Origin of the sequence: Spirosoma spitsbergense DSM 19989, from assembly GCF_000374085.1 — a bacterium.
Taxonomy (GTDB): Bacteria; Bacteroidota; Bacteroidia; order Cytophagales; family Spirosomataceae; genus Spirosoma; species Spirosoma spitsbergense.
In genome coordinates this window covers 1-48,412 of record NZ_KB893574.1, presented here as the reverse complement: position 1 = coordinate 48,412, position 48,412 = coordinate 1, and the positions used below count along the sequence as shown (strand labels likewise).

General features: G+C 50.6%; 41 protein-coding genes and 1 pseudogene. 5 read left to right on the top strand and 37 right to left on the bottom strand.

Going from position 1 to position 48,412, the window contains the following annotated elements; translation table 11 throughout:
- On the bottom strand, positions 1-242 hold a 242-nt coding region (locus tag B157_RS37700), incomplete at its 3' end, for a transposase family protein (protein ID WP_020606025.1).
- Between the two features lie 271 nt (positions 243-513).
- On the bottom strand, positions 514-1,524 hold the full coding sequence (locus tag B157_RS0124870) for an IS110 family RNA-guided transposase (RefSeq protein ID WP_020606024.1): 1,011 nt from the start codon (positions 1,522-1,524) through the stop codon (positions 514-516).
- A gap of 764 nt (positions 1,525-2,288) precedes the next feature.
- Between B157_RS0124870 and B157_RS0124860 the strand changes: the two genes are divergently transcribed.
- From B157_RS0124860 to B157_RS0124845, 4 genes are read left to right on the top strand one after another with little or no spacing between them, the layout of a single operon-like run.
- Complete coding sequence (locus B157_RS0124860) at positions 2,289-2,654, top strand: PAS domain-containing protein (RefSeq protein WP_020606023.1); 366 nt, start codon at positions 2,289-2,291, stop codon at positions 2,652-2,654.
- 6 nt (positions 2,655-2,660) lie between these two features.
- Positions 2,661-3,887 (top strand): sensor histidine kinase, encoded by a 1,227-nt coding sequence (locus B157_RS0124855; RefSeq protein WP_020606022.1) that lies wholly within the window; start codon positions 2,661-2,663, stop codon positions 3,885-3,887.
- Positions 3,888-3,904: 17 nt separating this feature from the next.
- Positions 3,905-5,458 (top strand): hybrid sensor histidine kinase/response regulator, encoded by a 1,554-nt coding sequence (locus tag B157_RS0124850; protein ID WP_020606021.1) that lies wholly within the window; start codon positions 3,905-3,907, stop codon positions 5,456-5,458.
- 4 nt (positions 5,459-5,462) lie between these two features.
- Positions 5,463-6,536, top strand: coding sequence for an AMP-binding protein (locus tag B157_RS0124845; RefSeq protein WP_020606020.1), 1,074 nt, complete (start codon positions 5,463-5,465; stop codon positions 6,534-6,536).
- 184 nt (positions 6,537-6,720) lie between these two features.
- On the opposite strand, the gene B157_RS0124840 is transcribed toward B157_RS0124845, so the two are convergent.
- Positions 6,721-7,065 carry a hypothetical protein gene (locus tag B157_RS0124840; protein WP_026308955.1) on the bottom strand — a complete coding sequence of 115 codons (345 nt, stop codon included), beginning with the start codon at positions 7,063-7,065 and terminating at the stop codon, positions 6,721-6,723.
- A 106-nt stretch (positions 7,066-7,171) separates the two neighbouring features.
- On the opposite strand from B157_RS0124840, the gene B157_RS0124835 reads away from it, so the two are divergent.
- The gene (locus tag B157_RS0124835; protein ID WP_020606019.1) at positions 7,172-7,966 is read left to right on the top strand and encodes an NIPSNAP family protein; all 795 of its coding nucleotides are present in this window, start codon (positions 7,172-7,174) and stop codon (positions 7,964-7,966) included.
- A gap of 110 nt (positions 7,967-8,076) precedes the next feature.
- Here B157_RS0124835 and B157_RS0124830 read toward each other — a convergent pair whose 3' ends face one another.
- From B157_RS0124830 to B157_RS39435, 34 genes and pseudogenes are all read right to left on the bottom strand, one after another.
- Positions 8,077-8,376 (bottom strand): hypothetical protein, encoded by a 300-nt coding sequence (locus B157_RS0124830; protein ID WP_020606018.1) that lies wholly within the window; start codon positions 8,374-8,376, stop codon positions 8,077-8,079.
- Positions 8,377-8,545: 169 nt separating this feature from the next.
- A complete protein-coding gene (locus tag B157_RS0124825) occupies positions 8,546-8,983 on the bottom strand; it encodes a hypothetical protein (RefSeq protein ID WP_020606017.1) in 438 nt (145 codons plus the stop codon).
- Between the two features lie 248 nt (positions 8,984-9,231).
- Positions 9,232-10,203 (bottom strand): helix-turn-helix domain-containing protein, encoded by a 972-nt coding sequence (locus B157_RS40315; RefSeq protein WP_020606016.1) that lies wholly within the window; start codon positions 10,201-10,203, stop codon positions 9,232-9,234.
- Between the two features lie 381 nt (positions 10,204-10,584).
- Positions 10,585-10,941 carry a hypothetical protein gene (locus B157_RS0124815; RefSeq protein WP_020606015.1) on the bottom strand — a complete coding sequence of 119 codons (357 nt, stop codon included), beginning with the start codon at positions 10,939-10,941 and terminating at the stop codon, positions 10,585-10,587.
- A 149-nt stretch (positions 10,942-11,090) separates the two neighbouring features.
- Entirely contained in the window at positions 11,091-11,429 is a 339-nt protein-coding gene (locus tag B157_RS0124810; RefSeq protein WP_020606014.1) for a hypothetical protein, read from the bottom strand.
- Positions 11,430-11,457: 28 nt separating this feature from the next.
- Entirely contained in the window at positions 11,458-12,129 is a 672-nt protein-coding gene (locus B157_RS0124805; protein ID WP_020606013.1) for a TetR/AcrR family transcriptional regulator, read from the bottom strand.
- A gap of 216 nt (positions 12,130-12,345) precedes the next feature.
- The gene (locus B157_RS0124800) at positions 12,346-12,636 is read right to left on the bottom strand and encodes a hypothetical protein (RefSeq protein ID WP_157618576.1); all 291 of its coding nucleotides are present in this window, start codon (positions 12,634-12,636) and stop codon (positions 12,346-12,348) included.
- A 1,101-nt stretch (positions 12,637-13,737) separates the two neighbouring features.
- Complete coding sequence (locus B157_RS0124795; RefSeq protein ID WP_020606011.1) at positions 13,738-14,982, bottom strand: cation:proton antiporter; 1,245 nt, start codon at positions 14,980-14,982, stop codon at positions 13,738-13,740.
- Positions 14,983-15,370: 388 nt separating this feature from the next.
- Complete coding sequence (locus B157_RS0124785; protein WP_020606009.1) at positions 15,371-16,378, bottom strand: IS110 family RNA-guided transposase; 1,008 nt, start codon at positions 16,376-16,378, stop codon at positions 15,371-15,373.
- Between the two features lie 384 nt (positions 16,379-16,762).
- Positions 16,763-17,281: a DUF2141 domain-containing protein gene (locus B157_RS0124780; RefSeq protein WP_020606008.1), complete on the bottom strand. Its 519-nt coding sequence runs from the start codon at positions 17,279-17,281 to the stop codon at positions 16,763-16,765.
- Positions 17,282-17,416: 135 nt separating this feature from the next.
- Positions 17,417-18,181, bottom strand: coding sequence for a PRC-barrel domain-containing protein (locus B157_RS0124775; protein WP_020606007.1), 765 nt, complete (start codon positions 18,179-18,181; stop codon positions 17,417-17,419).
- 446 nt (positions 18,182-18,627) lie between these two features.
- A complete protein-coding gene (locus tag B157_RS0124765; protein ID WP_020606005.1) occupies positions 18,628-18,891 on the bottom strand; it encodes a hypothetical protein in 264 nt (87 codons plus the stop codon).
- Positions 18,892-18,935: 44 nt separating this feature from the next.
- Positions 18,936-19,880, bottom strand: coding sequence for a sterol desaturase family protein (locus B157_RS0124760; RefSeq protein WP_020606004.1), 945 nt, complete (start codon positions 19,878-19,880; stop codon positions 18,936-18,938).
- Positions 19,881-20,057: 177 nt separating this feature from the next.
- A complete protein-coding gene (locus tag B157_RS36985; protein WP_020606003.1) occupies positions 20,058-20,654 on the bottom strand; it encodes a PRC-barrel domain-containing protein in 597 nt (198 codons plus the stop codon).
- Positions 20,655-20,700: 46 nt separating this feature from the next.
- Positions 20,701-21,357: a hypothetical protein gene (locus B157_RS0124750; RefSeq protein WP_020606002.1), complete on the bottom strand. Its 657-nt coding sequence runs from the start codon at positions 21,355-21,357 to the stop codon at positions 20,701-20,703.
- Between the two features lie 498 nt (positions 21,358-21,855).
- The gene (locus B157_RS39870) at positions 21,856-21,948 is read right to left on the bottom strand and encodes a hypothetical protein (protein ID WP_245565255.1); all 93 of its coding nucleotides are present in this window, start codon (positions 21,946-21,948) and stop codon (positions 21,856-21,858) included.
- Complete coding sequence (locus B157_RS39865; protein WP_245565253.1) at positions 21,945-22,103, bottom strand: hypothetical protein; 159 nt, start codon at positions 22,101-22,103, stop codon at positions 21,945-21,947. Before B157_RS39865 ends, B157_RS39870 begins: the two co-directional genes overlap by 4 nt.
- 240 nt (positions 22,104-22,343) lie before the next feature.
- A pseudogene (locus B157_RS37685) lies at positions 22,344-22,624 on the bottom strand (isocitrate/isopropylmalate family dehydrogenase); the annotation flags it as partial.
- 104 nt (positions 22,625-22,728) lie between these two features.
- Complete coding sequence (locus B157_RS35980; RefSeq protein WP_020606001.1) at positions 22,729-24,633, bottom strand: aldolase/citrate lyase/malate synthase family protein; 1,905 nt, start codon at positions 24,631-24,633, stop codon at positions 22,729-22,731.
- Positions 24,634-24,691: 58 nt separating this feature from the next.
- A complete protein-coding gene (locus tag B157_RS0124735) occupies positions 24,692-25,312 on the bottom strand; it encodes a LutC/YkgG family protein (RefSeq protein WP_020606000.1) in 621 nt (206 codons plus the stop codon).
- Positions 25,302-26,750, bottom strand: a complete 1,449-nt coding sequence (locus B157_RS0124730; RefSeq protein ID WP_020605999.1) for a lactate utilization protein B — start codon at positions 26,748-26,750, stop codon at positions 25,302-25,304. The genes B157_RS0124735 and B157_RS0124730 overlap by 11 nt, the downstream gene beginning before the upstream one ends.
- A complete protein-coding gene (locus tag B157_RS0124725) occupies positions 26,750-27,487 on the bottom strand; it encodes a (Fe-S)-binding protein (protein WP_020605998.1) in 738 nt (245 codons plus the stop codon). Before B157_RS0124725 ends, B157_RS0124730 begins: the two co-directional genes overlap by 1 nt.
- A gap of 82 nt (positions 27,488-27,569) precedes the next feature.
- Positions 27,570-29,327, bottom strand: a complete 1,758-nt coding sequence (locus tag B157_RS0124720) for an L-lactate permease (RefSeq protein ID WP_020605997.1) — start codon at positions 29,325-29,327, stop codon at positions 27,570-27,572.
- A gap of 90 nt (positions 29,328-29,417) precedes the next feature.
- Positions 29,418-30,515, bottom strand: coding sequence for a TolB-like translocation protein (locus B157_RS0124715; protein WP_020605996.1), 1,098 nt, complete (start codon positions 30,513-30,515; stop codon positions 29,418-29,420).
- Positions 30,516-30,527: 12 nt separating this feature from the next.
- Positions 30,528-32,657, bottom strand: a complete 2,130-nt coding sequence (locus B157_RS0124710) for a glycoside hydrolase family 20 zincin-like fold domain-containing protein (RefSeq protein ID WP_041952263.1) — start codon at positions 32,655-32,657, stop codon at positions 30,528-30,530.
- A 74-nt stretch (positions 32,658-32,731) separates the two neighbouring features.
- Positions 32,732-35,374 (bottom strand): hypothetical protein, encoded by a 2,643-nt coding sequence (locus B157_RS0124705; RefSeq protein ID WP_020605994.1) that lies wholly within the window; start codon positions 35,372-35,374, stop codon positions 32,732-32,734.
- 61 nt (positions 35,375-35,435) lie between these two features.
- The gene (locus B157_RS0124700; protein ID WP_020605993.1) at positions 35,436-37,613 is read right to left on the bottom strand and encodes a glycoside hydrolase family 20 zincin-like fold domain-containing protein; all 2,178 of its coding nucleotides are present in this window, start codon (positions 37,611-37,613) and stop codon (positions 35,436-35,438) included.
- 17 nt (positions 37,614-37,630) lie between these two features.
- Positions 37,631-40,363 (bottom strand): hypothetical protein, encoded by a 2,733-nt coding sequence (locus tag B157_RS0124695; protein WP_020605992.1) that lies wholly within the window; start codon positions 40,361-40,363, stop codon positions 37,631-37,633.
- A 76-nt stretch (positions 40,364-40,439) separates the two neighbouring features.
- Positions 40,440-41,909: a RagB/SusD family nutrient uptake outer membrane protein gene (locus B157_RS0124690; RefSeq protein WP_020605991.1), complete on the bottom strand. Its 1,470-nt coding sequence runs from the start codon at positions 41,907-41,909 to the stop codon at positions 40,440-40,442.
- Positions 41,910-41,943: 34 nt separating this feature from the next.
- Positions 41,944-45,456: a SusC/RagA family TonB-linked outer membrane protein gene (locus B157_RS0124685; protein WP_020605990.1), complete on the bottom strand. Its 3,513-nt coding sequence runs from the start codon at positions 45,454-45,456 to the stop codon at positions 41,944-41,946.
- A gap of 28 nt (positions 45,457-45,484) precedes the next feature.
- Positions 45,485-46,489, bottom strand: coding sequence for a FecR family protein (locus tag B157_RS0124680; RefSeq protein ID WP_020605989.1), 1,005 nt, complete (start codon positions 46,487-46,489; stop codon positions 45,485-45,487).
- Positions 46,490-46,545: 56 nt separating this feature from the next.
- Complete coding sequence (locus tag B157_RS0124675) at positions 46,546-47,133, bottom strand: RNA polymerase sigma-70 factor (protein ID WP_157618575.1); 588 nt, start codon at positions 47,131-47,133, stop codon at positions 46,546-46,548.
- Positions 47,134-47,520: 387 nt separating this feature from the next.
- Entirely contained in the window at positions 47,521-47,820 is a 300-nt protein-coding gene (locus tag B157_RS0124670) for a hypothetical protein (protein ID WP_020605987.1), read from the bottom strand.
- 409 nt (positions 47,821-48,229) lie between these two features.
- Positions 48,230-48,412, bottom strand: a 183-nt coding sequence (locus B157_RS39435) for a hypothetical protein (protein ID WP_211225018.1), incomplete at its 5' end; no start/stop codon positions are given.

The window sequence follows — 48,412 nt, the reverse complement described above, 5'->3', positions numbered from 1 at the left end:
TTTTTATCCAGGAATTTGAGGACTCTGTTAAATGTGTCATGCGATGGAATGCCATTAGGTAGGCTTAAGAAAGTGCGCAGGAAAGTTTCTTTCTGGCGGCCATAGAGGGCAATTTCTTCACAGTCATCGGCTCCACAAATGACCGCTAACAAGGTGATTACCAAAATATCAAGTAACAGATGACGTTTACGTCGATTTAATCGAAAGTCCGGTACGTCGGCAAAGAAAGTAGTCCAATCCATGCCACAAAGATCGGTACGGCACGGAAAAGCTCCATTTTAATGCGTTTAACCTGACAAGGAATCGAATTAAGTGAAAAACGATAGCGTGGACCTGATGGAGCCTGTGATGGTAAGCGTTTTCGCAAGGAAGGATGTACACTTAGCTTGACTTTTTACGTACGCTAGTTCAAGCTATGCCCTTTAGGGCAAGACTTTAGTTGCTACTCAATTTTGGTAATTTTACTTGATGAAGCAGCAACGGTCTGGTAGTCATCGCTCCGATTTCTATGGATTAAGCAAGAGCTGGCTTATAATTTTTGTCATATTTTTCACCCCGGCGCACAACGGCACAAACGCGATGAATCAACTTGTTACGAGCCGCATTAATGATAAGCATCTTCGGCTTACCCTCTTTAAGTTTGCGAGCATAATAATCCTGAAGATCACCCGCCACCTGGATAGCCGACATGGTGCCCAGGTGGACCAACGCCTTCAGGCGTTTACGGGCCTGATGACTCACTTTAGTTTTACCGCGTATGCTACTGCCAGAACGATACTCAAAAGGGGCTACTCCGGCATGACAAGCTAACTTCTTAGGATCGCTGATGGTTTGCATCTCGTTGGTGGCCAGCAGTAGCTCAGTAGCAATAACGGGGCCAACACCTGGGACGGAAACCATCAGATCAAACAACTCTTTCAGGCGAGTATCCGCCTGGATGAGGTCATGAATTTGCGTTTCGACGGCTTTCTGTTCCTCTTTGAGAGCCGCAAGAGACTTTTCGACGTTTCCCTTGAGGGTCTTTTGGAGGGCTTTGTTGACAAAGGTTTCTTGCTCGGTCACGGGTACAGCCAGTAAGTTGTATGCCTGATTGAGCCGTTGGCGAGTTGCACTCAGAAAGGCCAGCTTCTGGATAACCTCCCGGGGAGGTGTCCACAGCCGTATCTGATCGCGGAACCGATAAGCGTATTGGGCGATCCGCTGGGCGTCAACTTTATCGGTTTTGCCCCGCTGCATCCCCCCAGCCTGCTTAATTTGCAAGGACGACTCCAGCCAAATTGACAAATTCAACTCGTGCAAGTACTCCAATAAGTGGGCATTGTAAATACCGGTGTGTTCTTGACAGAATACAGCCTGAGCAGGATTCCACTCCGGCAAGACTTTAAATTGGGTCAATGCGGATTTGATCCCTTTAAGGGTGTTGTCGGTCTGGATGCTCAGGATCACACCCTTTTGCTGGGTATAGACGGCCCAATCCAGCGTGTCTTTAGAAATGTCGATACCTACAAAAAAGCAAAAGTCCATGTTGCTGATTAGTTTGAGTAAATCGTCAACTCCTTACTTTTACTCGAACCCTTTTGTGGGCCACGAACCCTATTTCCTATCCGAGTCTTAGGCAGGAAAACAGAGAGGGACCTGAATCGGAGCATAGGTCTAGGGCCTCGGCGACCCGGTAGGGTAGCCCTCTCTGGTTGACTACTGGCAAAAGACCAAATCACGGAAAATTACCAGCCCACAAACCTAAAGGGCGGCCCGGCCGCATCTGTCCACTTTCGGTTGACGATATACAGGTCCAAAGTGGCTAAAAGCTTCTCTTTTCACCAATATTTAGAAGCTGTTTGAATTAATCGCTTTGGCCCGAAAGTGCATCTTTTGGCGATAGGCCGCGTTACTTTTTTCGCCCGTAGCTACGGCTACGAACTCAAAAAGTGCCTCGCCTACCACCAAAATCTACTAATTTCTGTCTCAAATCGCTAACTCAAACAGCTTCTTGTCCACTTTTGGCTGAGAAAGTAAAGTAACGTACCGTGCTAATTATAGTAATCATTATTTACCAGTATTGACTTAACAGAAACTTTGTTTACCTTTTAGGTGAATTTTTATACCAATCATTAAACAAAATAAAGATGCGATATATTTACCATTGACTACATATTCACTTTTTATAGTAGTCACTAAGGTTTCCTGAGACATGCCAGCTACGAATGTTTTCAGGCACACACCCGGCTACTTGAGGTACGTAGTGTAGCCGCTTTTTCAAAACAAACCCATTGAATTGATCTCCTTACATGTTACAGTACACATTTTCCGAAGCCGGTCTGGGCCAACTACTCAATCAGCTAAGTGATTCCAGTCTGGATGAACTTCCATTTGGTGTTGTCAAAATGGATTTAACCGGCAAGGTTCTTGCTTATAATAAAGCCGAGAGCAGGATTACCGGCGTAGCGCCTGAGCAGGCGATTGGTAAGCATTTCTTCTCACAGATTGCTCCCTGTACAAATAATTTTATGGTCGCTTCCCGGTATGAACAGCCCTCGTTAGATGAGGAACTCGATTACATCTTCACCTATGTGACAACGCCCACCCGGGTGCGGTTGCGTTTGATGCGTACCTCAGACAGTTCCTATCAGTATTTACTGGCAAAGAGCCTGTAACCACCGATGGAACCTAAAACGGACTCCGGCTACCAGACCCTGCTTTCCATCATTCACCAGACGCCGGTGGGCGTCATTGAGATGGATCAGCAAGGACAGATTCGCCAAATGAATGCCAGGGGAGTTCAGTTGTTAATGCCTTTTTTCATTCAGTCGGGTCTGGTGGGAGACAATTTATTGCTGCTGTTTGATCGGTTTGCTCCGCAGATTCGTGCCTCACTAGCTACATCTACTCCATCGCTTCATCCTATAGTTAACCAGGAGCGGTTTATTTTTCATCTGCTCCAGAACAATGTTGAGGTGGAACGCCATTTCTGGATTACCATTACTAAGCAGGTGCTGGATTCATTCACGGTTTTTTTTGATGACATCACCGAACGGTATGAGCAGGAACAACTATTTCAACAGGTAGTGCTGGAAAAGGCCGTTCAGCAAGGTAAATTCGAAATTGCCTCTGGTGTACTACACGATGTTGGTAACGCGGTTGTTGCGTTTGGTTCTTATGTGACCCGTGTAAGGCGGCAACTTGACGGAACAGATGCCCATCATCTGCAGAATTTGGTGTCGTTCTTCGAAAAAAGCCAACCCGCCCTGGCGTCAACTCTGGGGGAAAACAAAGCCGGGGCTATTGTTACGCTATTGGCAGGGATTCTCACGAATCAAAAAAACAGAGAAGACGAAACCCGCAAAGCATTAAATGAACAAATCAGAATCATTACGCACATCCAGGAAATTATTACCATCCAACGTCAGTATATCCGGGATGGAGAAAGCAGAGAACGCCCCAAGGTTTCTGTTCAAACCATTTTGAACGATTGCCTGGCCATGCAACTCGCTTTATTCGATAACCGTCATGTCCAGGTAGCGCTCCGGTTTCAGACCGATTACACCCAAATTTCGGGAGATCGCACCAAGCTCATGCAGGTGTTTCTGAATTTGCTAAAAAATAGCCACGAGTCGCTTGAACGACAGGGTTCAGTAGATAAACGGATCGGGATTGACGTAACCAGCGACAACCAGTTCTTAACGGTTCGTATCACGGATAATGGTGCAGGATTCGAGCCTGCTGTTGCTGAAACACTCTTCGAAAAAGGCGTTTCTTCCAAGCCCGAAAAATCCGGACTAGGATTAGCCAACTGCCGGAGCATCATTGAAAGTCATGCTGGTTACCTTACCCTAACCAGCCCTGGGCCTGGTCAGGGTGCTACTACGCTTGTTACTTTTCCACTTTAACCACAAAATGCTCTTTTATGAATAACCGCATATTGATTATTGACGACGAAGAAATCGTACGTGACGACATAGAGGAAATTCTCTCGCCCCGCAAATCGACCCATTCGGACCTGTCTAAAGTAGCCAGTATGCTATTCGATTCTGACGAGGAAATCCTGATCAGTCCCCCAACCAGTAGGTTACCTTCTTTTTCGATAACGAAAGCGTCGAACGGACGAGAAGGCTTCGATAAAGTAATCCGCTCGCTCCAGGAGAATACACCGTTTGCAGCTATCTTCCTGGATATGCGGATGCCAGGCTGGGATGGCCTCGAAACAGCCGTGAACATTCGGGAGCACGATATGCGGGTAGAAATCATCTTTCTCACCGCCTTCAGTGACCGATCCATTGACGATATCGTTCAAAAGGCAGGTGAAAATGTAGGGTACCACTGCAAACCGTACGCTTCGGAAGAGATTATCCAACTGGCCACAAAAGCCGTTACCGATTACAATCGAATTCGGGACCTGGAACAGTTACTATTGGTGGTGGCTACCATTAGCACCACGGAGTACAACCTGAATACACTACTTCAGAATATTCTTACCCAATTAGTTGGGTATCTGAATACGGATAGCGCGCTACTGGGTAAACTCCATGACGATGGCCGGTACGACAAACTGTTTTCAATCGGGAGTTTGCTGAATGAAATTAATCTCAACCAACTTATTCACCGAATTCATTCGGTTCCGTCTAATAAATATGAGGTGATTCAACTGGAGGAGATGGTGTTTGTCAGGATGGACACCTATTCAATTTTTGCTCTTTTACTGAAGGGGCAAACGTTGCGGACGGATAAGTTGTACCTGCTCAAACTATTTGTGCAGAATGCAACGATTGCTATCCAGAGTGCTGAATTGCATGAGAAGCTTCTCCAGAAGGAAAAATTATCCGCTATTGGCCAGGCAATGAGTATGGTGATGCACGACCTGCGAGCGCCCATTGGTAATATAAAAATGTTGACCTACATGGTTCGTGAGTTTGGCATGGATAAAGAGACGCTGGATTCATTTGATAAATTTGGGGATCAGGCACTTGCGATCATGAATGACTTTCTGGATTTTATCCGGGAAGCACCTATACAAAAAAAGCCAGTAGCGCTGAATTTTCTGGTTGCGGATTGTATTGCCGATATGCAGAAAGAAGAAAGAGATTTCGCCATTCAATATGATGTACAGATGCCAGACCAGCTGACGGTTATGGGCGATGAGAGTAAACTGAAGCGGATCATCCTGAACCTAATCAATAATTCGAGGGAGGTGCTTCAGAGCACAGCGACCCCATTTCCTAAAATCAGCATTGTTGCTCATGACACAGCCATGAACCTGATGCTCCAAATCCGGGACAATGGGCCGGGTATTCCTGAGGAAATTGAGACTACCCTTTTTGAGCCTTTTATTACGAGTCGCAAAGCCAACGGGACTGGTCTGGGTCTTGCTATTGTGAAGCAATTTGTCACGGCGCATTCGGGCAGCATCGTTGTCCATTCGGAGGGAGGAGCCATTTTTGACATTACGTTGCCACTTACATAAGCGAATGATCTGGAACGAGCACAACATTCGGCGGATTATTCTGGACATGGCCGCTCAGCTTCAAAAAGTACCTGTTAGTGCCCTGGCAGTCCAGGCTACTTACCCCATTGACCTAAACCGTGATCTGGGAATGGATTCGCTTTCCCAGATGCTCTTGGCGGCACAGGTCAATGAATTTTTTGGTGTTTTTCAAACCAGCGTCGAAAATTATCTGCTTACCGATTCGATACTGGATCATTGGGTCATGAAAATTATCCATGTGCGCCTGGAAAAAGATAGTACGGTTGTATTCCGGACATCGGGCACCAGTGGTAACCCGAAGCGGGTTTCTCACTTGATGGATTTTCTACTTCGGGAAGCTTGTGTATTGCAGGAGTTGCTGCCCCGCCCAACCCAGGTATTCAGTACGGTGCCCTCAAACCACATGTATGGGTTCCTGTATACGGTAGTTTTACCATCCCTTTGGGCGGTTCCCGTACGTTCTTTGGCGGAGTTAAACACCACCACCCTAACGACTGATTCCCTGATTATTGGTACGCCGTTTACCTGGGAGTATGTATATCGAACGCTGGGAGGGTTAGGGTCAATTGCTTGCCATGGGGTGAGTTCTACGGCTCCTTTATCCAGCAGGTTGTTTTCTGAACTGACGGAAGCCGGTATTGAATTAGTCGATGTTTATGGATCCAGCGATACAGGAGGCCTTGCTTTTCGTAAATCTCCCGATGCCCCGTTTCTCTTATTTCCGCACGTATCCATGATGGGAGATCAAGAAGTAGGCTCGATGCCGGATCGGATCGAACGCATCTCGGAACGGGAAATTCGGGTAGTTGGACGTTTTGATGGAGCTATTCAAATTGGGGGAGTCAACATCTACCCCAAGCACATTCAGCAACTGATGGTCAGTTGCCCATTGGTGGCTGAGTGCGATTTATACGCCAAGTCGGTCGATGGTCAACCTCAATTATTTTGCGCCATTCAATTACGTACTCGGACTGATCAGACCAAACAGGCTTGCTTGACTTGGTTTAAGGAAAATCTGAGTGCGCCTGAGATTCCGCGCAACATCCAATTTTATTGACTGTATGCTACTGATTTACTGTACACAGAAATCAGTAGCATACGACCTGTATATCGGTAAAGCCCAACAAAATTTCAATAGTAGAAGTATCCATATCTGTAATTTAGAGACAATTCACTAAAGAGTCGGAAGAACCTTTTATCGTTGCTCATGTTGTTCTTACCCCTGTACAAAGCCAAAACACTTAGCAGGTTGGTCTGTTGGAACCGATTTGCCAACAATTACCCGCGCGGGCGGCCCCGTCAAAACAGGTCTTCTTCTGCGTCCAGTCTCGTAAATAGCCCCCATCCACGCCCATAACGAGTGTGCCTTCGGCCTCAGTTACTGCACTTTGGCTGACAAAAGGGCCTGCTGCGTTGGTTAAGGGGGCAACGCTTAATTGACTATCGACTTGACGAGCGACTTGTCCCAAATGATTTCGGATGGAAGCGGCATTGAGTTTTTGATCAACAGGTAAAACTTCTTTAAGCAACGCAGCCGTTTGCGAATAAGATAGCAATGCTGCCCATTTTGTTTCCAGATAAAGCATTTTCGGCGCAGTACGCTGAGTTGATCGTGTCCTGATAATTGTAAGGGCACGAAAAGATGGGTAGTTTTACCTGTTCAATAAATTAACCGTTTAAGTCAAAAATATCATGTTGAAAACTAGCTTACTCTGCTTGTTTGTTTTCCTTCAATCGTTTTTTCTATACGCATTCAATCCATTGGCCGGTAGGGAGTTCTACGAGTTGAAAGTGTATCATTTCAAGACTGCCGATCAGGAACAGAAACTGGATAATTTCCTTCAGAAAGCCTACCTGCCTGCTCTGCATAGAATTGGAATAGCTAAAGTTGGCGTTTTTAAACCCATCGTGAACCCCGCAACACCGGCGGCTACTGAGGATCGCCTGCTTTATGTGTTTATTCCTTTTCGTTCGCGTGATGACTTTTTTAAGTTGGAAGATAAACTCGCCAAAGACAACCAGTTTCAATCCGATGGCAAAGAGTACCTGGATGCACTCTATAATACGCCACCGTATGACCGAATGGAAACAATTCTGTTAAATGCCTTCGAGAAGAGTCCGCACTTCAATCTGCCCGCTTTAAGCGGTACCCCCAAAGACCGCGTTTATGAACTAAGAAGTTATGAGGGCCACACCGAAAAAATCTCCAAGAACAAGATCGATATGTTTAATCAGGGCGACGAAATAGGCCTTTTCAAGCGGCTGGGGTTCAATGCTGTTTTTTACGCAGAAGTCGTAGCGGGTAGCCGTATGCCTAATTTAATGTACCTGACGACCTTTGAAAACAAGGCATCTCGGGATGCTCACTGGGACGCATTTGGTAAGGATGAGTATTGGAAAAAGCTTTCGGCCATGCCAAACTATCAAAAAAACGTATCGAAAAACGATACCCGATTTTTATATCCAACGGACTATTCTGACATATAAAAGATCGCCTAACAGTGTATGGTCATCGCTGGCTTGAGAAAGTATTTTCAGCCAGCGGTGAACACACACTGGGGTTCTCGTTGCAAACGGATACTGTTGGCGAATTCAGTTTAGGTCGCTATCTGAGGCATCAAACGGATAAAGGCAGCCTGACGAGTTTTGGCTAAGGGTACTTCGTTCAGCCAATCCACTATCCGATACAGATTGATCGCCGTCGCGATAAAAATATACTCTAAATGCGTTTTAGCCAGACCCACATAACGTGAACGGCGTAGTCCAAAGCTACGAACCGCGAGAGGTTGCCGCATCGGCGGACCGTCAACATTCCGGGAAAATGTTTCATCAGCCAGTGGTAAAACTCTAATTTTAAGTACGTTAGGGGGGGCGGATGGGATTTCTCTGAGCGTCATGAGGGAGTAAAGTGAAACGGAGGATTATTTGAACGGCTTCAGCGATGGCGGTTACTAGCATAACCCATTCATTGACAGCAAAATAACGAGTTCACAAAATAATATCAGCTATCCTTTTCTACATTGGTTGTAAATTAATTGTGTTATGATAAAATAATCCCCAGCAGCGTTACTGCCAAGGGGGTTTAGCCGACTCATCCGAGTATTCATCTTCAGATGTATCCATCAGGTCAACAAGCCAAAATATATCCGGGTCCGAAGGCAAGTCAGAATGATCGTCGATACTTTCCCGTTCCCTATCCAGATTCATGACCAGCATCCAGCCAGCTACGCCCCTGGCCCTTTCATAAGCCGGTTTCAGCTTATTATTGATTTGCTGCTCACGACTCAAACCTGGTACCTTTTCATCGCTGGTGGAGTCGTAGCGTTCACAGTGCCAGAAGTAATGTTGCTGAAAGTGGGAATAGAAGCCAAGTCGAATCCCCATCATCTTTGTACCCAGTAACAGCACATATTGCTCATCCATTGTTTCTGGTAGCTCGGGCGGGGGCACCAGAGCCGGGTACCATTTGCCTACTTCAATGTCGGTCCCTTCAACTAGATTCATTTTAGCAGCGTAAAACTTGCGGGTATAATGTAACCAATTCTTAATCAATCAGGCTACTCTATAGGATTACAACACCCGGCTTGGTGCATGTCAGTAAAATTGATTTCTTTCAGACCAATCTCTACTACACAATATCATTAAAGAGTTACTTTATTCACGCTTTTCCATCTGTTGTCTACCTAGTTCACTCAACGTAACTAAACAGCTATTCCCAATAAGTGCCCTACAGGTATCTGGCATTCTAGGACTTAATCGTTGTACTTGCTTTGTACATCATATTCGACGGCCAGGAAATGGGTTATCTCTCCTTGCTCATTGCCCAGAGGTTCAATCCGTAAGTGACATTCATAGTGTTCCCCATTATTACGATAGTTTAATACCTCGGCCTCTACCGTCTGGACTTCATTTAAGTGTTTGCGAATGAATTGTAATATGATCGGATCAGTACTAGGCCCCTGTAAAAAATGAGGTGTTTTCCCTAACACATCAATTGGATTGTAACCGGTCAATACCAAAAAGCTACGACTTGTCCATAGAATTGTTTTCTCCAGGTTAGTTAACACTAAGATGTACCCCTGGCTAAGTGATCGGTGATAATAGTGCTGCTGTCGCCTACTTAGGAACCAGGAAAATGACTCACTGAATTGGTCAAAATAATGTATTTCATTGTGTTCCGCTTTCCGATACTGGCTTCTGAGGTTCTTAAAGAAGGAAGGGGTTAAGCCGGTGACTTTTTTAAACTGGTTTGATAAATGCGCGGTACTGCTATAATTTAGATGGTAGGCTATTTGCGCAAGATTCTGTTCATCATACAAGAGCAGTTCTTTCACCTTCTCAATCCGTTGAACGATAAAGTATTGCTCAATAGTGGTTCCCGTCACCTCAGAAAAAAGGTTAGATAAGTAGGTATAATCATAGTCGAGTTCTTGACTGATATAATGTGAATTTTTTAGGTTGCGTGATTGGTCCGTATTCTGGACTAGGTCAAGGATAAGCATTTTTATTTTTTCAACCAGAATAGCTTTTTTATTCTCCATTAATTCAAGGCCCACGACCAATAAAGCGATTTTTAATTGGTCCTGCTGCTGAGTTGTCATAGCCTCTTTGAGCTCGACTTCACCTAGTTCAACGACGATGTAGGGTATCCCAAGTTGATCTAAGGTTGCCTGCACAATTAACTTACAGCGTCTGGTGACCATGTATTTGATAAAAATTTTCATGTTAGTATCTATACAGATGAGGGGCGAGCATAAATAGGAACCAGTAAATGTTAAAGGGTTGACGACCAAATCAATCCAATTACACTCGCAGTTCCATGTAAGCCAAATTACTGTATTTGGCTTGCTTTGATTGATTGACCGCCCGGCGGCCCGGTGAGTTTATTGCCGAGAAAACAGGCTCAAATGCTATCAATTTGTTAAGCTTTGGTCAAGTAAAGAAATCGAACCTTTTCTTTACCGACCTGCGTAACACATTGATTTTCTGTAGAATTATCTTTGATGGAACATTCGCTTCGGCGATCCGATCGTACGAATGTGGGCCACCCCCCATAGATGAATCATACCAGCATCAGGACTACGAGAGGAAATGGCTTGGATTGGCTAAATGCTCAGTGTGAAGGTGATCACCCTTAACCCGCCATCAATCGAACGATCCTGAACCAGTAGTCCCGAATCTTCGTCATATAAGCGATCGCCGACCTGCGGTAATATGCCAAACGTGTCATGGAAATCCCGGATACTCTGGAAGCACGTCCGCAGTCGGTCATGACACGTATCAACGATCACCGGATCGTCGTACCAGCGCGTAATTTTAGAGAGCTTCTTGACCTGATGTAGGTACTTTTCCGAGAGCAGGAAATGAATCTGCCACTTCTCAATGGACCAATCAGGCTGCGCGATCGTTTCCATGATGGAGGGAGTACGTACCGGTACATTTAGCGAGTTATCGAGTTTCATACTAGTATTGATTGATGGGTGAATAAGCTGTATTTTCCCTATCAGCTGACGGTTTGACCCCCAACCGGTCTATTTCCGGAGAGTCGTCAGCGTAGCTGGTTTACCCAGCCATTCGAACGTCAGCCAGCGATTGCTTTGGGTAGGACCACTCAAGTGGTCCGCAACCAATGGAGGACTACTTTAATGCGGGTCTGTTCAGCCACTAAGATGGCTTCGTAGGCATGGCTAAGGGCATATAATTCGGGGTCGGATTCGGCCCCTTGCATGGCCCCGGTAAAGTAGCCATCTACCTGACTGGGACTGAATGGTTTGAGGTGATCGGCTAATTGCTGACGCTGATCAGCCAGTTCGGCCCGGATGGTTTTATGCTCATCGTCCGTACTCTTCCGGAGCTGAGTTCTGAGCTCCTCAATCAGGGTGGTGTAATGAGTAATCACCTCCCGGGGGGAGGTAAATACGAGGGTCTGGTCGTGTCGAAGAAAGGGCATCGGTTCACGGGGCAGCGGTGATTGGACCTTACGGCCAGAGACCGGCAAGCGGATGAACCGTTTGACCAGTTAGGGTTACGTTTTCAGCGACGATTGCCGTTTTGTTGAGGGCAATGTAAAGTAGTTTAACCGCATCTTCAATTCGCTTCCAGTCGACTTCGCTGCGCAAATCGAGACCAATCACTGACCGATTCTTGTGAGCCATGATGGTCAGATACGACATCCCACTCAAAATCACGGCCGATACCGCCTGACTGTCAGCCCCTTTTACAAAGGAGAGTTGAGCCACCAGGCGAGTCATTTCTTCCTCTACCGCTTGACTCGTCACAGTAGCCATGCTATCGTTTTCGATTAGAGCAGCCTTTAGAATTTCACGGCTTGTCCTGGAGGTCCTAAACGGCCGGTAGAGCTGAATAACCTGTCGATACCAGACGCGCGCTAAATCGGACTTTTGCAGGGGGCGAATGTTAGCTAAAACGTCAGGAGTGAAGATGGGAAACAATTTCCCCTTTTTGACGTAGTACTCCATTAGCCCATCGATGCCGCCAAAATAGCGGTAGATGAGTACTTTACTGACCCCGGCTTTTTCGGCTACCCGGTTTACACTAATGCCCAGTAATCCCCATTCATCAATGACTTGTTCCAGCGCGTTTATAATTCGCTGGGTGGTTTGGGGTCGGTTTCGATGTATCGCATCCATAACGAAGCACTTTATCAGGTGTAGATTAGTAAATTAACTTGGCCGTAATCAGCATAGACGGCAGGACATTCATACTATTTTGACTTACAGTATATCATGCTGGTTAGGCAACCTATATTAATTGTACTTTACGGGCTTTAAATGGTAATCCTGTGCTAACGGCTAACTCTTTCTAAGCGGATCTAACAAATCACGCTCACAAACAGCCGTGAGCGGTTAGGTATATATGTATTGTTGACTTCGTTCTCGTTGCTGGCGTTCCCGGATCGAGTGTTCCAGCAGCGCCGTCATTCGGTGTTCCTGGCTAATCGGTGGCTGAAGCAAACGGAGTGCTGGCTGTTGGGGTAAACGAGTTTGATCCTCATCGTCTATCGCCTGCATAGCTTGATTCAGCTGCCGGTAATGTTGCTTCCATTCCTGGACATGATTGTGGAGCAGGCTAGGCACGTCGGGCTTAGCAACACGCACTGAATAATAGAAGTCACTCTGATAGGCGGATTTTAGCATATGAACGATGATATTGGTACTAGGTTTGTTCAGCAGCCAGTCTATCCGGCCCAGATCCACTATCGTTTTAATGACCTCTAGTTGATGACTGGTTATGGTTTTACAGCCCATGCTCCAACTAACAAAAGAGCGTTTCTCAATAGGATCACGCCAAGCACTGAAGAAAAGTGTTCACTAAAATAGTTTCTGACTTTTTTGTTGACAGGTGTGTTGCACAATAAATCCTCATACTTGGGGAGCGTACTCATCATAAACGGAAGAAAACGCACTGTCCATTGTCATCCATGTTCTCGAACATGAAAAATGAGTTGGCCATCAAAGAAATCGGCGGATTCAGTTACGGTGTCATGATATAAATCCTGCTCTTCAGCAGTTGCTAATGCGGGCTTAAATCCGTTCAGTTTGTACGTCATCCATCGTGAAAGTCATAAAAAATTTCATAGTAGGTCAAATCAATATTTGGCCAAATATACCTGCTGTTGAGTAAGTTGACTATGACCGATATCATTCTTGACCATGATCGTTATCACTAGTGTAAAAACCAGTAGGAAGAGCGCTAAAATACTGTGTGTGACCTCCTCCCAACTGGCTCTTACGCACTTTGTGTGGCTGAATAATTATTTAGTATAAATGTCTAGTCCGAGAATAGGTTGGACGTTTTTTTGGACGTTTTTTATCGACGGTTAAAATTGACGCAAATAGTTAATGATTTTATTGGACGAAAAAGGTCGCCTGAAGGAGGAGGGGAGCGTGTATAGAAATAACCATGATATGTAGCTGTGTAACATATACCAGATGCTTACGAAGTATTGTTGAGCTAATTCCTGCCTGAACAAGTTGAGTCAGAGACGGTACTTGTATAAGTATAATGGAATAGCTGATACAGCTGGGGTATATCCACTGGACTGCTGGACAGGGAAGATGAAAAGCAGAAAGTGTAGCGAAATGGGAGCCAGTCAATGGCCGTCTCGTTCTTTCGTCATCAGCCCTTTGCGTCGTTATGTTCAGTCTTTGGCTGCTACAGATCGACAGTCACTGATGAACCACTAGATGTACATCCACTAATCCGGCGGAAATATCCCAACTGGGTTAGATACCCTATTATTCATCGGGATACAATCGTTGGATGAGCTGCTCTATGGTCAGCCCCTGGACAATTATCGAAAACAGCACAACAGCGTAGGTTATGGTGACCAACAGGTCTTTTTGGGGCAAGGTATTAGGAATGGACAAAGCCAGTGCTATCGATATGCCTCCTCGTAACCCGCCCCAGGTGAGCATGATGGGCGCTTTGGCGTTGAGCTTCAGCCAGGGGCGAGCCAGGAGGTAAGGAACCCAGATAGCCACAAAGCGCCCCAGGAGTACCAAGCCAATCACCAGTAGACAGATAAGCCAATAGCTTGCCTGAAAATCGACTTGTATCAGTTCCAGTCCGATTAAGAGAAACAATACGGCGTTTAGGATACTGTCGATCAACTCCCAGAATTTAGCGATGTATTCTTCTGTTTGATGATTCATCGCGTGTTCACGGGCGTGATCACCAACAAACAAGCCAGCCACTACCATCGCCAGGGGCCCCGAAATGTGCAACTGCTGCGCCAGTAGATACCCCCCCATTACACCCGCTACTGTAACAATAACTTCGGTCTGGTAATGGTTGATCGGGCGTAGCAGCCGGTGCATGACATAGCCGAGCGCCAGGCCGAAGAGCACCCCTCCACCCGCTTCTTCCAGAAACGCCAGCCCGATCTCGCCCGCGCTGATGTCTACTGATCCGTCGACAACGATGCGGTAAACAGTAGCAAAGATGACTACGCCCACTCCGTCGTTAAACAACGATTCACCCACAATATTGAGCTTGACGCTTTCGGGTAATTTGAACTTAGCCAGAATCCCCAGCACAGCAATGGGATCGGTGGGGGAGATCAAGGCACCAAATAGCAAACTGACCGTGTAGGGTAAAGCAAAGCCTAGCCAGCCTGCCAGGTAATACAGGCCCGTTCCAATAAAAGCCGTACTTAATAAAACACCCACGAAGGCAAACAGCATGACGGACCGACGCTCGACTCGCAGTTGAGCTGCATTAGTATGAAAGGCACCGGCAAACAAAAGGAAGCTGAGCATCACATCGAAGAGGACCCGCTCAAAATCAATCTGTGCTATTGCTTGCTTAATGGGTGTAAACCAGGTGGGTTGAATAGCATTTAAGCCAATAAGCAGTGAGGAAAAAAATAAGGACAACACCATAATTCCAATGGCGTCTGGTAGTTTCAATAGCCGGGTGTTGATGTAGGCAAAAAAGGCTGCGCCAACAATCAGGAGTGTAATTAGCGTGAGTAAATCCATTACAAAAAGGTAGTCTATTAACCCACTCAGTAACCAACACTGTCGGCGCAGGCTTAATGCTGTATGAGCGCGCTCAATTATGGCTCGTCGCTGGCTTAAGGGGTGGTCGCTAATTTTTTTTTGAGCCAGGTCAACTCCATGGCACCGGCCACCCGGCTGAAGCCGTCCAGTCTGTTCGTAGAGCGGCCCTGTTTCATCGGTAATGGGCTTCTCGGTTCCCTTCTGTTGATCGAATAGTTGCGGAGCAGCAGCTAAAAATGCCTGTTTTCAGCTGGGCCGCCGGGGCGGTCTGCACTAACTGCGGATGCAGATCATGCTCGCTAGCTATCTGGTTGAGCGTCTTATCCTGACGGAGTACTTCTAAAACGACCGCTCGGATTTCTATGGTTTATGCAAGTGGTGAGACATACTTTTCGTCATATTTTTTGCCCCGCTTAACAACTGCATAGATGCGGTGAATAAGTTTATTGCGAACCGCGTTCAGCACTAGCATTTTATTTTTGCCTTCGCCCACCTTTCGCTGATAGTAGTCCTGTAATTCCCCTTTCATGCGGATGGTGGACATGGCCCCTAAATGAAACAGGGATTTCAACCTTTTACGAGCCTGGTGGCTCACTTGGGTTTTACCACGCACACTGGTTCCTGAGCGGTGCTCGAAAGGGGCAACGCCTGCATGACAGGCCATCTTTTTAGGATCGCTGATAGTTTTCAATTCATTGGTAGCAACCAATATTTCGGTAGCGGTGATAGCACCAACGCCGGGAACGGAAACTATCAGGTTAAATAGTTCTTTAAGTCGGCTATCACCTTGAATCAGCGTGTCAATTTGAGCATCAATGGCTTTTTGTTCGTCTTTGAGTGCGATCAGCGATTTCCTGGAAGTGGCCTGCAACTTTTTTTGCAGGGTAGTTTCCACAAATGATTCCTGTTCGGCGAGTGGGCCAGCCAAGAGATTATGGGCTTGGATAAGCCTCTGACGAACAGCACTTAAGAACGAGAGCTGTTGGAGGATTTGGCGGGGTGGTTCCCACAAACGCATCTGATCACGGAACCGATACGCGTACTCAGCAATGCGTCGGGCATCGACTGCGTCGCTCTTGCCCCGTTGCATCCCACCCGCTTGCTTAATTTGAGTGCTGTTTTCTAACCAAATTGGCAGCTTGGCTTTGTAGAGGAATTCAAGTAGATGAGCATTGTAGATGCCAGTGTGTTCCATGCAGAACACGGCTTTTTCGGGGTTCCAGCTAACAAGTGCTTTCAACTGCCGCAGGGCAGTTTTGATTCCAGTAACTGTGTTGGACGTAGTTGTTTGTAAGACCAGAGTCTTGCCATCAAAGATGGCCCAATCGAGTGTTGCTTTACTAATGTCAATGCCGACGTAGTGGAAAATGTCCATAAAGCGTTTAGTTTTGGTTATCAGTCAACTGACTTGCCGTTGCTCAAACCCTTGTAATGGGCCACGAACCCGTCTTTCTATCTGAGCCATTGCAAGTCTAACAGAGTGGGGTTCTAAATCCGAGCATAGGTCTTTCTCCCTGGCGGCCCCTTAGATTACCCCACTCTGGTTGACTACTGGCAAGCTACCAATTCTTGGTTTCTTACCATGACGCAAACCTAAAGGGCGGCCCCGCTTCACCTTGAACTCGGCAGTGAACTGACGACGACTTTTTGCTTGCATGCAGGGCCGCCTGAGCGGTTGACTAAGTTAGCAACCATTCCGACAAGCTTAAGGGGTGGTACAAAAAAGCGGGACCATTATACACAAGCTGAATTTTAAAATCTAATAGTTAAGCGATATAGACATTTGCAGTTTTCTTCCATCATATGAAAATACAGCATCGGAAAACGAAGGGGCACTCATTGTGACCTCTGCACCACTGGAAAAACCATACCCTTCTGTCGGTATCCCGAACAGATTAGTATCAAGTTTGCTGTTGCGGTTTTCATCATGGATCACGGCAATAGCATATTTTCCCGGTTTAATATCTGAAAACTCAAAACTCGCATCTTTTCCACTTATTTGTGTTAACATGATCTTGGATGCGAATTTTAGAAATTTACCAGGGAAACCTTTCTCGGATTCAAAAATCGCGCAGGCGATAACCCCGGTATTGTTACTTATATTCTGGATTTTTACATTAATGGAAGGGCAGTCTATCTGAGCAAAACAGTGTGACGGCAGCCATGCTAAGCTTATAGCCAACCAAAAAAGCAGTAGTGAAGATTTTCGGAAAAAGTAGCGCATTTCAGATTGCTCGGTATTTCGAAAAAAAAGCTTACAAAGAAGGTTATTCAACATTTTATTATTTGTTTAGAAAATATTGACCGAATCATAGTCGCCTTAAAACAAGACCAAATGACCTTTCGTGGCCTTCAACCCAGTACAACCACAAATCATTTAGCCAATCAAATGGATCAGGAAAAAGAAGGAGTATTATTCGATAGTAACTGGCCGGCCGTAATAGTCATAAAGGTTTTTCTCCAGGACCTCATTGATGGGTTGTCTGGGGTCGTATTCAGGACTGTTTTTTACCTGTTCCGCCGAAACGTCCACCAGTACAGTAGAGGTAGACCAGTTTATGGTCGTAATCCGGTTTGGCGCTATAAGTACCTGTTGACCGGTTAACCAGCTACCTGTACTAATCACCAGAAAACTGATTTCCCAGTTTTTGTCGTCCAGTATAAAATCGTCGACCGTACCCAGATCTACATCCGTTGCGTGGATACCATAGCCTTTCACCGAAGTGGTACTTCGCAAGTGTGAATCTTCCGTAATACTATCTGAAGCCTCCTGTGGTATAGGCGTGGGTGTTGCCGCTACGGTCATTGGGATCAAAAGGCCGGGAGCCCCCATACCACCGCCTGCGTAGCCACCACCCCAGTAACCTGTCCAGGGATAATGTTCGTTTAATTTAATCGCTTCCTGCCGGGTAACTGGTTTTTCCGTGTTTATGTCCGGACTATTCCTGATTTGATCTTTCGTTAGGTTTGTCGGCAGGACATGATTATTCCACTCAGGCGATTCAATGGCCTCAGGAGAAATAAGTACTTTCCGGCCGAATAGCCAGCTACCGGTTTCGACAACGAAATACCGAATCGACCACGTCTGGTCATCGAAGAAAAACGCTTCGACTTTGCCGATTTCTCCATCAGTAGCCCCCATCGTATACCCTATTAAACTCTCAGCACTGCGTTTCATAGTTTTTTTGTTTAGACTGATCCGTTAGGCGTATTGACATTCATCCCCCTATCCATTACTGACTTCAACGCCAGGTGGCGTTTTGGTTAACGAGTACGATTTATGATAAAAGATCCCCAGGATTTTGCCCCCTTCAGGGATGTGATTTTATAGAGGTAGTTACTGCCAGGATCGCCTGTCAGGGGTAAATAAGCTCCTGGAACAGAACCCCATCCCAACAGGAAAACCATCGATACAGGTGCATTCGATCGATTAATTAATATGTATCCGCCCTGGCCGTGTATTTTTCAAAAATCAGGTTAACATCAGTGTTCAATTTTCTGTCGGTGTCAACCGTTACATTCTGCGCCTGCGTCAGGCTGGTCACCAGGGACAAACCGGCGGCAATCACTAAATTTTCATCGTTGTCGAGTCTTAAAATGAGTTTGTTATCACGTTCAACCGGTCTAGTCGTAAGCCGGTTTATCAATGTCCGGCTTGTCGTTCGGATTGCGGTTCGGATTCATAATCCGCACGTTTTCGCCCGGCTCGTCGGGGCCGTCCGTATACTTGTTTCTCAGATCGTCATTGGGAAGTTTCTCGTCGGGTAAGTCGCTGACGGGTTGTTCACTGCTTACCCCACTATGCCCCTCAGCCGACTGGTTTTCCAGCCCATTGGGTGAAATGGCCTGTTTGGCCCGGATGATGTCTTCTCTGTCTTCGCTTTCCATACTAGGATTGAATCGTTTACATTAAATTTATACCGCTGTACAGGTTACACCGGCTGCTCAATTAATTCATTTACTAATTCCTTCTCCTGCCGGGCCAGCTGCTGCTTTTTTTGGGCCACGGCAACCGGACTACCGTAGAAGTAAAACAGCTTTTGCCGAAGCCCACGAGCCTTTCGCACGTCGTTGACCATGTCGATGAACTCGTGGAAATTGATGTGGATCGGATTCGCCTTGTTGCCGATGTTCGTCGTGATGCCGTAGACCGGTGCTTCTTCTTCCGGCTGGTAGGTTCCCAGCAGCCGGTCCCAGAAAATAAACGTAGCCCCGTAGTTTTTATCGATGTATTTCTCCTGCGATCCGTGATGAACCCGGTGGTTAGACGGCGTGGCGAAGATAAACTCGACCCACCTGGGCAACCGACGGATGTATTCGGTATGCACCCAGAACTGAAACAGGACCGCCACCTGGCTAACGGTAAAGAAAACGATGGGGTGAAATCCGAACAGCGCTACGGGCAGAAAAAAAATAACTTTTAAGTTTTGAATCCAGCTCAGGCGAAATGAAACCGTCAGGTTGTAGAATTCGCTCGAATGATGCACCACGTGGGTTGTCCACCAGAATCGACGCTCATGCGCAATGCGGTGTGCCCAGTAATTGAAAAAATCAAAAATGAGGTAGCAGGGAATAAACGTCCACCACTGAAGCGACATGCGCCAGGGGAGCAGGTTATACAGCCAGACTACCCCAAATAGCAACCCGAATTTCAGACTGGTACCAATCACGACCGAGCCTAAACCCACCAGCGTCGACCCAATCGTTTCCTGTTTATTGTAGTAGGGCTTCTCCTGAAGATGCGTAATCAGGATTTCAACCCCAGTCAGCAAAAACATAATCGGCGCGGCCCAGATAATGAGGTTCGGCGCGGCTTTTTCGATGGTCCACAGGCGCTCCAGCGGAATGACCGGCGCACCAAATAAGGCTTCGTACATGCAAGAAACGTTAATATTATGCCAACAATGGGGGATTGATTACTCATCATCCAACCAATCACGGGCCTTCTCAAAAGGAAAGCCTTAATACGGATGCGGTGCGGCAAAGGCAACCCTCGCTCGTTATCCCTTATGTACGCTGACAGACGGGCTTTTTCTAAGGCGTAAGCGTAATGACTACTTTATTGGGCGGTTTTGGTAAAGGCTCTCAGTCTTAAAGCAGTCCTGATTATAAAAAACATCGTCGTCACTGCGGTCATAAGCAATTATGGGATCACCCTGGCTACCACTTGCCAGATTAGGATGATTATTGGTTAGGATATCGGCTGATGAGCCCGGGCCGTCCTGATGCAGGCCCGTATGGTAATTGACAACCGCCCGTTCGTATTCTCTGGTTAGGGCGCGACCCGTTGAGCGGGGATAATACCGAAGCTCATCGGTCGTTGTGATTCGATCGATAAAGACATTGTCATCGTCCGCGTCCAGCCGGGCAGCTCCAACGGGTACGAGCAAATTTATGTCTATAGTATCCGTGTTGGCCAGAAACTCATCATCGAGTTTCAGATCGATATACCGCACCTTCCGGGCTACCGGATCAACTAACAGGTCTTTTACCCGCCCAATGGTCTTACCATCCCGGCTTTTGACGGCCCAACTCCGGATGTCGGCGCTATGATCCGCTACTTTATAGTCGTCGAGCTCACTCAGTCGGTAGAGTGTGTTACCGGCCGACCGGAGATCATCTCTGTCGGTTCTGTTTTCATATTCAGCCATAACCTTGTCTGTTTTGATGGGAAAGATGTCATACCCCGTAATACAATCAACTGCTCTTGTTCTGGCTCATCTTCTGCAAAACATCAGCCGACAACCTGAAGACATCCTTAACTTTATTTTTCTGGTTCAGTGTAAGCGTTTTCGTATCCATCTGGTTGACCATTTGCCGGATTTCCTGTACATCAGATTGCAGGTCAGGAAATGAGCTCTGCTGTAGCGCTTCAAATACATCGGTGCTTGCCTGAAATGCCTGCTTTATCTTGTTGGCATGAAATGTACTTTCCCAGTTTTCGGTAATTGTACCGGCATTCTCCCGCATTCGGATGAGTTTCTGGTTTACCTGCTGCTGATTTACGCTGGGTACCTTCTCCGCCACAGCCGCCAGGGCATTGGCCATACTCTCCAGCCCATTGCGGGTAAACTCATGATCCAGCCCCATCTCATTCTGCGGCATGTTACTACACCATTCTACGTAGGAACTCACTGGTTGAGCCATCGTATTGGCACCGGCTGCGACTTTCTCATTTGGGTAAGTATCAGTGGAACCGGCCCGTTGTTCAGTATTGCTTAAAGGGGCCAGTTCATTTTTGTCATCATAGCGTAGCCAGAAAATAAACGTTAATACGGCACCTACCAGCAGTAATCCCAACAGCCAGGGCCACATCGAGCCCCCCCTTTTTTTTTCGATATCTATGTTTGCCATGTTCGTATAAATGGTTAATGCGGTTCTAACTGGTATTGCTTCTCATGGCGCTAAAGGAAGCCAGCGATGAGCGTATAAATTAAACGCAGTTTTTATTTTAGCACATTTGCCCTCAACATGGCCCGTAAGACCGCAATGGGCAGCCTTTCCTGGTAAGCCGATCCAATGAGCCAGCTCAGTACAGGTTTTGGCGGGTCGGATTGCCGCCATGCTTTCGTAAGTGTATTTATCAGAATCGCTTCGGATTGGGAGGGGGATAGGTTGGTGAGGTTGATAAGGCCCCACAGCTTTAGCGCATACTGATCATAAAACAGCGTAAAGCCCGGCAGGTCTTAACATCCGGTTTGGTGGAGTCAGCGGTCATGGGTACGTTGAGAAGTTACCCAAAGGTCAGCCAACCGGCTCGTTTCTCCAATGACCGTTTGGCCATTGGAGAGTGATTCATGTCAGGGCTTAGCCTGATCTTTATCAGGTTCGAACCTGCGCAACGTCAGCCTGTCAGCGCTTCAGGCGGGTCAGTTTGTCAATGTCGAGCAGGGTAATCTGGCTGGTATTGATCTCAATTAGCCCTTCGGCCCGTAAATCGCTCAGAAGTCGAATGATCGTTTCGGTAGAGGCCCTACCAGGTGCGACCAGTTCTCGCGCGACAGGGTCATCGCCGGGAACGTGTTGAGAGCCGGATCGCCGGATTGCGGATAAAATTTTCGTTGATAGAGCAGCAAAGCTTCAGCTACCCGTTTACGCACCGACTGATACGCCCGTATGCTACGGATTGAGTTGGACAGATAGTAAAAAGTTGGCGACGTCGTTCCAGTTTGAACCGGACCTTTTTTTGAACGATGGCGGTATTAGTCCCTTTTAAACTACGATGATCATTTGTTACTTATCCAGCTTTAATTTATCTTATTCCAGTAAATAGAGGCATCACTAACCATTTCGTTTGGCCAAATGGTAGTACAGAGAATAGGGTATACTATAGATTAGCGTACCCCATTCTCTTTCCGGAGTTTAAACCGACCTTGTTCAGGACGCATTGAGGCAGTTGGATCGTCATCGTATCCAGGGTCGCCGATAGCCCCAAATAACACCGCATCCGAATTTCGCATTTTCTCCAGCGATTCATCCGTCAGCGGGGTGCCCGACGCTTCAATGGCCGCGTGCCCAATCAGTACTTCGTTGTAGCCGAAATCTTCTCAGCGACTTGTTTACCTACCGCGGTTACTTCCTGCCCTATGCCATCGCCGGGCGCATTGCCTTTGATTACTATGTTGAAAATCAGGCACAGACACTCTTCTTATCGCGTAAATCAATAGTCTGACTTTACGCGAGGAGATCTGCGCAGGAAGGGATGGGTTTTGCTACTTTACACGTTTATAATGCGGAAACAGGTGTTTGTTTAACCGGCTTTACAAAATCAAGATTCTCGGTCAACCGCTTGCCTTCTTTGACCAACGTATCCATATATAAGCTGATACGGTCTTTGGCCACGATCAGGTCAACATTGTTGAGATTGATATTCAGCAGGTCGATGAACCAGGGCGGTTTGATCTCGCTAAGCATGTACGTATTGGTAATTTCGCGGGCGATGGGCAGGGTAGTGCTTTTCGATGATTCGTACACATCTTTGTTACCCGCCTTCAGCAGTTTATCGTATTCCTGCTCTAGCAGGTAATTATACAACGCTTCCGAAAAAATGTCTCCGGCTTTTGTTCCCGTTTCTGCATCATCCTCGGTAAGTACGGCTCCTTTATGCATCCATTCCCAGAGTATACTAAGTCGGATTTCGCCGGTGGCCATATCTTCCATCAGGTATAATATATCATCGTTGCCGAAGAAGTCAGCTGGTTTCAGGGCAGCCGCCTGCATGCCCTGCCCAAAGGCATTGCCGTACTGCAAAGCCACGCTGAGCAGGTTGCGGGCACCCCGGATGTCGGTGGGTGCGGGTTCAATCAGTATCAACCCATCCGCATCGGATTGTGTGTACGTCAGTCGCGGAAATTCCCGGCCTAACTGGTTGGCCTGGCTCACTTTTTCCCAAACGGGGCGAACGATATGTACCATTTTCCAGTGCGCCACCCACTTTCCACTAGCCCCTTCGCGCTGTTCACGCTCGGCACCGGCTACCGCTTTTTTCATGCTGGCCGCAACACCTTCTTCTGAGCCTACGGGTATATTAGGCTCCATTCCACCCTGCCACAACGCAAAATTGCCATTTATATCCGGCGTATTAACAGCCCGCCGAACGCGGTCTTCGTAATTCCGCATGTAGCCGTAGGTCATAGTGATGGCCTCGATATTGGGGTTTATAAAACCTTTATCCCACGCCATCGCATCGGATACGCTGTTGATGTAGTCCCAGCGACCCGTATTATACCCTACAAAATGCTTCCCTAACGCGGCCCGGATCTCCATGAGCTGGTGCGTAGCTTCGAGCTGTTCGACGAGTACGTAGACCTTTATCGTGCCAACGTCCAGGCCAAGATGGTTTTCAAGGGCACTGAGCAATGCATTCCATACGCCAGCCTCTTCGGCGGTCTGAATTTTTGGTAAATACAGCACGATGGATGATCCTGCCTGTTGCAGCGCCTTGTAATTGTTGACCACATAAAGCGTCGCATCAACGATTGAGGCCGCCATCGCTTCGCCGTCCGCATCCCGAATGTGGCGGTCGTCGAGGTGGAGGCCACGCGCCCGGAAAATCTTGGTCGTAAAATCCAGTTGGGCTTTCCAGTCGGTGATCGTCTCCCGACCTAAAAAAGATTTTGCCCAGCGATTCATTTCAGTGGCTACCTGCTCGGCAACGGTCAGAAACAGCGGATCTTTGTGAATCGCCAGCTTTAGATTACGCTGATTATCGAGCGACATCGTAGAGATTTGCCCGAGCGCATCTTCGCCATCGAACATCCAGCCGTCGGCGCCCGATAGCAGCGCATAGGCTACATTTCGAATGCTGTTCTCAACCGGGACATTGGGTTTTGATGCGGGACCCGTACCCTGAATCCACTGCCGCTGCAGGTCGGCTGGAATAACAGCCCCTTCGAACCTACCATCGCGGGCATCCTGCACATTGACGGTTGTTCCGGGAATGGTGCTGTCGGGGTCGAGAAAGGTAATCCGGGTTTTATGCTCCTGACGATCAGACCGGCGTTTCATCCGGGTGGCCATCACCTCTTTGATGCGTTTGTTAAAATGGTTCAGCGCGTTTAGCGCCGACAGCACCTCGGGAGTATAGACATCAGGATAAACTTCCTGCAGATTGTCGCGAATGATAGGCATAGGGTGGTAAGCGTAAGGTTTACAGGTAAAATAAAAAGTCAGCCGGTAGCCCGTTGGTCTATTGTTCAGCCACGGATTTTTCGGGTTCCTCAAGGATGAAAACCGTCATGGAAATGGGGCCGTGTGCGCCCAGTACCAGGGCTTGTTCAATATCGGCGGTTTTGGAAGGGCCGCCAATGAACGCCCCGAACCCATAGTCGCCCACCCCGATTTTCTCGTAGGCTTCGTGCAGGGTCGGCACGATCCGTTCGGCAGGAACCACCACCGCCAAATGCTGACAGATGTAGGGAATGATCCGCTGGCCCATCCGTTGTTCGGGCAGCCAGACGGCTCCGTTCTCGGCTACGGCCAGTTCGGCCTCCAGCACTGCCAGTTCAATATCCTCATACGAATGGGGCGACACCTCGGCGGAGAGTAGTTCGATTCCGTCGCCGGATTGGTGCAGTGCCGGTAAGGTGGTGATGATGCGTAGGGAAACATCAAAATTCTCCTGAATCAGGTAATTGATCTCCGACAGGCTTTTAACGGTAAAGACCTGGCCCCCAATGCTGGCAAACACCTTCCTGTACCCCGACACGATATCCTGCTCCGTACCCTTGAATGCATCAATATCGGGCAGCGCACTGGTAGGTGGCTGATTGGATAACACGGCGGCTAATATGCTTTCTCTAGCGCTCATGGTGCTTGTCGGTTAGGGGTACATCCGGAGTCTGGGTCGTTTCGGGTTGCTTGCCTTCCTCCTCGTTTCGGCCATTTTTTGCGTACCATTCCCCAAAAGACCCTTTCGAGCCATCGGGCATTTCCCGCTGTTTATACCACGGGTTAAACTTATTGTTGACCGCAAATGGAATGTTGTTTAGCACCCATCGACCGGCTTTCCCGATTCGGGCGTAGGAAGCGGGCGAGGACAGGGTCCAGGCCATGGCTTTAATGCCCATCACTTTCGTATTGGCCGCATAGCCTTCCTGAACGATCACCTGCCGCCACTTGTACAGCTGCTCATGGATGTTGATCTTCACCGGACAAACATTAGAGCAGGAGCCGCAAAGCGTCGAGGCAAAGGGCAGATCGGCATGCTTCCTCATATCCAGATTAGGGGCCAGAATAGCGCCAATGGGCCCCGAAATTGTATTGTGATAACTTAAGCCGCCACTTTTCCGGTACACGGGGCAGGTGTTCATGCACGCACCACACCGGATGCACTTCAGCGAATCCCGGAAATCGGGTCGGCCCAGCTGGCGGCTCCGGCCGTAGTCGACCAGAATCAGGTGCATCTCCTGTCCCTGCCGTGGTTTCTTAAAATGGCTGGAATAAATGGTGATGGGCTGGCCGGTAGCACTGCGGGCCAGCAGCCGCAGGAACACGCCCAGGTGCTTCTTTTTAGGAATGATCTTTTCAATGCCCATCGACGAAATCTGCACCTCGGACAAATGCGCGCCCATATCGGCGTTTCCTTCGTTGGTACATACGACGTATTCACCGGTTTCGGCCACGGCAAAGTTCACGCCCGTGAGAGCCGCCCGCCGGGTAACGAACACATTGCGCAGGTGACGGCGGGCAAAGCGCGTCAGCGTGGTGGGGTCTGATACGCCTTTTTCGGTGCCCAGGTGTTCGTGAAAGATAGCCCCAATTTCTTCTTTCCGTTTGTGAATACAGGGCAGCACAATGTGGCTGGGGGGTTCATTGTCCAGCTGCTGAATGTATTCGCCCAGATCGGAATTGATCACGTCAACGCCCCGCTCGATCAGGTACTCGTTCAGGTGGCATTCCTCCGTGAGCATGGACTTGCTCTTGACCAGCTGATTTATGTCCTTAGCTTTCAGGATGGAATACACAATAGCGTTGTGTTCCTCGGCATCGGCGGCCCAGTGTACGGTGATCCCGTTTTTCTGGGCGTTGGCTTCAAATTCCAACAAATAATCGTGCAGGTTAGACAGCACGTTGCTCTTGATCTGTGAGGCCGCTTCGCGCAGGGCTTCCCATTCCGGTATGTTCTTAGCGGCTATATCGCGCTTCTGGCGAATCCACCAGAGGGCCCCGTCGTGCCAGTCGACACGCTCTTCGTCTTTGATAAACTCCTCCGCCAGCGCGGCATGATCTTTTAGTGCTTTTTCCATTAGCGGGTCGAATTTAAGATTTCGGCAATGTGCAGTGCTTTCAGGCCGCTTCTGTTCCGTTGCAGGATTCCTTCCAGGTGCATCAGGCAGGATAGATCGACGGAGGTGATGTAGTCGGCCCCGTTCCGCTGGTGATCCTGCACCCGGTCTTTACCCATCTTAACTGACACGGCTTCTTCAGCGACGCAGAACGTGCCCCCGAACCCGCAGCAGTCGTCGGGCCGGTCCAGGTCAACCAGTTCCAGGCCATCGACCATGTTCAGTAAACGCACGGGTTTGGAAAATGGCAACGCATTGAGTTCGCTCATCTGGGCCAGATGAAGGCCCCGCAGTCCGTGGCAGCTTTGATGCAGCCCTACTTTATGAGGAAACCAGGCCTTCAGGTTGTCAATGTTCAGTACGTCGGTTAGAAACTCGACCAGCTCGTAGGTTTTTGACCGGATGCTATCGGCCTGCGCCGGATCATCCGCCGAATGCAGATGGTCCCTGATGTGGAGCACGCAACTGGCCGATGGGGCCACGATATAATCGAAGCGGGCGAAGTTTTCCATAAAAAGATCGTTGCACTCCTTCGTGAGGTGTTCGAAGCCGGAGTTCGCCATAGGTTGCCCGCAGCAGGTTTGCTTGGGCGGGTAGACCACCCCGACCCCTAGCTTCTGCAGCAGTTGCAGGGTAGCAATGGCGGCCTGGGGATAAAACTGGTTGACGTAACAGGGAATAAAAAGGCCGACGGTCATGGGGTAAAGGAGTAGGATCAGGGGTTGGAAACTCGTTCTTACCTAAAGCACTAAAAAAGATTGATTTACTAGGAATGACCCGTCAAGCCAGCTTGATTCGTTTCCGATTCAGCAGCACGACAGCCAAAGCGATCAGCACGATCAGCACCGTCAGCGCCGTTATGTACAAAAAACCGGCTGACACATCCGAAACGGCGGTAGTGGTTGTGGCTTCCATCAGCTGGTAGGCGGGCACAATCCAGGGCGTTACATACGCCTGCATTAGCGTGAGCAGACAAACGGCCAGGAGCATGATGAAACTATGTTTCACCGTAAACCGAAACAGCTCCGATTCGCGCCCGACCAGTCCTACGGCTGCGGCCCCAATGGCAATGGACTGGGGGGAAATCATTTTCCCCGTCACCCCACCCGACGCATTGGCTGCCACCGTTATCAGCGGGTCGATCCCGATGGTATCGGCCGATGTGTATTGAAGTTTACAGAACAGGGCATTTGCGGAGGTATCGGAACCCGTCAGGAATACGCCAAGCCAGCCCAGAACCGGTGAGAAGAAAGGAAATAGCGCGCCCGTACTGGCCATCGACACAGCCATGGTAATCGACATGCCCGAATAGTTGGCGAGAAAGGCGAAACCAACCACCGACGCAATGGTAACGATGGAGAACTTCAACTGCACAAGCGTATCAAGGTAAACTTTCGCCCCTTCCGCGTAACGCATGCCAATCAGTGGCAGCGAAATCAGTGCAGCCAGCAACAGGGCCGAACCGGGATTGGACAGATAGTTAAATTCAACGGGTTTAACGACCAGTGGGCTTCCATCGGCCTTCGCCATGTTTTCCAGACCCGGCACCATAAACTTAACGTGTCCCAGCGAGTTCAGTGCGGCTTTGACAGGCTCCAGCCCCCAGGCAATCACCATCAGGGTCATGATAAGGAAGGGTGTCCAGGCCCGGAGAATCTGCCCCGACGAATACCGGAGTTCCGTTTCCAGGGTTTGGGGAGGCTCTTCCTGAAAACGCCAGACCGTTTTGGGCTTCCAGTATTTCAGCAGCAGCATCAGGCACAGAATAGAGGCCAGCCCGGCAATGACATCGGGCAGCATCGGGCCTAAATAGTTGGAGGTAAGCCACTGAAAAAAAGCGAACGACACTCCGGAAACGATGATAGCGGGTAATACCTCCAGCGACTTTCTGAATCCGGCCATCAGCGAAACCAGGTAGAGCGGCACCAGCACAGACAGTATGGGTAGCGTGCGCCCGACGAGTTGCGAAATGGCCATGTCGGGTATATCGGACACCTGCGAAGCCACCAGAATGGGCGTGCCAACGGCCCCGAAGGCGACCGGTGCGGTGTTGGCCACCAGGCAGATGCCAGCCGCGTAGAGCGGATTGAACCCCAGCCCTACCAGCATAGCTGCCGTAATGGCTACCGGCGCGCCCATACCGGCAGCGCCTTCCAGAAAGGCCCCGAATGAGAATGCGATCAGCAGGGCCTGTAGCCGCCGATCGGGGGTAATAGACGCCATGAAGTTTTTGATAACCTCAAACTGGCCGCTGGCAACGGTTATGTTGTAGAGAAAAACGGCGCCGATGATGATCCAGCAAATGGGAAACAGCCCGTAGAGCGCCCCGTGCAGGGTCGACAGCGCTGCGAGTTTGACGGGCATACCATATAGCAGAACAGCCACCAGCAGGGCCACCAGCGTGGTCAGTAAACTGGCCTGGTAACCCTTCTTCCGGCGGATAATTAATGCCCAGAAGATGAACAGGATAGGTAAAGCTGCCATTAAAGCAGATAAGCCGAGGTAGTTAAGCGGGTCGGTAACTTGCGTATAGTTCATCTACAGGAATCGGTTTAGGGAATCGGTTATACCAGCGTAGTGATGGCGGGTGGGAGAAAGAGAGTAGAAATTACCCGTCAGCGTCGGCCGTTAAAACTTGTACAGCAATAGCCCGTAGCCAACGCCAGCGGGATCGGCGGTGTTGGCCAGTTGGAAAGCCATGAATTTTCCATCCGTCGACACCACCGGATTAGACGCTTTGCCCCCTTCATAATCGTTGAAGTTGGTTAGCCGAACGAAATCCTTCCCGGTACCATCGAGCTTCAGTTTCCAGATATCGATGTTGGATGAACCCCGCTTGCCTCCCAGCCAATCGCACTGCCGGTCGGCCTCCACCAGCGTATACCTGCCATCCGGGAAAACCCCTTCGCATTCGTTGTAGGTCTGGGGTTTCTGGGAGTGGTTGACAACTTCGTTCGTTTTCAGATCGAGGGTCATCGTTGACGCGTTCAGACCGGTTTGTTTCCCGTTCGCATCCCGAACGGGCTCGTACCGAACGAAGGTCATTTTTGACTCATTATCGAAAAAGTCCTGGGCTTCAAAAGGATATCCATTGCCTTCGTAGACGGTTTTTTTGTTGATCAGTTTGGGCGTGCCGCCGGATAAATCGACCTCACAAACAACCAGCCGGGAGGCATTCTCGGCCAGTTCCGGGACCTGGTCATGCACCTGCGAATACGCAATTTTCATGCTCTTCTTCGAAATAGCCATGCCTTCGCTCATGTGTACGCCCAGCTTGACCGGCTTTGAGCCCGGCACTTTACTCAGGTACCATAACTCGTTGTCCCTCGACCGGCTAATGCGGATGTCCTGAAATCTTTCCGGGCCAATCAGTATGTAATCGCCATTGGCCAGGTGCATGACCCGCAGGAAAACGGCTGCCGGTACATTGCAGGTCAGGCATTTAACCTGGCGGGTGGCCAGGTCCAGCACCATGGCATCCCCAAAACTCTTGGTCATGAACGCAATCCGTTTGTTATCCGGCGAAAAATCAGCGCGTTCGCCAAAGCCGGTTAACACCTCAATGTTTTTGGGTAAGTGGTCGAGCGGGCTGCCCGTTTTTCGTTTTTTCAGCGGGTCATCGGCTTCATTGGTCAACGCATTGGCCACCTTATCCACTAAAAAGAATGAACGCGGGGCGGAGGCTACGAACAGCAAGCTGGTTAAAAAGATAAGGACGAGTTTCATAAAGTGAAGGGGTTAATTGGTTAGGGTAACAGAAGCATTGCGGGCAATATCAATATCGTTGGCCACGGCGGGCCTTAGATTTCCCCAGTGGAACCGCCGGGTATCGTCCGATTCGCTGAAGTGGACCAGGGGCATATCGTTATACAGCGGGCGCGTCAGGGCAATCACCTCGTCCCACTGCTTCAGGGCATTTTGCAGATGCCGAATCGCCAGCGCTTTATTTTTCTCATCGCCCTGGATCCGATAGGTCTGCAAGGCCACGGCCCCTCTGAGTTTCTGGGCAAAATACAGGCCCAGGTGCGCCCACGCTTTTACATCGGCTACCTCCTGCTGTAGGGCACTGCCGGGTGTTTTGACAGGTTTCACCAACGCCAGTGCCTTCTGGCAATCCTGCTCCAGTTGCCGAATCAGGTCCGGTGGGGTAATTCTATTTTTCCCGAAAGAACCACCCTTCGCTACCGTTTTCACGTACTCCAGAACCGATACATAATCGCCATCAGCGGGGGGCTGGCTAATCTGCCGGTCAACGGAAATAAAGTCCATGCTTTTGTTGTTCAACGCCATGAACCCTTCGCTATACAGCGTGAAGTCCCAGGTGAAATCGAAGTAGGAAGCCAGCCGTAAGGGCGTGGTGCCGGCCAGGGCCGAGGCTTCCAGCAGCGGTTCCGCTCCTTTGCCATACCGATGGGTAAATTCCGCTTTAAACACCGCATCCGGCGTGGCGGGGTCATACAGCAGCCGCCCCCACAGCTTGTAAAACAGCCACTGCCGCTCAAAAGCATACTGCCAGTCGACCGCCAGACCGGGTTTGGTGAAGTAATCCTTAGCCGGGATATAACATTCTGAGCCGACGAAATAGCCGCCCACATAGGGTTGGGTGTTGGTGGCGATGTGTTCCCGAATAAAGCCCGGCACGCCCCAGCGCAGGCAGAAGAAGTCCTCATTACGGGCCATCCAGGCGATTTTGTAGTTTTTAGGCATAGGGGTAAAATAGGTATCATTCAGCTTACCGCCGTGCACTTTTATGAGTTTGGGCGAGGAAAAAGCGTGCGACCAGTTGAACTTGATTTCGGCCCAGATAGGCCCATCCAGAAAGTCAAGCTCCTCCATGGCGTTGCGGGTCAGTTGTTCCGTGTCGACACTCGTTGATCCACCCAGCGCCAGGTTTGCCGAAAGCGGCACTCGGTGAATGAGTTTAGCCTTCCGGCTGGCCTGCCGCATACCGGCCAGGATGGTCTCGCTAAACCAGTCCTGACGTTGCCGGGGCGTCATGCCCCACATGGCTTCGCCGTGGGTAAAGCCTAATCCGGTCAGGTCGGGATACTCGTTGAGCACCTGCGTGACGCACTCCCGCGTATAGCGTTTGATAATAGCCGACGTGTCGCCGGTTGCGTGGATTTTATGGTCCAGATTGTCCAGGGCAACCTGATGGGCTTTGGCAAATTCAGGGCTTACGTAGATGTTCCAGTTGACCAGGTAGGTATCGATGCCCCGCTCCTTCGCCAGTCGGAATATACCCCGGTACAACGCCTGCCAGTCGGCCAGTTCCTGATTGGTAAAGGGGCTGGCTTCGGGGAAGTTGGTGGGCCGGATCATGAAGGGGAACGGGTGGAGGTTCCACAGGGTCAGGGCGTTGAAACGGTTCTGGGCCATCATGTCCAGAAAAGCTTCCCAGAAACGCAGGTCCCGGCAGGTTTCCCAGTGCTGATCGAGTGCCTGACTATGCCGGTACGTATCCCAGGGGAGGTTGAATTTAATGGCCCGAAAGGGCAGATTCGCCTTTTCCTGACGGGCCTTAATGGTGGGCAGGGTTGTTCCATTTCGCAGGTCTTCGCCCAGGGCCAGGCAGCCGTAGAGCAGGCCGTTTTCGTCGCTGCCAGTAACGGTAATGGTTCGGGCAGCGGGGGTTATTGAGTAGGCCTCACTGCCCGATGTGTCGGTTTTCAGTACAAGGTTTATTTCATACGCGGCTTTGCCATCGGTTAGCGTATAGCCGCTTTCAGACAGGGCCTTCTTCAGCTTCTTTGCGGCATAGGCAATTCGTGGCGATTCGGTCGATTGCCGGATATGAATCGTTTGCGAATAAACGTCGCTGGCAAATCCGGCCAGACAACCGAGCAGCACTAAAAGAACTTTCTTCATAGTCATCTCATTCTGTATCATACGGCGCTCCTTATCTTTAATACTGCTAACAATAAGATACTTACCAGTTGACTCTACCGGATTAAGTTCACTAGTCTGTAGGGCGTCTCCTGGTCCAGACTTGGATAAATCTGGCCTGCCCCGTTCTTGTCCATCACTTCAATGAAGTACATAAAGTCCCACTGTGGGTCGATCTGCCGGGCGGGGACCACAGCCTGATACGTGTCTTTTTCGCCGGAGGGGGCCATGGGCAGCGTCTGGTAGGCCAGTTCCTGATTGACGTTCCGGTAGCGTAACCGAACCCACTTGACCCCTGCCGGTGCACGCACCGTTACGCTTACGGCGATGGGCTGGCCGGCGGGCGCACTCGTAACCGGTTCATGCGAAATCTGGAACGAGGGGCGCGCCGGGCTGTCGGATAGTTTTGTGTATGGCAGGACTGCGCTCGTGGGAGTTGTTTTGGCCGTACTGGCTTCAGTTCGTAAAGCAGCTTGCTTTTGCTCCAGAGTGGCGAGACCCTTTTCCAGCGCCGATAGCTCGTCTTTCCAGTGTCCGCAAAGGTCGGCTACGCACACACCCAGCGCCAGGTTGTCCGTATATACATCGCCCGCAGCCGCTACCAGCTGACGCCAGGCCCCAACGGCTGCCCGTTCGTGGGTCAGTGCTTCGTTCAGGGCCGTTGCCTGCTGCGTCCGGTCAAAAATCCGGTAATTTACGGCGGCCAGAATCCGGTTTGAATGATACAGTGCCAGATTGGACAGAATCTTCAAATCGGTCAGGGTCGACGTAAATTCTTTCGTTGGTTTCTGCCCGGCGGCTCTTTCGGCTTCAGCAATAAGCTGGTTCAGCTCCCCGGCTGTTTGCCGGAACCAGCGGCTATTGGCCGATGGAAGGATGCGGGCTGTTTCTCCGCCGTCGATATGCATTCGGGCCTCTTCGTCGAAGCTGGCAAACTGGGCCATATCGCTGAACTCCGCTTTAGCAAAGGTGGGCAAATCGCCCAGGCGCTGCTTTTCTGCCCATCCCCTTGTGGTAGGAAAGCTGGTATAGGGGTAGCTGGAGGTGATAATGCGGGGCAGAATCCAGCTGGCCTGATGCAGGGCCTTTTCGAGAGCCGGTGCGGCTTCTGCCCCAAACCGGCGTTTGAATTCATGGTGCCATAGTTCCGGATCGGCCGATGGATTATAGCCAATCCGCCCAAAAACCTGAAAAAAGTGCCAGTAGCGCTCAAACTCATAATCGTAGTACCGATACGGCGCATTTAATAATGCAAAGGGTTTTTCATCGTGCGGCTGGGCTTCCATTTTGGTCGCCAGCGGTTCGTTTATCTCAAAACCGTCGCCGTCGTACAGGTGCGTACTTTCGGCAAACCGACGGGCGTAGTCCGGGCTTCCCCACAGCAGTATACGGGTGGTTCCTCCGCTCCAGAGCTGCCAGTTCATCCGGTATTTCTGCGGATACCGAAGCAGCTGCGCGTAACTATGCCGAATGGGGCTTTTATCGGGATTTACCAGCGTGGGGTGGTAGGGCATGCCCATCTGCTCCATCCAGTACTTGGTATTGATCCGGAAGTTAACGCCCACGTTCAGCGCACTCTGAATGACTGACTCAGGCAACTCCTTGGCCCGCAAGTCCAGTTGAAGGTTGGGAGCCGTTGTTTTCATAATGCGGAACACATCGGTCCAGAAACTCTCCTGTTCGCCTTCTTTCAGGCCCGACTCGTTGTGCATCCGGAACTGGATGGCATCCAGATGCGGTACCTGTTTCACAAACTTTGCCAGCGCCGTTTTCGTGTAGGCCGTCAGATTGTCGGCGTTCAGCCCCCATACCAGGCCCGGCATGGGTTTGTCGGGCGCATCCTTGGTGCCGGGAATACCACCGCCCTGCACCCCGCCCCGGTAAATATGGTCCCAGATACCCACCGTAAATTCGATACCCCGGTCGTGCGCCATCTGTATCAGCCGGTTGAACGCCAGCAGGTTGCGCTGCTGCTGCTGGGGCGTGATGCCCACCATGCGCACATCCGGATAGCCCTCCACATTGAAGAAGTATGGATAACAGGGGGCCAGAAAGCCGCCGTTTTCATAGCCGAAAATGACCACCAGCTTGTTGAATCGGTTCTGAGCCAGTAAATCAAGGTAGCGGTTCCAGTGCTTCTCGTCATACAGCCGGGTTTCCCAGTAGGCCCGGTTCATGGTATAGATGGAGATGGCCCGGTTGCTCACGGCGGGCTTTTCGGTCACTTCTTTTAGCTCACTGAGGGGTGTTTTTGAATCGGCACCCCAACCGATGCGGTCGGCAACGTCCAGCAAACCATACATGAGCCCCCGGTCATCGGACCCGCTCACCACCCACGCTGGCTTTTTGGCCGACATTGTTTTCCAGACTGACAGGGCTTCCATGCCCTCTGGCGCAGGTCGGCTTCCTGTTTTCAGCAACTGAGCGGCCGTTCCGCCACCGGCTCCCAGTCCGGCAACCAGAATGATTTTGCCCCTTGCCTGAGCTATCGATTTGATTTCCTCAAACAGGACACGTCTGGCCCGTAAAGCGTCCGTTACTTTCCGAAGCCCGTGCCTGACGGCAAGGCCGGGTTTTTGATCCGTCACGATGGATAGCTCCGGCGTGCCAACGGCGGCATAGCTCCTGAATGGCAGAGACAACCAACCAAGCAGGAACGGTAAAAATAACCACTTGAGCAGAGAGAGATTACTATTCATGAGTACACAGTTATTAGGGTTTTCAGAAATCGGGTATGTATTGCCGGGGCCGTATGGCTAGTCAATGGTCGACTAATTGCTTTTTGCTAGCTGCCTGAACGGTGGCGTTTCTGGCCGTTTCGACGTCCCTGGCGACGTCCGGCCTTAGGGTTTGCCAGTGAAACCGCCGGTTCGTGTCAGAAACAAGCCGTTTCCCATCGTGCGGATACGAATAAGCCGCCAGGGGCATATCGTTATACAGTGGGCGAGTGATGCGGATAACCTCATCCCACTGCTTCAGGGCCTTTTCCAGGTACTGGATGGCGGCCTGTTTATGGGCTTCGTCCCCCTGTTGGCGGTAGGTTTCCAGGGCGGTAGCTCCTCTGAGTTTTTGGGCGAAATGCAGACCCAGATAGGCCCAGGCTTTTATATCGGCCACTTCGAAAGGCAGGGCCTTATTCGCTGTTGTTTTGCTATGTGCTACCAGATTCAGGGCGTTGCGGCAATCCTGTTCGAGTAACCCGGCCAGCCTGAGCGGTGTAAGCTTATCGGGGCCGAAGGCCACCCCGCGGCTCCCTTTGCGCACATACTCCGCTACCGAAATAGCGGTAGTATCCGTTGTTGGCTGGCTGATTAACCGGTCAACGGAAATGTAGTCCATGCTTTTTTTATCCATCGCCATGAACCCTTCACTATACAGCGAAAAATCCCAGGTAAAATCGAAATAGGAAGCCAGCCGCAAGGGGGTGGTGCCGGCCAGCGCCGAGGCTTCCAGCAGCGGTTCAGTTCCTTTGCCATACCGATGGGTAAACTCCGCCTTAAATACGGCATCCGGCGTGGCGGGGTCATACAACAAGCGGCCCCATAGCTTGTAGAACAGCCACTGCCGCTCAAAAGCATACTGCCAGTCGACGCCCAGGCCGGGTTTGGTGAAGTAATCCTTCGCCGGGATGTACCCTTCTGACCCAACAAAATAGCCCCCGACATAGGGTTGGGTGTTGGTGGCGATGTGCTCCCGAATAAAGCCCGGCACGCCCCAGCGCAGGCAGAAAAAGTCCTCGTTGCGGGCCATCCAGGCAATCCGGTAGTTTCTGGGCTGTGGGGTAAAGTAGGTGTCGCTGATTTTTCCGCCATGCACTTTTATGAGTTTCGGCGATGAAAAAGCGTGCGACCAGTTAAACTTGATTTCGGCCCAGATGGGCCCATCCAGAAAATCAAGCTCCTCCATCGCTTTGCGGGTCAGTTGTTCGGTGCCAATGCTGGTAGAACCGCCCACGCCCGTATTAGCTTCAAGCGGCACCCGGTGAATAAGTTTGGCCTTGCGGCTGGCCTGCTGCATACCCGCCAGAATGGTCTCGCTAAACCAGTCCTGACGCTGCCGGGGTGTCATGCCGCGCATGGCTTCCCCATGAGTAAAGCCTAATCCCGTTAGGTCGGGATACTCGTTGAGCACCTGCGTGACGCACTCCCGCGTGTAGCGTTTGATAATTGCCGACGTGTCGGCATTTCCATAATGAATTCGATTGTCCGGGTTGTCGCCCCCCACCTGATACGCTTTGGTAAATTCGGGGCTAACGAAGATGTTCCAGTTGACCAGGTAGGTATCGATGCCCCGTTCCTTCGCCAGCCGAAAAATACCCCGGTACAGTGCCTGCCAGTCGGCCAGCTCCTGATCGGTAAAGGGGCTGGCTTCGGGGAAGTTGGTGGGCCGGATCATGAAGGGGAAGGGGTGGAGATTCCACAGGGTCAGGGCATTGAAGCGGTTCTGGGCCATCATGTCCAGAAAGGCTTCCCAGAAACGAAGGTCCCGGCAGGTCTCCTGATGCAGTTCCATGGCGTACCCTTCCCGATACGAGTCCCAGGGGAGGTTGAACTTAATGGCCCGAAAGGGCAGATTCGCCTTTTCGTGACGGGCCTTAATGTTGGGTAGGGCTGTTCCATTCCGAAGGTCTTCACTCAGAGACAGGCAGCCGTAGAGCAATCCCCGTTCATCGCTGCCCGTAATGGTTAGCTGACCGGTTGCCGGTTTGATAGAAAAGGCTTCGGGATCGGATTGGCGGGCGTCTACGGCCAATGTCAGGGTGTAACTGGCCTGTTTTTCGCTCAGGACGTAGTGCTGTTCCCGGAGTGCCTTCTCAAGCGTATGAGCAGCATAGGCAGTCTGGGGCCGGGTTCGATCGTACAGCAACTGCACGGTCTGTGAAAAAGCACCCGAAATAAATCCAGTAAAACAGGCAGCAAAAACAACTAAGCTTTTCATCCGTCGCGATGTTTGGGTCAGGCCTGCCGGACTAGAAAATAAGGCTGATTGGTACGTTCGGCGTTGAAGCCCGGATAGAGCCAGGCGACCTCCGGATTGTCCACTATTTCGAAATAATACTGTAGCGGATAAACCGATTGCGTGTAGGCAGCCGGAATCGTGGCCCGATACTGGGTTCCTTCGGCCTGCATGTCCATCACCTCGTACCGTTCAGCCTGGTTGACCCGACGATAATACAGCCTGACCAGCTGGGGTGCTTTCTCAAAAGACACCTGAATGGCAACGGGCTGCCCGGCCTGGAAGGAGGAAGGTTGCGTGTGGCGACTGGCAGAACTCACACGCCGGGGACGAGCCAGGGCGGTCTGGATGGCCACCTGTACAGGCCTATCCGAAGCGGCATCACTGTCGGTGGCTGACGCCAGTTTTTTTGCCATGGCATCAATATCCTGGTCCAGGGCCGGGAGCCGGTCAGTCCAGTGCCCCCGCAGGAACGTCTGCTCACCCACCGTAATGTCGGTTTTGTAAACCCCTTTAGCCCGGCTGGCCAGGTCGGCCCAGAACGTCCGGGCATTGCGGTAGGCGTTGAGCGACTGCTCCAGGGCCGTCCGGTTGCCGGTTTGTTCATAGATGGCGTAGAGAACCCCCGCCCGAAATTTACTGGCAAAAAACCGCCCCAGGCCAATTTGCATCCCTACATCGACCACCATCCGCCGAAATTCCGGTGTTTTTTTGTTAGTCCCGTTTCCCTGGGCCGCTGTCAGGTGTTTATCGGCTTCGGTGGCGTAGTCGTCCAGCCACTGCGCCGTGTCGATGGGTGTATATTTGCCGCTTCGACTACCCTTCAGCAGTTCGTTCACATAGTCGTTGATGGACAGAAATAGCTGAGGATCGAGCGGACTGACATTCCCAAACACTTTGGGCGAGGGTGTATCGTAGAGGTGGCTGATGTTCCCATTGATGGCCGGGTCCACAATGGGCTGATTGGTGTACATTTCGGGCCAGTACGTGTTATTGCCCGCCGATGTGCCGTGGGCAGTGAGCACAGTGGGCAAAATCCGACTGGCGTTGGCCAGCGCCTGTTCAACGGACCCGGCACCTGCTCCGAATGATTTGTTCAGATACCGTTTCCAGGTTGCCGGATTTGCTTCCGGATTATAGAGCAGTCGGCCAAAGAGCCGGAGCGTGTACTGGTATTTCTGCCAGTCCCAGCGCGGTTCCAGCGAGGCATCGGCATAGCCGCAGCGCCCCCCGGCAATACCCGTCCCCCGGCGTCCTTTAAACGATAGCGGCTCCATCAGTTCGGCCCCCGCACTGCCACTAAAACTAAACGCTCTGGCGTGTGCCGCCTGGGTGAGCGGATCGCCCCAGAGCAGCAGCCGTTGCGTACCGGGCCAGATGCGATGCAGCACGCGATAGGATCGATTCTCTTTCAGCAAATCACCATAGCCATACCGCATAAAGCTCCGCGACCCTTCGCTGAGATTCATCAGGGTTGAGGTTTTTTTCTTCGGGTCGGGAACTTCCATCGCGCGGATATCGGCCTGGTGGTACGGCATTCCAAGGTGCTCGGCCCAGTATTTGGGCGAAATCACGATGGGTAAGCCGGTGTTCACGGCCGAATCGATCATGGTCTGGTCCATACCCTTTGAGTGCATGTCGATTTCTACCCGGCGGCCACAGGTAGCCACCCCCTCGAACACGGTTTGCCAGAACTTGTAGCTGCCTTCATTCACGCCACTTTCGCCATGTACCCGGAACGTCACACCACTGATGGCCGGGCAGGCCTGCAACAGCGCCCGCACAGCATCGCGGCAGTAGGGGCCGTGATTTTCGGGGGTGATACCGGCAATGGTGTAATTGGGGTTCGGACTGTTGAGCCACTGGTAGCCGTGCATCCACAAACCCAGCTGAAACTGCATGCCCCGCGCTACGGTCTGCTCACTAATGTAGCGCAGCATGGCCAGATTCCGGTCCCGTTCGGCATCCGACAGCTCCGGCACCCGGACAGCGTAGCCGGGCACTGACAGCAGGAAGGGATAGGCAAACAGAAAATACGCATCCGTCACGTTGCGGAGGAAGTCGTAGCCAATGCCTAAACTCAGGTTAAAGCGGTTGAACCGCTGGGTAGCCAGCATTGTCAGGTACTCGGGCCACATGGCGCGGTCGTTGAACCAGCCTTTATCTTCTACCTCGCTCACAAAGAGCCGGGTCAGGCTGCGGATGGCGTTGGCAGGCTGCTCAGCGAGGGGCTTCTGATTCGTGAGGGAGGCAACTGGCTGCGCATCGTACTGAACCCGGTCTGCCAGTTCAAGCACTGCATACAGGAGGCCCCGTTCGTCGTGGCCGCAGGCCAGCAACACCTGTTTTCCGGCCGACTGCCCCATGACCAACCCCAGCGCTTCGGGTACGGCGGGCACGGCAACTCCGCCTGCCTTTAACAGCGGGCGAGCCAGAGAAGAACTCGCTCCGGCCAGCACAATACACAGGTTACCGGCAGTGGCCTGTGTGAGTTGGGCGCATCGCTGAACGGGAATGCGTCGGGTAGTCAATGATTGTTCCAGTTCATGAGCCGCCCACTGCACGGATGCCGCGTTGGCAACGGCATCGGCTGGATCAGCAACGAGGGAAATGCCTTTTGTTTCAAAGGCCTCAATCCCTTCAAAGCCAGTACCCAGGGTGGTCAAACCCGCCATTTTCAGAAAAAGCCGTCGGCTAACCGGGAGAAATTCCTGACTGGTTTCCTGTTGCATACTTCAGCCTGCTAAATACGAATGAAACTTCCTGATAAAAACCCTAAGAAATTTATTTTTACTATCTACCCGTACACTATTCGTAGCCCGGATTCTGCGCAAAAACGGCAGGGTTGCGGATAATCTCCAGCTCTGTTAGCGGAATGGGGAAAACCGTCATGTACGGCTTCATGCCAAAGGCGGTCATCACCGTTAAGGCACGCCCGGTTCTGACCAGGTCAAACCAGCGGTGGCCTTCCAGATACAGCTCCAGCCGCCGTTCCAGATACACCTTTTCGCGAAACTCATCTTTTGTCAATCCGGTATAGGCTGACAGTCCAGCCCGTTGACGTACCTGATTCAGGTACGGAAGGGCTTCGGTGGTTTTGCCATTTTCGTTCATGGCTTCGGCCAGCATCAGCAACACATCGGCGTAACGGATCACCTTCCAGTTGGTCGGGCTGTCGTTATTGGCTTTTAGCGGAGCCATATATTTTTTGGAGAACGAGGTGACGCCCGTGGTCGACAGGGCAACGAACTTGCCATCGGCACCAATAACGCCTTTAGCGACGCTGACATCCCGGCGCAGGTCGCTGGGGTCGAAAGCCGCAAACATACCCGCCGTTGGGTTGCCGCCACTGGCTGCGGTGGCACCGGGCAAAATACCGTAAATACGGGATAGCTCGTCGACCAGTGCTTTCCCACCGGACTGAAACTCCAGGGTAAACGTGTTGGTGAATGTACTGCCCAGGCCTATGCCGCCTGCCAGGTACTCAATATCGAAAATGTATTCGCTATGGTGTTCATCCTTTGTATAGTCCCACAGGTCGTTGTAGTTTTTCAGGAGCGCGTAGCCAAGGGTTGTAACGTCCTTTAGCTTCTCTTCCGCTTTGGCAAACTCTTTTCTGGTCAGATAAACCCGGCCCAGCAGTGCTTTGGCGGCTCCTTTGGTGGCCCGACCCACATCGGCTCCCGTGTATTTGACGGGTAGCTTGGCTTCGGCATCGAGCAGGTCTTTGATAATAACCTCCTCGTATATTTTATCCACCTTCTCCCGGCCCTTCTGGTACGCTTCTTCCGTCGAGATGGGCGTAGTCACCATAGGGACATCACCAAAAATGCGCACCAGGTTAAAATAAGCCAGCGCCCGCAGGAATTTGGTTTCGCCGATATGCCGGTCTTTATTGGTTACCACGGCTGCATTGGCCCCGGCAATTTTGTCCAGGATGGTGTTGGCATTCGTGATCGCGCTGTAATAGCCCCGCCAGCTTGCCAGCAGGATATTGTCACTGTAATCGGTCAGGAAGTTATCGACCCGAATCGACTCCAGCCCGTTGGCCAGATCGTGTTTGGTATCGTCGCCCCGCAGGTCGCCAAACTGCCAGAAGTTCTGATAAGGCACCCGAAAGCCGCTGTAAACCCCTACAACCGCATCCTGAAAATCTTTATCTGTTTTGTATAATACATCGACGCTGACCGTAGACACCGGCGTTAGCTCGATAAATTCCTTCCGACAGGACGTTGTCAGCAGGATGGCAAGTACGAATACGAACAAGATACGTTTCATATTTCCTGGTAGGTTTAGTTGGGAGGAACGGTCATTAAAAACCAAGTGTCAGGCCTAAAATCAGGCTTTTGGGCAACGGATAATCATTCAGGTCCAGGCCCGGGGTCAGGGGGTTATCGCCGTTGCTCACGTCCGGGTTGAAGCCCATGTTTTTGGTGAAAAGAAACGGGTTGTTGGCGTTCAGGTAAACACGTAGTGAACTAAGTCCCAGACGCTGGCTCAGGTTCTCCGGCACCGCGTAGTTCAGTGATATGTTGTTGATCCGCAGGTACGTTCCCGTATCCAGCCACCGCTGGCTATATTCCCCCCGAACGTTGCCCGTTGGGGCGTCATTAGGGCGGGGGGTGTTGCCATCTCCTGGCTGCTGCTCCGACCGCCAGTAGTTGTTCTGGGATGCGGCATTCCGGAAGCGGGACCGGGTAGCGTACGTTGACCGGCGGGCAACGCTCAGAAGCTGGTTGCCATAAACACCCTGGAGACTAACCGTTAAGCTCAGATTTTTATAGGAAAATCGGTTCGACATGCCATAGTAGAAATCCGGATAGGGCGACCCCATGATGGCTTTGTCGAAGCTATTGATAACCCCATCGGGCTTCCCATTGGCCCCGCTGACATCCACAAACCGCAGGTCGCCGGGCCGGGAGCGGGACGCCGTGCCAGGGCTGAAAACCGGCCCTCTGTCCACCTCAGCCTGGTTAAGAAACACTCCGTCGGTCAGCCAGCCGTAAAACATGCCGATGGGCTGGCCAATCATGGTAATGTTGCCCCCATTGATGATCGGGTCACCACTGGGCCCCAGCTTAACGACTCTGTTTTTAAAGGTCGAAATATTGAAGTCGGTGGTCCATTTAAACTGGCTGGTGGTATTGACCGTGCTGGCCGAAAACTCCCAGCCCGTGTTGCGCACCTCCCCAATATTTTTCAGCGCCGTGCTAAAGCCCGTAATGCCGGGCGTGTTGACATTCAGTAATAAATTGGTATTCCGGGAAATGAAGTAATCGATGGTGAAGCGAAGCCGGTTATTGAGGAAGGCGGCATCAAGGCCCGCATTCAGCTGCTCCTGCGTTTCCCAGGTCAGCAGCGGGTTGGGCAGTCGGCCCTGCACAAAGCCAGCCGCTGGCGTTTCGCCCAGTGGGTACTTCTGGTAATTGATCGTGGCAAAATGTTCGAAATTACCAATGTTGTTATTTCCCGTTTTACCATAGCTGGCCCTCAACTTAAGTTCACTAATGGATCGATCGTTACGCAGAAAATTCTCGTCCGAAATACGCCAGGCTAAGGCAGCCGAGGGAAACACGCCGTACTTATTCTCACTGCCAAACCGGGACGAGCCATCGGTGCGCACCGAAGCCGTTACGTAATACTTGCTGTTGTAGTTGTAGTTGGCCCGCGCCAGATAGGAAATCAATGACCACTGGTACTGGTCCGAGGTTCCGTTGGTGATAATACCGCTAACGGCGCTCAGGGTAGGCACCAGGTTATTGGGATACTTATTACTGGCGATGAGGTTGGATTCTCCGGTTTCCTGCTGGGCCGTAAAGCCTGCCAGACCAGTCAGGTTATGCTTGCCAAAGCTCTTGACATAGTTCAGGGTATATTCGGTCAGCCAGTTATAGCTCGCAGCTACGTTGTCTGTACCAGAAGCGGGTTCGTTGAAAAAGGCCGGAAGCTGCGGAACAAAGCGCGACCCTTTGCTGCTCAGGAGCGTAGCCCCCAGCAGGACGTTGAACCGCAGCTCATCCAGAATTTTATATTCGAGATTGACATTACCCAGCATACCAATTCGGCGCTGGCGGTCCTTCACCTCCCGGGCCAGGGCAGATGGGTTATTGAAATTCCCTACGGCTTCGAGCCCGTTATACCAGAAATAGTCTCCCTTATCGTCGTAGATCGGGTAGAAGGGATTCACCGACGTGGCGGCTCCCATTACACTGAAATCGCCGGCCCCAACCGTTACCCCACTTGAATTGACGTTACCCTTGTCGATAAAAGAAGGATTAAAGTTAAGTTTAAGGGCTAACCGGTTCGACAGTTTCGCATCCAGATTGACGCGTAACGAATAGCGTTTGAAGTTACTGTTGATAATCAGGCCATCCTGATTGAAATACTCCCCGCTAACGGCGTACTTCATGTTTTCACTGCCGCCCGTTGCCGAAAGCTGGTATTGCTGCTGGGGAGCCACCCGCAGTACCTCATCCAATGGTTCCACATCCGTTGTGTTACGCCCTTCCAGTACGTCCAGAATAAGTTGGGGCACTTTGAAATTCCAGGTGTTACCGGGCCCTGACACGTTAAAGCCCCCATCGATGTTCCGGTTCTTAACGCCGTCGTAGAAATACTGGGCCTGTTCCCGGGCGTTCATGTACTGAGGCACTTTGGATACCTTCTGCAAGCCATAGTAGGTGTCGAACGTAATGGTCGCTTTGCCGCTCCGGCCCCGTTTGGTGTTGATGATAATGACGCCGTTCGAGCCCCGAGAGCCGTAAATAGCCGTGGCAGAGGCATCTTTGAGAATATCCAGGCTTTCAATGTCGTTGGGGTTCAGCGTCTCGATGGTTTGCGTCGGGAAGCCATCCACGACGTAGAGCGGACCAGCCCCGGCCGAGATGCTGCCAATACCCCGGATTCTGATTTGCGGAGGGGCGCCCGGCTCCCCGCTTACGGGCTTAACCTGCACGCCCGCCACTTTACCCAGCAGGGCCTGGTCGATCCGCGTGACCGACATTTCTTTGATTTCCTTACTGTCTACAGTGCCCACGGCTCCCGTCAGGTCTTTGCGTTTCTGGGTTCCGTACCCCACCACAACAATCTCCTCCAGCGTTTTATTATCCGCCGTAAGCGTAACGTCCAGCGTTTTTCGACTCCCAACCACCACTTCCTGAGGTACATAGCCCACAAAGCTAAAAATAAGGATAGCCGCTGCCGAGGGTACATCCAGCTTATACCTCCCTTCCGAGTCGCTGGTTGTTCCTTTCTGGGTGCCTTTTAGCACAATACTTACACCGGGAAGTGTTTCCCCCTTTTCGTCGCTAATAACTCCAGCCACGGTAATATCAGCGGGAGTCTGGGTTGTACGGGTCGTGAACGGTTCAACTTTAGAGGTGAGTTGCGAAGTCAGTACAAGGGCCGTCATCTCGGTTTCGGAAGCAATGCCGACCGGAAAGCGGACATCTGCACTACGGCCCGTTTTATTGCCTCTGTTTATTGAAATGGTGTAGGAGGTTCGATTGATTTTTTTGTACTTCAGCCCGGCAGGCCGTAGCACATTCTCTAAGTTTTGCTCCAGGCTCAGCCCTGTATCGACTAACTGACTACTGACCGAAATGCCCTGTATCGTTTTCGGCTCAAACAAAATTTCGGCATGGTAGTAACTTTTCAGGTCACTCAGTACATCACTCAACAGGCGATTAACCGTCGTTTGAGACAGTCCGGGAGTTCTGGTCTGTTGAACACTGGCCATTAGTTGGGATTGAGCTGGCCAGCCCAATCCCAAAAGAATAGCCGTTAGCCCCAGTTTGTAAGCAGTGCGTAAACCGTGCATCTTCATAAGATTTGATTTAGAAAAAGGTATAGGTTTATTTTTCGGAAAGTCGCACCTGGTCTTCCTGACGAACTACGTTGATGTCGAGCAGGTCGGAAATGGTACGCAAGAGTTCATCGACATTTTCGGCCCGAAAAGACCCCATCAGTTTTCGCTGGGCAAGTTCAGGCGTATCAATCGTTACGGATAGGCCGTAGGTTTCTTCCAATAGCTGCGCCACGTCGGAGAGGGATATCTCGTCAAATACAAACCGTTTTTCTTTCCAGATGGAGAAGTTTTGGGATGGGGAAACCGTTTTCAGCGTAGCCTGATTTTTTGCATTGAACGACACTAAATCGCCCGGCTTCATCACCAATTGCTTAGCGGAATTTCCCTCCTGGTAGTTGACCTGTACTTTGCCTTTTTCCAAAATAACCCGCGCTCCCCGATGGCGGGCAAAAACGGAAAACTCGGTACCCAGCACAACAACCTCAAACTTCTTATCGGTTTTCACCAAAAATTTTTGGTGGTTAGGCAGGTGTGTTACCGTAAAACCAGCCTCGCCGTCTAAAATGACTTCTCGTTTTTGGTCCCCAAATCCCCAGCGCGGTATCCGAAGCGATGAGTTCGCATTGAGTGTTACCTGACTGCCGTCTGTCAGCACAAACGTTTTTACTTCGCCGTAGGCTGTCTGGTACGTTTTGTAGTATGTGTAATCCCTAAAGAGCCAGGTGCCCATTGCCAGCACAAACAGGACGGAGGCCGCAATCAACCATGTTAGCCACCACTGCCGTTGCTGAAAATACCCCGACCGGTTTTTTAGTTGATTAGCCTGAACAGGGTGTGGATTATTGTGTAAAAAATGGGTGTATCGTTCTAGCAGACGTTCACTTTGGGGTAGGTACTCCAGGTTTGCATTTTCCCATTCTTCCAGCCATTGGTAATAGAGTTCTTCATTGGTTTGCGATTGCAACCAGTCATCAATTTGCTTTCGCTGTAAGGGTGTGGTCTTGTTGGCGAAATTATTGAAGATTAACTCCTTGGTGATATCAGCTTTCATGCCTTGTATTACTCGTTTATCAGGAGACGCTTTTCTGGAAAAAACACCTTAGTCCACTACCCATTTTCCAGTAGCAGAAGCACTAAACTCGCCAATAGCGTCAGGTAGCCTTTCAAGCCCGTTCTCATAAAGCTCAGCCCTTTTCCCATGTGGACTTCAACCGTTTTGATGGATAAACCCAGCTCATCGGCAATTTCCTGGTACCGTTTCCCCTCGAATCGACTCATCAGAAAAACCTTCCGGCATTGAGGGGGCAGTTCTTCCACCAATTCCTTGACCCGGTTAAACGTTTCTTCGTATTGGGTGATGTAATCGGGCCGAAGGCCAGCTGCGCTTTCGGTCAGGTTATGGTCCAGACTGTCTAACTGAGTAAATTCTGATCGCAGGTAGGAGTACGCTTCGTTACGAACACTGCGAAACAGATAATACCGAAAGGAAGAGGTGACGGATTGATAGGCGTTGGTTTTCCAGAATTTGCAAAACACGTCACTGACTATATCTTCGGCCACCTCTCTGGAATATACGTAGCGGGCAGCATGGCTGCACAGGGCCCGGTGGTAGCGTCGAAACAACAACTCGCAACCTTGCACAGGGCTGGTATTGAATACCTGCCGAATGAAAAGCTCATCGTCCGAACGGTCCATGCTTTTATTTTCTGGTTCATCAGCTAAATCATTCCGAAAGGGAAATCGGACGTTTGCTGGCTGAGCAGAGAAATCTCCTGGGGTATTGACCTGCTGCATGGGCTTTCTTTTAGACTAAAATATCCCAAAAAGATACAATTCAATCTACAAGACGCAGTTCAGAGAAAATACCCTTAGTGCAAGCAGTAATTCTTTTTATCGCACCTCAGTTGCCAGGAAAAAGTAGTGATTTAACCAGCACGGTTAGACAGACACGTGTAACAACAGAAATCAGTCAAAGCGAAAGCCGATAGGGGCTAATTGTTGAGTTCGCATTATAAAACGCCTGCTCAAAAACCTGGCATGATTGCCACTACTACGTTTTGCCAGTATAGCTGCCTACGTAAATCACTCCATTTTACTAGCCACCCGCCACTTTACGTAATTGATAAAACAATTTCTCCAGTAAACGGCTATCATCGGTGATGACCTCGGCGGTGGCTGACATGCCGTCCGCACGGCATGATTCAGCCGGTCGGCGTCGATGCGCTCCACGCCCACGGCGACGTTGCGGGCGATGGTATCTGAAAACAGGAATCTGTCCTGCATCACTACCCCGCCTTTCCAACTTTCACTATCGACCCGAATCAGACTCGACAGGCAGAGCCAGACCTGGGCTACATCCGGTAATTCGACCTGATAACACATCCAGACAGGGCACTTTCGGACCGACTATGCTTCAAACATTGGCTTACGCCAGCAGTGAGTTTGTACTCTAATCCTTTCCGGATGAAGAGGGCAACTTTGGCTTCGTCTTCAACGACCAGCAGGCGGGGTTTTAACGTATTCACGGACAGGCTGGCCGTTCAGGTGGTTGGGGGGATTATTGATTTAATCGACCGCTCAAAACATTGGTTGGTTTGGCAGTGTGGCTCCCGGGCCGAAGGCGCAATACCGACTGGGTCTGTGTTCAGGCAATGGGTTGACACACAGTTTTTCGGGTGAAGGCCCTGTTCGGGTCACTGGCAGATGACTACACTGAATTAGTCGAGTATGTTGACCGGGGAGCCGGAGCGATGCCACTACAACCGAAACCGTCGCCGTTCGTGACTGGGTTCTAAGTACAGGACAAAAGTGGTACAAGGTGGCCAACAGGTTGGCCTTTAAGGATTCTATCGCGCAGTTCATCTAAACCGTGACGGAATAAACTAAACAACGCTTGGCATCGGCCTGTCAAGTTGCGGGTTGGTATTTTATGACCCGCTTTGATGAGCCACTCGCCCGTTTCAAGGGCCCAAAT

Bases quoted from the DNA above. Each gene is read 5' to 3' on its own strand.
- B157_RS0124840 (WP_026308955.1), bottom strand. From the start codon at position 7,065: ATGCTTTATCTGGAAACAAAATGGGCAGCATTGCTATCTTATTCGCAA.
- B157_RS0124785 (WP_020606009.1), bottom strand. From the start codon at position 16,378: ATGGACATTTTCCACTACGTCGGCATTGACATTAGTAAAGCAACACTC.
- B157_RS0124735 (WP_020606000.1), bottom strand. From the start codon at position 25,312: ATGAGCGCTAGAGAAAGCATATTAGCCGCCGTGTTATCCAATCAGCCA.
- B157_RS0124855 (WP_020606022.1), top strand. From the start codon at position 2,661: ATGGAACCTAAAACGGACTCCGGCTACCAGACCCTGCTTTCCATCATT.
- B157_RS0124710 (WP_041952263.1), bottom strand. From the start codon at position 32,657: ATGAAGAAAGTTCTTTTAGTGCTGCTCGGTTGTCTGGCCGGATTTGCC.
- B157_RS35980 (WP_020606001.1), bottom strand. From the start codon at position 24,633: ATGCCTATCATTCGCGACAATCTGCAGGAAGTTTATCCTGATGTCTAT.
- B157_RS0124675 (WP_157618575.1), bottom strand. From the start codon at position 47,133: ATGGACCGTTCGGACGATGAGCTTTTCATTCGGCAGGTATTCAATACC.
- B157_RS0124825 (WP_020606017.1), bottom strand. From the start codon at position 8,983: ATGAATCTAGTTGAAGGGACCGACATTGAAGTAGGCAAATGGTACCCG.
- B157_RS0124805 (WP_020606013.1), bottom strand. From the start codon at position 12,129: ATGGATGCGATACATCGAAACCGACCCCAAACCACCCAGCGAATTATA.
- B157_RS0124700 (WP_020605993.1), bottom strand. From the start codon at position 37,613: ATGAAAAGCTTAGTTGTTTTTGCTGCCTGTTTTACTGGATTTATTTCG.
- B157_RS0124750 (WP_020606002.1), bottom strand. From the start codon at position 21,357: ATGGCAAACATAGATATCGAAAAAAAAAGGGGGGGCTCGATGTGGCCC.
- B157_RS0124670 (WP_020605987.1), bottom strand. From the start codon at position 47,820: ATGTGTTATCAGGTCGAATTACCGGATGTAGCCCAGGTCTGGCTCTGC.
- B157_RS0124720 (WP_020605997.1), bottom strand. From the start codon at position 29,327: ATGAACTATACGCAAGTTACCGACCCGCTTAACTACCTCGGCTTATCT.
- B157_RS0124725 (WP_020605998.1), bottom strand. From the start codon at position 27,487: ATGACCGTCGGCCTTTTTATTCCCTGTTACGTCAACCAGTTTTATCCC.
- B157_RS0124845 (WP_020606020.1), top strand. From the start codon at position 5,463: ATGATCTGGAACGAGCACAACATTCGGCGGATTATTCTGGACATGGCC.
- B157_RS0124835 (WP_020606019.1), top strand. From the start codon at position 7,172: ATGTTGAAAACTAGCTTACTCTGCTTGTTTGTTTTCCTTCAATCGTTT.
- B157_RS0124715 (WP_020605996.1), bottom strand. From the start codon at position 30,515: ATGAAACTCGTCCTTATCTTTTTAACCAGCTTGCTGTTCGTAGCCTCC.
- B157_RS0124815 (WP_020606015.1), bottom strand. From the start codon at position 10,941: ATGAAACTCGATAACTCGCTAAATGTACCGGTACGTACTCCCTCCATC.
- B157_RS0124860 (WP_020606023.1), top strand. From the start codon at position 2,289: ATGTTACAGTACACATTTTCCGAAGCCGGTCTGGGCCAACTACTCAAT.
- B157_RS0124695 (WP_020605992.1), bottom strand. From the start codon at position 40,363: ATGCAACAGGAAACCAGTCAGGAATTTCTCCCGGTTAGCCGACGGCTT.
- B157_RS0124850 (WP_020606021.1), top strand. From the start codon at position 3,905: ATGAATAACCGCATATTGATTATTGACGACGAAGAAATCGTACGTGAC.
- B157_RS0124680 (WP_020605989.1), bottom strand. From the start codon at position 46,489: ATGAAAGCTGATATCACCAAGGAGTTAATCTTCAATAATTTCGCCAAC.
- B157_RS40315 (WP_020606016.1), bottom strand. From the start codon at position 10,203: ATGAAAATTTTTATCAAATACATGGTCACCAGACGCTGTAAGTTAATT.
- B157_RS0124780 (WP_020606008.1), bottom strand. From the start codon at position 17,281: ATGTTGAATAACCTTCTTTGTAAGCTTTTTTTTCGAAATACCGAGCAA.
- B157_RS0124795 (WP_020606011.1), bottom strand. From the start codon at position 14,982: ATGGATTTACTCACGCTAATTACACTCCTGATTGTTGGCGCAGCCTTT.
- B157_RS0124685 (WP_020605990.1), bottom strand. From the start codon at position 45,456: ATGAAGATGCACGGTTTACGCACTGCTTACAAACTGGGGCTAACGGCT.
- B157_RS36985 (WP_020606003.1), bottom strand. From the start codon at position 20,654: ATGGCTGAATATGAAAACAGAACCGACAGAGATGATCTCCGGTCGGCC.
- B157_RS0124800 (WP_157618576.1), bottom strand. From the start codon at position 12,636: ATGCTAAAATCCGCCTATCAGAGTGACTTCTATTATTCAGTGCGTGTT.
- B157_RS0124705 (WP_020605994.1), bottom strand. From the start codon at position 35,374: ATGAATAGTAATCTCTCTCTGCTCAAGTGGTTATTTTTACCGTTCCTG.
- B157_RS0124870 (WP_020606024.1), bottom strand. From the start codon at position 1,524: ATGGACTTTTGCTTTTTTGTAGGTATCGACATTTCTAAAGACACGCTG.
- B157_RS0124775 (WP_020606007.1), bottom strand. From the start codon at position 18,181: ATGAAACGCAGTGCTGAGAGTTTAATAGGGTATACGATGGGGGCTACT.
- B157_RS0124760 (WP_020606004.1), bottom strand. From the start codon at position 19,880: ATGTACGAAGCCTTATTTGGTGCGCCGGTCATTCCGCTGGAGCGCCTG.
- B157_RS0124765 (WP_020606005.1), bottom strand. From the start codon at position 18,891: ATGGAAAGCGAAGACAGAGAAGACATCATCCGGGCCAAACAGGCCATT.
- B157_RS0124810 (WP_020606014.1), bottom strand. From the start codon at position 11,429: ATGCCCTTTCTTCGACACGACCAGACCCTCGTATTTACCTCCCCCCGG.
- B157_RS0124690 (WP_020605991.1), bottom strand. From the start codon at position 41,909: ATGAAACGTATCTTGTTCGTATTCGTACTTGCCATCCTGCTGACAACG.
- B157_RS0124730 (WP_020605999.1), bottom strand. From the start codon at position 26,750: ATGGAAAAAGCACTAAAAGATCATGCCGCGCTGGCGGAGGAGTTTATC.
- B157_RS0124830 (WP_020606018.1), bottom strand. From the start codon at position 8,376: ATGACGCTCAGAGAAATCCCATCCGCCCCCCCTAACGTACTTAAAATT.